Here is a 55,673-nt window from a genome sequence, read left to right on the forward strand (position 1 = left end):
GGTCTCACCGGCCTCTTCGCAGCACAAGGCTGCTCCTACAGGTCCAGCGTTTCCTGTACCTTGCGTCTTCCAATGCTGGCATCAAGCAACCTAACGACGGTGTAGAGCGCTACAGCCTGCATTACCGCATGGCGCTCTAAGCTGCCCCGCACCCTTGTAGGAGCAGCCTTGTGCTGCGAAGAGGCCGGTGATATCAGCCGAGATTCTTTGTGATTTCACTGGTCTCTTCGCAGCACAAGGCTGCTCCTACAAGATCAGGGCCGCAATGGCCACAAGCTGCTCAGGTCCAGCGTCTCCAGCACCAATTCCGGCTCGCGTTGCGGTAACCGCTGCAACAGTTCCTCGGCAGCGCTTTCAGGCGTCCAGGCCTCGGGTATCGCTTGCGCCGTTGTCACGGGTGTTTTCAACGATTGCGGCCCCACTACCGTCAAGCTGATCTGCAGCTTATCCAGTACCTGGCGTTGCTCGCGAAACCACTGGGCAGTGCTGTTGAAGCCGCTGGCAACCTGGGTGGGTGCAAACAGCTGCGAGGCCGAGTAGCGATTGAGGATGGCCATTACCTGAGGTGCATCACCCTTCGTCAGCAGCGGCAAGGCACTGGCCAGGCAATGTTCGCTGGCCACCAGGTTGCCGCTGGCGATGGCCTCGAACAGCTCGTCATCGGGCACGTCGTCGGCCAGGTAATCACTGGTGCCGGCATTGATGATCAGGCAATCCACCGAACCCCAAGTATTCAGCAACAATGTACTGGCTGCATCCGCCTGTTCCAGTACCTGCAACTCCCCCGGCAGCCGCACCAACTGCGGGGCGAAACGTTCGCTCAGCGTATCCAGCGCCTCACATTCCCTGCCACTGGCGGCCACCCGATGCCCTTGCTCGAGTAACCGCTCAACCAATGCCAGCCCTAATCCGTTACTGGCCCCTGTTACCCAGAAACTACGAGCGCTGTTCACGATACTGCCCCCTGATCCTGCCGGCGCGGAAGGCCTTTGAAGGCCTCCAATGCACGCTGGCGACTGCTGCCGAGATCGACTATTGGATTGTGATACGAATTAGTAGCAAAAAGATCCGCGACCTTCACGGGCTGATGAATGGCTTTCTCATCCAAGCCCTGCAATTCCGGTACCCAGTGGCGAATGAATCGCCCTTGCGGGTCGAAGCGCTGAGACTGCGAAACCGGATTGAAGATGCGGAAGTAGGGCACTGCATCGGTCCCGGTGGACGCGCTCCATTGCCAGCCACCGTTGTTGGCCGCCAGGTCACCGTCTATCAGGTGGCGCATGAAATGCCGCTCGCCTTTGCGCCAGTCGATCAGCAGGTTCTTGCTGAGAAACATGGCGACGATCATGCGCAGGCGGTTGTGCATCCACCCGGTGTCCAGCAACTGGCGCATGGCGGCATCGATGATCGGGAAGCCGGTGCGCCCCTGTTCCCAGGCCGCGAGGTCTTCAGGCGCATCGCGCCATGGCAAGGCTTCGGTCTGGGTGCGGAAGGCGCGGTGCCGCGAGACCTGTGGATAACCCGTCAGGATGTGCTTGTAAAACTCTCGCCACAGCAGCTCGTTAATCCAGGTTTGGACGCCTGTGCTGCCGCTGTCGAACTCGCCTCGGTTGCAGGCGAGGGCGCCATGCAGGCATTGCCGGGGCGAGATCACCCCAGCGGCCAGATAAGCCGAGAGCTGGCTGGTGCCCGGCTTGGCGGGGAGGTCGCGCAGGTGATGGTAGTCGTCAATCGCCTCATCAAGAAAGCGCGTCAGGCGGCTCTGCGCCTCGGCTTCCCCTGCTGGCCAGTGGTCGCTCAAGGTGCGCGGCGGTGTGTCGAAACCCTCTATTTGCTCGGGTATGGGGTCGCTGGCGATGTTCAGGGGCGACTGCGGTTTAACCCGAGGGGCTAACGCCGGGAGGCTGCGGTGCAAGTGTTCGAGGCAGTTTTTCTTGAACTGGCTGAAGACCTGGAAGTAGTCACCACTGCGGGTGAGGACCGTGCCTGGGCGGAAGAACAACTGGTCGAGGTAGCTGTGCGCCTGGATCGCTGACTGTTCCAGCAGTGCCCGCGTAGCCTGGTCGCGGCGCTCTTCGTTGATGCCGTACTCGTCGTTCCAGTGCACGCCCTCGACCCGGTGCTGACGGCAGGCGTCCAACACGGCCTGTGGCGCCTGATCCCACGTATCGATGGTGCGGATCAGCAACGGGATGTTGAGGGCCTCCAGCGACTGACGCAGCGTGCGCAGGTTGCGCAGCCAGAAGTCGACTTTGCAGGCAGCGTCGTCATGCGCCTGCCACTGGCCGGGGCTGACCAGCCACAGGGCTAGGGTCGGGCCGCGTTCGCAGGCTGCGCTCAAGGCGGTGTTGTCGTCGATGCGCAGGTCGCTGCGCAGCCAGATCAGTTGCATGGTGCATTAATCTCTACAGGCCGGCGGCCATTGCCTTGAAGCACGCGCAATGCCGACTGCGGGGTATCGAACAGGAAGAGCTCGGGAAGGTCGAGGGCGTTCAAGTGGGTCTCATGCAAGGCGAGCGTGGCGCCGCCCAGCAGTTTTGGCCCAGGTATGCCTTGCAGCAGGCGCTGCAAGGCTTTGCTGTCGATGCGCGGCCCCAGGTGCAGCAGGAGGGCGCGCGGCTGCAGTGCGGCGATCGCCCGTTGCAGCTGCGGGCCGCCAACCGGCTGTTCCAGCACTTCGACAGGGATGCCATTGCTGCTCAGCAGCCAGGCGCATAGCCACAAGGCGGGGTCGACGGCCTGCTCGCTGTCTTCGGCCAGCAGCACCGCTGGGCCTTGTAGCAGTTGGTTGTCGTGGTACACCCGGGCGCCGAGCTTGCTGCGCAGCCAGGTATGGAAAAACACCTGTTCAAGCCGGGCATTGAAATAGTTGCGCCAGCGCAGCTCCAGGCTGTCGAGCAGGGGCAGCAGCAGTTGCTCGCACAGGGTGATGGCGGGGTACAGCGCCATGGCCTGGTTGAGTTGCTGGTCGAGTGCGCGTTGCGAGAGGTTGGCGATGGCCTCGATCAACTGCGCCTGCCGGGCCTGCCAGTCGCTTTGCGGGGCGCTGCTGGTGGGTTTGTCGAGCAGCTCACGCACCTGGCCCACCGACGCGCCGCGCTGCAGCCAGGCCAGGATCGCTTCGACCCGTTCGACCTGCTCGATGGAATACAACCGGTGCCCTTTAGCGGTGCGTTGCGGCTTGAGCAGGCCGTATCGACGTTCCCAGGCACGCAGGGTGACGGGGTTGACGCCGGTGCGGCGGGCGAGCTCGCCGATAGGCAGCAGGCTTTCAGACGGCATTACGAAGCCCCAGGCTCTCGGGGTGTGGTTGCAGGTAGGCTTGCTGCATCAGGTAAGGGTCTGGGTGTTTGCGCAGGTGATGCTTGAGCAGGGTCAGAGGCACGACCAGCGGCACCACGCCTTGTTGGTACTGGCTGATGAGGGTTTGCAATTCGGCTTTGTCCTGTGCGGTCAGGGCATCTTTGAAGTAGCCACTCAGGTGCTGCAGCACGTTGCAGTGCGTGCCACGGCTGGCACAGCGACGCAGCGCTTGCATCAGCTCGCTGAAGTAACGTGGCCCGATCTCCTGTGGGTCGTCATCGCGGCTCATGGTGCCGAGCAGCCGCCCCAGCGTGCGGTAGGCTTGGGGGTTGTTGGCCATCAACAGGTACTTGTAGCGCGCATGAAAGCGCACCAGCGCGCCGCGGCTGAGGCCTTCGGCCAACAGGCGCTGCCAATCGGCGTAGGCGTACACGCGGCTGATGAAGTTTTCGCGCAGCACGGCATCGTGCAGGCGGCCTTCCTCTTCCACCGGCAGGTCCGGGCGCAGGCTGCAGAAAGCGTGGGCATAAACGCCGCGGCCGCCATGGAAGGCGGGGTGGCCGTTGTCCTGGTAGACCTTGACCCGTTCCAGGCCGCAGGAGGGCGATTTCTGCATGAAGATGTAGCCGCAGATATCATCGAGCTCGCCGGCCATCTGCTCGCCATAGGTGCGCAGCGGGCCGGTCAGGTCCATGCCGGGGTTGCGGGTGCCGACCACTTCGGGTTGCTCAGGGTTGCCGACCAGGCGGATAGGATCGCGCGGTACGCCGAGGCCGATAGCCACTTCTGGGCAAACGGGCACCCATTCGAAATGCGCTTCCAGTTGTGTGCGGCACAGGTCGGAGGCCTTGTGCCCGCCGTTGTAGCGCACACTGTGGCCGGTCAGGCAGGCGCTGATCGCGATGCGAGGCTTGCTGTGGGCGGTGGCGGCTTGCATAGCTGTCTCCGGAAAACCTGTACGTGAAATCAAATTTGTACAAGTTTATTCCAGCACAGCTACGGAGTTATGCAAACAAGTTTTTTTGTACAGGTTCAGCGCCCGCTCAGTCGAGGTGTTCCAGCAGCCGTCGGGCCGCTTCCTGGCCGCTCAGCCACGCGCCTTCGACACGCCCGGACAAACACCAGTCGCCACAGGCATACAGGCCTTGATCGGCATCGGCCAAGGCGCCCCACTCGTGGTTGCTGGTGGGGCGTGCATACAACCAGCGGTGGGCGAGGGCGAAGGTGGGGGCCGGTACCACGCAGCCGACCAGTTCGGCGAACTCGCCCCATAACTGCTCGATCACCTCTTCCTTCGACAGGTCGATGTGCTGCCGGCTCCAGTTCGACGTGGCATGCAGCACCCAGGTATCGAGGTGCTCGTCCCGCCCTGGCTTGCTGCGGTTGCGGGCCAGCCAGTCGAGCGGGTTGTCCTGCACGAAGCAGCCTTGCATCGGGGTGTCCAATGGGGTCTGGAAGCCCAGGGCAACCGCCCAGGTGGGCTCCATCTGCACGCCTGCGGCCACCGCAGCGAGTTTGGGGGTCGAGGCCAGCAGCGGCGTGGCCTGTGGCGCCGGCACGGCGATTACCACGCGGCTGAATGGGCCGTGGCTGCAGCCTTCGGTGTCTTGCAGGTGCCAGTACTGTTTGCCGCGGAACACTTCAGCAATGCGGCAGCCAAAGTTGACGGTCACATCCTTGAGCAGGCCACGGGTAATGGCGCTCATGCGGGGCACGCCGACCCAGCGTGTTTGCTCGTCTGGGGAGGGGGTGAGTTCGCCATCGCGGTAGTTGTACAGCTGCGGCTTCCACTGCTCGGCCCAACCGGCGGCTACCCATTGCTGGACCTGTTCGACGAAGCGCCGATCACGGGCAGTGAAGTACTGGGCGCCCAGGTCCAGCGCGCCGGCCTCGCTGCGCTTGCTGGCCATGCGCCCGCCACTGCCGTGGCCTTTGTCGAACAGGTGCACGGATTGCCCGGCCTTTTGCAGCGCCTGGGCGGCGGACAGACCGGCGATACCGGCACCGATGATGGCAATAGGTATTGTCATGATGGCCTCTTCAAACCTTGCTGTGAGCAGACTACGCTGTCAGGCAAACCTGTACAATGCACAACTTTTGTATAAGGTTATTCCGCTTTATAGAGCAGGTTGGCCTATGTTTATCCGAGAGCGTCGGGTCAAAAAAGTGCCTTGATCTTAAAAATAGACCACAGCCGCATTCTGCGAGGACACAGCCATGCATATATTGCTGACAGGCGGCACTGGCTTGATTGGCCAGCACCTGTGCCAGTTCTGGCTCGGCCAGGGCCATCGCCTCACGGTCTGGAGCCGCCGACCGGAGCAGGTGCCCAAACTGTGCGGTAGCGGGGTGCGCGGTATCGCCCAGTTGGACGAACTGCAAGCGGACGATCACCTCGACGCGGTCATCAACCTGGCGGGTGCGCCGATCGCCGACCGGCCTTGGACCGGAGCCCGGCGCAACCTGTTGTGGGCCAGCCGTATCACCCTCACCGAGCAACTGCTGGCGTGGCTGGGTGCGCGTGAGCAGCGCCCTGAGGTGCTGATTTCCGGTTCTGCGGTGGGTTGGTATGGGGACGGCGGTGAGCGTGAACTCACCGAGGCGTCCCAGCCGGTGCGCGAAGATTTTGCCAGCCAGTTGTGTATTGCCTGGGAAGAAACTGCCCAGCGTTCGCAAGCTCAAGGCATCCGCGTGGTGCTGGTACGCACCGGGTTGGTACTGGCCAGCGATGGCGGCTTTTTGTCGCGCCTGCGGTTGCCTTTCAAGCTCGGGCTGGGCGGGCCGTTGGGCGATGGTCGGCAGTGGATGCCGTGGATCCATATAGACGACCAGGTCGCCCTGATTGATTTTCTCTTGCAGCATAAGGACACCAGCGGTCCTTATAATGCCTGCGCCCCAGAGCCTGTGCGCAACCGTGAGTTCGCCAGGCGGCTGGGCCGTGCGATGCACCGGCCGGCGCTGCTGCCTGTGCCTGCGCTTTTGCTGAAGGCCGGGCTCGGCGAGCTGTCGACGCTGTTGCTCGGCGGCCAGCGGGCGCGCCCGGTGCGCTTGCTGGCGGCAGGTTTCACTTTCCGTTTCAACGATCTGCAATCGGCCCTGGACGACTTGTCCAGCCGCCTCTGACATAGGACGCTGCATGACCGATCACGCCCTGCTGCTGGTGAACCTGGGTTCCCCGGCCTCCACTTCGGTGGCTGATGTGCGCCGTTACCTCAACCAGTTCCTGATGGACCCGTACGTGATCGACCTGCCTTGGCCGGTGCGGCGCTTGCTGGTGTCGTTGATTCTGATCAAGCGCCCGGAACAGTCGGCGCACGCCTACGCGTCGATCTGGTGGGACGAAGGCTCGCCACTGGTGGTGCTGACCCGCCGCCTGCAGGCTGCGATGGTCGAGCACTGGCCCCATGGCCCGGTAGAAATTGCCATGCGCTACGGCCAGCCGGCGTTGCCCGAAGTGCTGGAGCGCCTGGCAGCTCAGGGCGTGCGCAAGGTCACCCTGGCACCGCTTTATCCACAGTTCGCCGACAGTACGGTGACCACCGTGGTGGCGTTGGCCAAACAGACGGTCAGCGAGCGCCAGTTGCCGTTGCAGATGCGCGTGCTGCAGCCGTTTTACGACCATCCCGAGTACATCGAGGCGTTGGTGGCCAGCGCCAAGCCTTACCTGCAGCAGGATTACGACCACCTGTTGCTGAGTTTTCATGGGCTGCCGGAGCGGCACCTGAAAAAGCTCGACCCCACCGGTAAGCATGATTTTCAGGCGGCCGATTGCTGCAAGGACGCCAGTGCCGAAATGCGCGCCGTGTGTTATCGCGGGCAGTGTTTGGCCACGGCCAAGGCCTTTGCACAAAAAATGGGCATACCGGATGGCAAGTGGTCGGTGTCGTTCCAGTCACGCTTGGGGCGCGCCAAGTGGATCGAACCCTATACCGAGACGCGGCTGGACGAGTTGGCCAAGGCGGGGGTGAAGAAGCTGCTAGTGATGTGCCCGGCGTTCGTTGCCGATTGCATCGAGACGCTGGAAGAGATCGGCGATCGCGGCAAAGAACAGTTCATCGAGGCAGGGGGCGAGGAATTGCTGCTGGTGCCGTGCCTGAATGATCACCCGGAGTGGGTGAAGGTGCTGGCGGGGATGTGCGAAAAAGCCTGAATGAGTCCGCCCTTGTGGGGGCGGCCTTGTGCTGCAAAGAGGCCGGTGATGACACAGAAGATTGATGTGTTGTCACCGGGCTGTTCGCAGCACTAGGCTGCTTCTACAGAAGAGGCGTTTTGCGGCAGGAGCCCGTGTCACTCAAGGCAGCTGATCATCCAGCTTCTTGTTCTTCCAGCCATCATTGCCCGGCAGGATCAGGTTCAGGGCAATGGCCACCACGGCGCACAGGGCGATGCCCTTCAGGCCCCAATCGTCCGGGCCGTCACCGCTGCCGATCAACACGCCGCCAATACCGAACACCAGGGTCACCGAAACGATCACCAGGTTGCGCGCCTCGGCCAGATCGATCTTGTGGCGGATCATGGTGTTCATGCCCACCGCCGCAATCGAGCCGAACAGCAGGCACAGAATGCCGCCCATGACCGGTACCGGAATGCTCTGCAGCAGCGCGCCGAACTTGCCGATGAAGGCCAGGGTAATAGCAAACACCGCCGCCCAGGTCATGATCTTCGGGTTGTAGTTCTTGGTCAGCATCACCGCGCCGGTCACTTCGGCATAGGTGGTGTTGGGTGGGCCACCGAACAGGCCGGCAGCCGTGGTCGCCAGGCCGTCACCCAGCAGGGTGCGGTGCAAGCCAGGCTTTTTCAGGTAGTCGCGCCCGGTGACGCTGCCCACCGCAATCACCCCACCGATATGCTCGATCGCCGGTGCCAGGGCTACCGGCACGATGAACAGGATGGCCTGCCAGTTGAACGCCGGCGCGGTGAAGTTGGGGATCTCCAACCACGGTGCAGCGGCAATCTTGGCCGTGTCGACCACGCCAAAGGCAAACGCCAGGGCAAAGCCCACCAGCACGCCGGAGATGATCGGCACCAGGCGGAAGATACCCTTGCCGAAGACCGCGACGATCAAGGTAGTCAGCAGTGCCGGCATCGAGATCAGCATGGCGGTCTTGTAAGGCATCAGCGCAGCACCGTCACCGCCCTTGCCCATGGCCATGTTGGCAGCGATGGGCGCCATGGCCAGGCCAATCGAGATGATCACTGGGCCAATCACCACAGGCGGCAGCATGCGGTCGATGAAACCGGTGCCTTTGATTTTTACCATCAGCCCCATGAAGGTGTAGACGAAGCCTGCGGCCATTACGCCGCCCATGGTTTCGGCCAGGCCGAACTGGCCCTTGGCAAGGATGATCGGGGTGATGAAGGCAAAGCTGGATGCCAGGAACACCGGGACCTGACGGCCGGTGACCAGCTGGAACAGCAGCGTGCCGATACCGGCGGTGAACAGCGCGACGTTCGGGTCGAGGCCGGTGATCAGTGGCATCAGCACCAGCGCGCCAAATGCCACAAAGAGCATCTGCGCGCCCGAAACGACCTGGCGCCAAAGCGGGTCGTTGAAGCCGTCCTGCATGGTCAGGCGTCCTTTTGCTTGGTGCCGAAGATCTTGTCGCCGGCATCACCCAGGCCCGGCACGATGTAGCCGTGCTCGTTCAGGCGCTGGTCGATCGAAGCGGTGTAGATCTGTACATCCGGGTGGGCTTTTTCCACCACATTGATGCCTTCGGGTGCGGCGACCAGCACCATGGCACGAATCTCTTTGCAGCCAGCTTTTTTCAGCAGGTCGATGGTGGCGACCATCGAGGCGCCGGTGGCCAGCATCGGGTCGATGATCAGGGCCAGGCGCTGGTTGATGTCCGGCGCGAGCTTTTCCAGGTAGGTGTGAGCTTCGAGGGTTTCTTCGTTGCGCGCGACGCCGACGGCACTGACCTTGGCACCCGGAATCAGGCTGAGCACGCCGTCGAGCATGCCGATGCCGGCGCGCAGGATCGGGACGACGGTAATCTTTTTGCCGGCGATTTTTTCGACCTGCACCTTGCCACACCACCCGTCGATCTCGTAGGTTTCCAGTGGCAGGTCCTGGGTGGCTTCATAGGTCAGAAGCGCGCCGACTTCCTGGGCAAGTTCGCGAAAATTCTTGGTGCTGATGTCGGCACGGCGCATGAGGCCGAGCTTGTGGCGGATCAGCGGATGGCGGATCTCACGAGTGGGCATAGGGGGGGCTCCGAAAGGCGGGCAAAAAAACCGCGCTAGATTAATCTATTCAGCCTGTGCTGTCGTGTAGTCCTTTTGGACGTTAGTCCATAAATGCTTGATCTGTGGCGAGCGGATGCGTACCTTTGCCCGCTTTTCCAAAATACCCCCCCTGGAGAGCGCAATGCCCGCCGATCTCGAGCACATCCGTCAAGTCATGCGCGAAGCAGACTGTCTGTACACCGAAGCCGAAGTCGAAGCGGCCATCGCCAAGGTCGGCGAGCAGATCTGCAAAGACCTGCACGACAAGAACCCGGTGGTCTTCTGCGTGATGAACGGCGGCCTTATCTTCTCGGGCAAGCTGCTGACCCACCTGCAGTTCCCGCTGGAAGCGTCGTACCTGCACGCCACCCGCTACCGCAACCAGACCAGCGGCGGCGAGTTGTTCTGGAAAGCCAAGCCAGAAGTCTCGTTCATCGACCGTGACGTGCTGATCGTCGACGACATCCTCGACGAAGGCCACACCCTCAGCGCCATCATCGAGTTCTGCAAGCACGCCGGTGCGCGCTCGGTGCACACCGCGGTGCTGATCGACAAGGACCACGACCGCAAAGCCAGCCCGGACCTTAAAGCCAACTACGTCGGCCTGCCCTGCGTCGATCGCTACATCTTCGGCTATGGCATGGACTACAAGGGCTACTGGCGTAACGCTAACGGCATCTTCGCCGTCAAGGGGCTGTAACCATGCGCCAGCCCGCGTTCATCGACCAATCGCTGTTCGCCGAGCTGGCGCAGAAGGCTGCCGCCAACCCTCGCGGGCGGCAGCACCATAACTTCCATGAGATGGAAGAGCCTTGCCACCGCATGGCAGTCGGGCTGCAGCCGACGACCTACATCCCACCCCATCGGCACCTGAGCGACGACAAGGCCGAAGCACTGATCGTGCTCAAGGGGCGCCTTGGCCTGCTGATCTTCGATGAGCACGGTGCGGTGACTGAAAAGCGGGTGCTGCAGGCCGGCGGCGACTGCCTGGGTGTAGACCTGGCGCCCGGTACCTACCACGGGTTGGTGGTACTGGAGCCGGACAGCATCCTCTTCGAATGCAAGGCCGGGCCGTACCGGCCAGTGGGCGAGGGCGAGCATGCCCACTGGGCGCCGCGTGAAGGCGAGGCCGGCGTGGCCGAGTACCAGGCCTGGATGCGCGCCCAGTTCGATTGATCGCGGGCTCCCGGTACAGGCTGAACACAGCATGCTAGAGTGCCTGTTCAAGCCAAGGAGCCTCACATGCGTGCGATTCTTCCCCTCCTGCTGGCGGTCAGCCTGCCGATCTGTGCCGCACCGCTGCACAGCCAGTTTCTGCCGCCTGACGACCTGTCCCTGCGCCAGGAAGCGCCGACCGGTCAGCAACTGCTGCAAGTGACCGATTATGCAGTGGTGGTCGGTGCCCAGCGCCAGTCCGACCAGCAACCAATCCCCATCACCGCATCGTTGCAAATGCGCCTAAAGGGCAAGCCGCTGAGCAAGGGCGCCACCATCGCCCAGGTGCTGCTGACCTTCGATGGCGAAGCCGGCAAAAGCTTGAAAAAGCCGGTTTATGACGAGAAAACCCGCACCTTGAGCCTCAACTACCCGGTCAGTGATTACCGCGTGATCATGGACCTGCTGCGCAACGAAACGCTCTACGTGCAGTTTCTGACCTACGGCAACGGGCATATCTGGGCCGACCTGCACACCGGCACCGTACGTACGCGTTGAGGCGCGCGCCCTGCGGGGGGTAAACTGCCGGCCTTCGAAATTCCGTGATGGTCCAGTTGGAGTCGGCAATGCGTAAAGACAAGAAACAGGTAATCGGTGACGAAATCAGCGACGACTACGTCAAGTCGTTCCTTCAGTTCGAGCCAGCCGATGGCGTGACTTCGCCGTCGCTGCACAAGCTGGTCAAGGCTTACCGTGGCCTGCGTGTCGACGACTTCGAGCGTTTCGTCGGCTTCTTCGTCGAAGCGGGCCTGGACCTGGATGGCAAGGACGAGCACGGCAAGACCTTCGTCGAACAGATCGCCGACCAGCGCAATGCTCCTGAGTACATCGAGATCATCGATAAAGCCCGCGGCTGATTGTTAGGCCTGTACTGGCCTCTTCGCGGGCAAGCCCGCTCCCACAGGTATTGCACCGCTCTCAAGATCTGTGAAAAACGTGTGGGCTTGCCCATGAAGAGGCCGGCACAGGCCAAAACGCAGGCACAAAAAAACGCCCCGAGGGGCGTTTTTTCGTTTCAGCCAGCTCAGGCGTAATGCTTGGCCGGGCTGTCTTCCACCAGTTCCAGCGCGGCATCGTTGTCGGCACTGATCTTGTTGTACAGCGCGGCATCGGTTGCCAGGACCTTCTCGCGGGCGGGGAAGATTTCCTTGAGCTTGGCAGCCCAGGCACCTTTGGCCTGCTCGGGGAAGCAACGCTCGATCAGTTCCAGCATGATCGAAACGGTTACCGAAGCGCCCGGCGATGCGCCGAGCAGAGCGGCCAGGCTGCCATCCTGGGCCGAGACCAGCTCGGTACCGAACTGCAGAATGCCGCCCTTTTTCGGGTCTTTCTTGATGATTTGCACACGTTGGCCGGCCACTTCCAGGCGCCAGTCTTCGGCTTTGGCTTGCGGGTAGAAGCGGCGCAGCGATTCCAGGCGCTGTTCCATCGACTGCATCACTTCGCTGACCAGGTACTTGGTCAGGTCCATGTTGTCGCGGGCCACGGCCAGCATCGGGCCGATGTTGCCCATGCGCACCGACAGTGGCAGGTCCATCAGCGAACCATGCTTGAGGAACTTGGTGGTAAAGCCTGCGTACGGGCCGAACAGCAGCGAGGTCTTGCCGTCTACCACGCGGGTGTCCAGGTGCGGCACCGACATCGGTGGCGCGCCGACCGCAGCCTGGCTGTAAACCTTGGCCTGGTGCTGTTTGACGATTTCCGGGTTGTCGCAACGCAGCCATTGGCCGCTGACCGGGAAGCCGCCGAAGCCTTTACTCTCGGGGATGCCCGACAGTTGCAGCAGCGGCAGGGCCGCGCCACCGGCACCGAGGAACACGAAGCGCGCGTCGACTTCACGGCTGCCGCCGCTGTTGACGTCCTTGATGCTCACGGTCCAGCCGCTGCCGTTACGGCGCAGGCCGACGACTTTCTTGCTGTACTTGACCTGCGCGTCGGGCGAGTCGCCCAGCAGCTTGAGCAGTTTGTTGGTCAGTGCGCCGAAGTTGACGTCGGTGCCTTTCGCCACGCGGGTGGCGGCGATGTGCTGGTCGGCCGGGCGGCCGGGCATCATCAACGGCATCCAGTCGCTCATCACGGCCTTGTCTTCGGTGTATTCCATCTCGGAGAAGGCGTGATGCTGCTTGAGCAGTTCAAAGCGCTTCTTGAGGAAGGAAACACCCTTGTCACCTTCGACGTAGCTCAGGTGCGGGACAGGGTTGATGAAGGCACGCGCCGAGCCGAAGTTACCCTTCTTGCTCAGGTAAGCCCAGAACTGGCGCGAGACCTCGAACTGGGTATTGATGTGCACGGCCTTCTTGATGTCGATGCTGCCATCGGCGGCCTGGGGCGTGTAGTTAAGCTCGCACAGGCCAGCGTGGCCGGTACCTGCGTTGTTCCAGGGGTTGGAGCTTTCCGCGGCCCCGGAGTCCATCGCCTCGACGACCTCCAGCTTGAGGGTCGGGTCGAGCTCCTTGAGCAGTACGGCCAGGGTGGCACTCATGATGCCCGCGCCTACCAGTACTACATCAACCGATTCGTTCTGCGCCATTTAACGCGTCTCCACAATCTACAGCTACCTAATTGACAGCATAGGATCCCTGGGTTCGCCAGGATCGCCATGTCCGACTTTTCGCAGTTCTTGCAACTTCCGCGGACACCGCCAATCAGTCTTCGGGTTCGGGTATTGAACCCCGATTGCCACGGGTGCGGCAATTCGACTTATGGTCAAGGTGTCGTGCGTGCGTTATGGAACGGCCTCAGACACTCATCCGGGATGAGCGCAGTTGCCGCCTGTTCAGGGCTGTTCGGGACACATCTGCCGCTTTTGCACATGCCAGACTGTTCATTTGCTCGCCACACTCTCGTGAAGTTGTGAAAAACCGTTTTTTCACGCTCTTTTGGAGACGTGAACCTCAAAAGGGGACTGCGCGATGGCAACCCACAGGTTCATGCAGTGCGAAGGGCCGGAAAAGCAGGCACGACAGCCGATGCAAGACCTGAGTGGAAGGCTCTCTGTGGGCGAAGCGGTGAAGGTGCCGGGGTCAAGCGGCAAATGCGGGGCCCGATCAGGAGACGTCCTTATAATCGGGGGGAGATTATAGCGATGTCGCGGGCAGAAAGGTCGTTATTCGTGGTTTTTATTGCAGCGTTTGTCAGGCCGGCAGGCTGCGCTGATGCCAACGGTTGTTTGCGCGGGCGCAAACCCGGGCGCTGGCGGGCAGTTGGCGGCCCAGCCAGGCGAGTTGCACTTCATTCACCTGGACCCAGCCGCTGGCGCTGGGTGGCTGGCTGCAGTGCTTGAATGCCAGGCATTTGCCCTCGGCGTCGAGGCAGGCATAGGCGAGGTGGCGCGGGCGTTGGAAGAGCAGTGTCCAGAGCGAGGCCATGGCGGTGAGTCCTGTGTGTTAGGGCTGGGCCAAGGATAACGGCGGGGGCATGAAACGATTGTGACAGCGCGGTCTTGGCGATGACTGGCCTGTGCGAGGCTGGGTATACTGTGGGCCTTAGCCGCATTTTCTGGAGAAACGCGCATGTTGCAACGTCTGTTGTTCGGTTTGATCGCGGTGGCCAGCCTCAGCCTGGTCGGATGTGCCCACAGCCCGCAACAACTCAGCCCGCAACCCAAGCTCACCGCCCAGCTCGCACCTGTCGGCCACGGTCAGCCGGTGGTGGTCAAAGTGGTTGATGGCCGGGCTTCGCAGTCCCTGGGCACGCGCGGTGGCATGTACCCCGAGACCAGCACCATCAGTGTCAGTGGCAATGATGTGCTGCCCAAGCTGCAGGCCCAGGCCGAAGCCGCTGTGCGCCTGCTCGGTTTCACCCCGACGGCGAATGCCTACAATGCCCCGCAGTTGACCGTGACCCTGGCCGAGCTTAAGTACCAGTCGCCAAAAGACAACCTGTACGTGACCGAGGCCACCATCGGTGCCACCTTCCGTGCCGACGTGGCCAACGCCAACCGCCGTTACAGCGGCCGTTACGGTGCTTCGCTGGACCAGCGTTTCGGCATGGCGCCGAACCAGGAAACCAACACCAAGCTGGTCAGCGACGTGCTGAGCGACGCCCTGACCCGCCTGTTCAAAGACCCGACCATCGGGCAAGTACTGGGCGAATAAGCGTTCAGCCCCGCTAAAACAAACCCGCTGCCTGGCTGACAGGCAGCGGGTTTGTTTTTTTTGGGGGCTTCAGGCCGCCTGGATATGGAAGTCCAGCAGGCTGAAACCGGTAGCCACATCCACCTCCGGCAAGTCCTGATGCGCGTGCCCACCCAGCGCGCAATAGACCAACCACTGGCGGTCCTGCACATTGATGGCAAAACCGTCGATCAACGCCTGCTGTTCGTCGCTCTGGGCTACGAGATAGAGGCGGTCCTGGTTTTCGGCGTGCAGCATGAACAAGCTCCGGATCGGGAAAAGGCCGACAGCGTGGCCTGTTCTGATGACGAACCTGTGACAGATGAAATTTAGTGACACTTTGTCGCCGAGCCCGAGCGCCCACGCCGGACTTGGGTAGAATGCCGGCCTTTGCCGTCCTTCAAACCGAGGTTGTGTAATGTCGTTGCAAGTGCTCTGGGGGTTTCTCGCCGCCCATCCCACCAAGCTGATCAACCTGCTGGCGTTGCTGATGACGTGCCCCGGCGGGATGCTGCTGCACAGCGCACGGCGGCGCGAGGCTGTCACGCGGGAAAGCCTGGCGGTGGATGAGGGGGTGGTGGATGCGTTTGACCTGAGGGTGCCGCGTTACTTCTATATTCTCGGTTTTTCGTGCCTGGCCATGGCGCTGCTGCTGTCCTGGTTCAGTACCTGGGTGTAAAACCTTGGGGCTGCAAAGCAGCCCCGGGTTGATCAGGCAACTGGCGTTTGCTGCTTGACCTGGTACTGGTTGCGCACCGGCGTTGCGTACTGCAACACCAGGTACGGCCGCTGTTCTTCAGGGCAAGCTTCCAAGCGACGCTGCCATTCTTCCTTGGCACGCGCCAGCTCTTCGCCTGGGAACACCTTCTCGGCGCTCGGCACTTGCAGTGCCTCATCCTTCTCGTCCCACATCGCGTAGGCCAGGTAGTGCACCGGGAACAACCGGTAGCCACCGAGGACCTGCCGGTCGATTTCGGCTGCCAGCTGCTTCGTGTCCTCGAAGTACTCGGTCACCGGCGCGGCAAAGTTGATGTGCACTCGGCCTTTGTAGCCGGTGATGCCCTTGGCGATGCTGTTGTCGTCCTCGCCCGGCGCCTTCTTGTAGGTGCCGGTGGTGGCGCGGATGTACAGCTCGCGGGCCTTGGCCTGGTCGCAGGGGTCGTACTCGTAGCTGATCGAAACCGGCGTCAGGTTCAGGCTCTGGATGACCGCGCCGAACGGCTCGTCCTTGCGGCTCATGTGGAACATCTTGAGGATCGCCGAGTCGGTACGGTCGTCGCCGTCCTTGGCGCGGCCTTCGGCCTGGGCGATCCAGATCGATGCGCCATCGTTGCGGATCGAATGGTTGATGTAGGCCGAGAGCAGTTGGTAAGCCGCCAGCTTCTCGCGACGACCGCTGAGCGAGCGGTGCACAATGAAGCTCTTGTTCAGGCGCATCATGTCGCTGACGAAGGGCTTTTGCAGCAGGTTGTCACCGATGGCGATGCGTGGGGTCGGCAGGCCGGCGTGGTACACGGCGTAGTTGACGAAGGCCGGGTCCATGACGATGTCGCGGTGGTTGGCCAGGAACAAGTACGCGGTGCCGGCCTTGAGTTGCTCGACGCCCGAATAGGTAACGCCGTCGGTGGCGCGCTCGATGGTCTGGTCGACGTAGTATTCGACTTTGTCCTGCAAGGTCGACACGCAGGTGACGCCGGCGAATTCCTTGCGCAGGCGGCGGGCGATCAGTGGCTTGAGCAGCCAGCCGAGTGGGGCGGCAGCACGCGGGAAGCGGAAGTGGGTGAGGATATCGAGGAATGCCGGGTCGCTGAGCAGGCGTGCCAACACGGCAGGGACCTCAGCGTCGTCGTACGGTCGGATGGCATCGAATTCGCCCATCATGCTCTCTTGTTGGAAACGGCTAGGGTAATAGGTAGGGACGGGGTTCGAAAAACGGCTCGAACACGCACAGGCCCTGTAATCAGACCGGCAATTATACGCATAAGTCACCGTGGAGGCCGCGATGCTGGAAACTGACTTCTATGATTGCCCGTATTGTGGCGAACGGGTGGAAACCACTGTCGATATCTCCAGTGGCGACCAGGTCTATACCGAGGATTGCCAGGTCTGTTGCCAGCCAGTGGTGTTCATCCTGCAGGTGCACGGTGACGAATGGATGCTCGAAGTCAGACGCGAGGACGATGCCTGATGCAACGGATCTACGAACCGGAAAGCCTGCTGGAGGCTGAAATGCTGGTGGGCATGCTGGCCAGTGAGGGCATCTCGGTGCACCTGGTCGGCCGCGACCTGGTGGGTGCTGCCGGTGAGCTGCCGATGCAGGGTTTGCTGGGGCTTGCCGTGCCCGACGAGCAGGCCGAGTACGCACGGCAGCTGATCGATGCGTACAATGATGCCCAGCCACTGGTTGGTGACGAACCGGAGAGCTATCCCGGTACCTTGATCTGCTAGGTAAAAGATTCGCCCATGTGTGGACGTTACGCCCTGTTTCGCTGGCCCCAGGCCCTTGCCAGTCTGCCGGGCTTTCCCGTCGGCCAGCCGGCACAATGGAATATCTCGCCCGGTGCGTCGGTGTTGATCCAGCGCCAGGTCGACGGCGAGCATGGCTTGGCCAAGGCACGCTGGGGCCTGACGCCAGCCTGGCTCACTGACCTTTCCCGCACGCCTGCCCATGCCCGAGCAGAAACCCTTGCCGAACAGCCGATGTTCCGCGAAGCGTTTCGCCAGCGCCGCTGCCTGATGCCGGCCAATGGCTTTTATGAATGGCGCGGTACGGTACGCAAACGCCCCTATTGGCTGACCCCGGGGGAGGGGTCGTCACTGTATTTTGCGGCGGTGTGGGAGGCCTATCCGGTGCAGGACCAGGTTTGGCTGAGCTGCGCAGTGGTGACCCAGGCAGCCATGAACCAGCGCCGGCCGTTGATTCTGGACGAGGCGGGGCAGGCGGCCTGGCTGGCCCCTGATACACCGATCACACGCCTGCAGGAACTGCTCGCCAGCCCTCCGGCTACGCTGCGTGAGCGGGCATTGGCAAACTTTGTCAACGACCCGAAACTGGATGCACCGGAGTGCCTGACGCCGGCCTGACGCCGGCCAGAACGCGCGGCCGTGCAGGCGGTAAAATTCTTCCCTGCGGCTATGGCGGGTCCAGGCGACTAAGCCTAGGATACGCCGCATGTAAAAGGGAGTGTTTCCATGCGTAAGTCATTTGTTGTCAGTGTGTTGAGTGCCGGTATCCTGCTGGCAGGCTGCCAGGCGGTGAATACCACCAGCGGCGGAGCCGTCGGTGTCGAGCGCAAGCAGTACATGTTCAGCATGCTCTCGACCGATGAGGTCAACCAGATGTACGCCCAGTCCTACCAGCAGACCCTCGGTGAGGCGTCGAACAAGGGCGTGCTGGACAAGTCCAGTGCCGATGCCAAGCGCGTGCAAGTCATCGCTGACCGGTTGATCGCCCAGGCGCCGAAGTTTCGCCCGGATGCCGCCCAGTGGAACTGGGAAGTCAACGTGATCAAGAGCGACGAGCTCAACGCCAACTGTGGCCCTGGCGGCAAGATCATCGTGTACACCGGCCTGATCGACCAACTCAAGCTGACCGATGCCGAGATTGCTGCGGTGGTCGGTCACGAGATCGCCCACGCCCTGCGTGAGCACAGCCGCGAAGCCATGTCCAAGGCCTATGGCGTGGAAATGGCCCGTCAGGGTGCGGGTGCCATCTTCGGCCTGGGCCAAAGCAGCATGGCCATGGCCGATACCGTAGTGAACTACGCCATGACCTTGCCCAACAGCCGTGCCAATGAGAACGAGGCGGACCTGATCGGCCTGGAGCTGTCGGCACGTGCCGGTTACGACCCGAATGCCGCGATCACCTTGTGGAACAAGATGAGCAAGGCTTCCGAAGGCGCGCCGCCTGAGTTCATGAGCACTCACCCGGCGTCCGAAAGCCGTATTGCCTCGTTGCAGGCAGCGATTCCGAAGGTGATGCCGCTGTATCAGGCTGCCAAGAAGTAATCTGCGTCACCTGTAGGAGCAGCCTTGTGCTGCGAAGAGGCCGGTGACAGCGCCGAAGGTCTACTGTGCTGTCACTGGCCTCATCGCAGCGCAAGGCTGCTCCTACAGGTCAGCCTGCCCAGCGACTATCAGCCCACCCAGCCACTGGCCTTCATCGCCGAATACACCGCCACCACCGCCAGCACGGCGAACGCGGTAGCCGCCAGTCGGCGAATCAGGGTCAACGGCAGTTTGTCTGCCGCAAAGTTACCCGCCAATACCACCGGCACGTTGGCAATCAGCATGCCCAGCGTGGTGCCGATGATGACCATGATCAGGTGCGGGTATTGCGCGGCAAGCATGACTGTCGCCACCTGGGTCTTGTCGCCAATCTCGGCCAGGAAAAACGCAATCAGCGTGGTGAGGAACGGGCCGAAGCGGCGCGCCGGGTTTTCATCGTCATCCATCTTGTCCGGCACCAGTGTCCACAGCGCCGTGGCAGTGAAGCTGGCGGCCAGGATCCAGTGCAGCGCCGAGTCGCTGAAGAACCCGCCGACCCACGCACCCACGGCGCCCGCGGCGGCATGGTTGGCCAGGGTAGCGGCGATGATGCCGGCGATGATCGGCCAAGGCTTGCGGAAGCGAGCGGCGAGAATGAGCGCGAGCAGTTGCGTCTTGTCACCGATTTCGGCGAGGGCAACGATGGCGGTGGGGACCAGCAGGGATTCCAGCATCAGGTTTCCTACGGGGGCGGGTCGACACGGCTATGACACGTACAGCCTTCCCGCCCCGGGTAAGGTGTGCGTGTCATAGGTCTTGTCAAACCGCGGATCCGTCTGTGCGGATCTCTCTATGCAGGCTCTGCATAGTGGGTCGCACGCGCCATGGCCTGTGGGCCAAGTATGTTGACGCGTGCCGGGCGAGCTGGGTGCTCGCGGGAGACTACTCCCCTAGGACGGTGCGGATTCTGCCTAGCCGAAGCGGTTTCGGCAAGCGCTGTTTTTAACCGCGTGTTGCCTGGTAGATCCGGAAACCGTCCGCCTCGGCGCGTACCTGGCAGTTACCCAAGGCCCCTTCGATCAGTGGCTGGTAGCGCAGGAAGCTATTGGCAACAAGGCGCATTTCGCCGCCTTTTCGCAGATGAACGCCAGATTTTTTCAGCAAATTCTCTGAAGCCTGGTAATTGGTGTGCACGCCGGTATGAAACGGCGGATTGCTCAGGATCACGCTCAGGTCGGCAGGGGCCGCGTCGATGCCATCACCGCTGATCACTTCACCTTCCAGGCCGTTGGCGGCCAATGTCAGGCGGCTGGCTGCCACGGCAAACGCGTCCACGTCGAGCAGGGTCAGCCGGCTTTGCGGGTAGCGGCGTTTCACCGTGGCGCCCAGCACCCCGGCACCGCAACCGAAGTCCAGCACATGCCCGCTTGGCAGGCCATCCAGGTGCTTGAGCAGCAGGGCGCTGCCGCGGTCGAGGCGGCCGTGGCTGAACACGCCCGGCAGGCTGACTACCTGCAGTGGGCCATCCTCGAGGTCGAGTTCGAAGCGCTCGGCCAGGCTTTCCAGCGGCGTGGCCGCTGGCGCGTGGTCAACGGTCACCTGCCACAACTGGCAATGCCGGGCGCTGTCGAGCTTGCGCGGTTTGCCAAAGGCCTGCAGTTGCTTCGCCGCGCCTTCGATGCCGCCGCGTTTCTCGCCGACCAGGTACAGCTCGCGCCCGGCCAGGCGCGAGGCCAGGGCGTTGAGCAGGTAGGCGGCCAGCTCGCGGGACTTGGGCAGGAACAGCACAGCGCTGTCGAAGGCCACTGGGGGGGCTTCGACACCGTAATGGCTACGGCCAGCGAAGCGGCCCTCGAGCATGGCCTGGTCACCGGCATGCCAGGTCCAGCCATGGGCCATGGGCAGGTGGCCGAGCAGGTCGTCGGCGGGCGCGCCGGCGAGCAGCAGCGGGCCTTGGAACAGGTCCGCCTGGCGGAGCAACACTTCACTGCGCGGGTCCATGGACGACGCCTCCTGTAAAAAAAGTCGCGCAGTGTAGCAGAGGCTAACGCTGCGCTCAGCTGACCACGCGGCGTGGCTGACCGGCGAAATAGGCCTGGGCATTCTCGCTGAGCTGGCCGACGATGCGCTGGCGCGACTCCACTGCGCCCCAGGCACTGTGCGGGGTGATGATCAGCCGCGGGATATCGCCTGCCAGCAGCGGGTTGCCGTTGACCGGTGGCTCGACGCTCAGCACGTCAGTAGCGGCGCCACCCAGGTGGCCTTGGCGCAGGGCGTCGGCCAAGGCCTGCTCGTCGATCAAGCCACCCCGTGCGGTATTCACCACCAGGGCGCCGGGCTTGAGCAAGGCCAGCTCACGGGCTCCGATCATGTGCCGGGTATGCTCGTTCAGCGGGCAATGCAAGGTCAGTGCGTCCACTTGCGGCAGCAGGTCTTCCAGGGGCATGCGGTCGGCGCGCTCCGGGCGGCCGGGGATCTGCCCGCTCAAGACGCGCATGCCGAAGGCTTCGGCCAGGCGCGCCACTGCGCCGCCCAGTTCGCCATGGCCGAGCAGGCCGAGGGTCTTGCCCTCCAGCTCGACGATGGGGAAGTCCAGCAGGCAGAACTGGCTGGCCTTGGCCCACTGGCCGTCGGCCACTGCCTGGTTGTAGTCGCACAGCCGCGTGGCCAAGGCCAGCAGCAGGGCGAGGGTATGCTGGGCCACCGACGGCGTGCCGTAGCCCTGGCAGTTGCACACGGTGATGCCTTGGGCGCGGGCCGCCGCCAGGTCGACATTGTTGGTGCCGGTGGCGGCCACCAGGATCAGCTTGAGCTGCGGGTTGGCCGCAAGGGTCGCGGCATCCAGCATGACCTTGTTGCTGATTACCGCAACGGCGCCCTGCAGGCGTTCGGCAACCTGCTCCGGACGGGTGGCGGCAAACAGCTCGAATGCGTCGAACTGGCCCCGCAAAGGGGACAGGTCGAGGTCACCCAAGTCCAGTGACTGGTGATCGAGAAACACGGCGCGACGCGGGCTGGGCATGGGGTTCTCCGGTGGCAGGACGGGAAATGGGCCATCAACTTCGGGGCACTGTTCGAAGCGGTTGAGCGCAGTGTCTAGCCCGCGGTTACCGCGCGTCAACGCCTGCCACTCATACCTTGCCGGTCCAAATCATTCCTTCGGCTGATTTGACCGTCACATTCAGCTACTACAGTAGATCCAGACTTGTCCGGCCCGTTTTTCAGAAAAGGGATACCCATGTTGCAGACCCGCATCATCAAACCCGCCGAAGGCGCCTACGCCTACCCCCTGCTGATCAAACGCCTGCTGATGTCCGGCAGCCGCTACGAGAAAACCCGCGAGATCGTCTATCGCGATCAGCTGCGCCTGACTTATCCACAGCTCAACGAGCGTATCGCGCGCCTGGCCAATGTGCTGACTGAGGCCGGGGTCAAGGCCGGTGACACGGTGGCGGTGATGGACTGGGACAGCCATCGCTACCTGGAATGCATGTTCGCCATCCCGATGATCGGCGCGGTGGTGCACACCATCAACGTGCGCCTGTCGCCAGAACAAATCCTCTACACCATGAACCACGCCGAAGACCGCGTGGTGTTGGTCAACAGCGACTTCGTCGGCCTTTACCAAGCGATTGCCGGGCAGTTGACCACCGTCGACAAGACCTTGCTGCTGACCGACGGCCCGGACAAGACCGCCGAGCTGCCCAATCTGGTCGGCGAGTACGAGCAGTTGCTCGCCGCCGCCAGCCCGCGCTATGACTTCCCGGATTTCGACGAAAACTCGGTGGCCACCACCTTCTACACCACCGGCACCACCGGCAACCCCAAAGGGGTGTACTTCACCCATCGCCAGCTGGTGCTGCATACCCTGGCCGAAACGTCGGTCACTGGCAGTATCGACAGTGTGCGCCTGCTTGGCAGCGATGATGTGTACATGCCCATTACCCCGATGTTCCACGTGCATGCCTGGGGCATCCCATACGCCGCCACCATGCTGGGCATGAAGCAGGTGTACCCGGGGCGTTACGAGCCGGACATGCTGGTCAAGCTGTGGCGTGAAGAGCAGGTCACCTTCTCCCATTGCGTGCCGACCATCCTGCAGATGTTGCTCAATTGCCCGACCGCCCAGGGCCAGGACTTCGCAGGCTGGAAGATCATCATTGGCGGCAGCGCGCTCAACCGCTCGCTGTATCAGGCGGCCCTGGCGCGTGGCATCCAGCTGACTGCCGCGTACGGCATGTCCGAGACCTGCCCGCTGATCTCGGCAGCGCACCTGAACGATGAGCTACAGGCGGGCAGCGAGGACGAGCGTGTCACCTACCGGATCAAGGCCGGTGTGCCGGTGCCGTTGGTCGAGGCGGCGATCGTCGACGGCGAGGGCAATTTCCTCCCGGCCGATGGCGAGACCCAGGGCGAACTGGTGCTGCGCGCGCCCTGGCTGACCATGGGTTACTTCAAGGAGGCGCAAAAGAGCGAGGAGCTGTGGCAGGGCGGCTGGCTGCACACCGGTGATGTCGCGACCCTCGACGGCATGGGCTACATCGATATCCGCGATCGCATCAAAGATGTGATCAAGACCGGCGGGGAGTGGATATCCTCGCTCGACCTCGAAGACTTGATCAGCCGTCATTCGGCCGTGCGCGAAGTGGCGGTGGTGGGGATCGCCGACCCGCAGTGGGGCGAGCGGCCGTTTGCCCTGTTGGTGGTACGTGATGGGCAGGCCATCGATGCCAAGTCACTCAAGGACCACCTCAAGCCTTTTGTCGAAGAAGGGCACATCAATAAATGGGCGATTCCAAGCCAGATCGCCGTTGTTACTGAAATTCCCAAGACCAGTGTCGGCAAACTCGACAAGAAACGCATCCGCCAGGACATCGTCCAGTGGCAGGCCAGTAACAGTGCGTTCCTTTCTACCCTGTAAACCCCGTGCGGGTCGTGGGCGACAGAACACGACCCGCAGGCTAGAGAGCTCGGCGCCTTGCCAAACAGGAAAAATGCGCCATGCTTCAGCACGGCCAGCACGTAACCCGAAAAACCTCGTAGCGAGTTGGCGGCACGGAGCGCAAATCACACTTTAGAGGGATCAAGCGCCTGTGCCTTGCTGGCTATAGTCGAGGCCAGGAGATTTTCAGGAATGGGGGAGGGCGACACGCGCAAGCCGTGTTGCCGCAGGTGCAAACCTGCACACCGGTCCCACGGACCGTTTCTGAAAGGACTCACTGCCATAACAAAAAAGTACATGGAGTAGCGTCGATGAAATCTGCAAACCTGTTCTGGCGCCGGGCCAAGTTGCCCTTGGCCGTCAGCCTTGCTTCCACGCTCGCAAGTCCTGCTTTCGCTGTCAGTTTCAACATAGGTGAAATCGAAGGGCAGTTCGACTCGTCGCTCTCCGTTGGCGCCAGCTGGTCGACCGCCAGCCCGAACAAGAACCTGATCGGGGTCAACAATGGCGGCAAGGGGCTGTCGCAGACCTCCGATGACGGCCACCTCAACTTCAAGCGTGGCGAGACCTTCTCCAAGATCTTCAAGGGCATCCACGACCTGGAGCTCAAGTACGGCGACACCGGGGTGTTCGTGCGTGGCAAGTACTGGTATGACTTCGAGCTCAAGGACGAAAGCCGCCAGTTCAAGGACATCAGCGACTCCAACCGCAAGGAAGGCGCCAAGTCGTCCGGCGCCGAACTGCTCGATGCGTTCGTCTACCACAACTATTCGATTGGCGACATGCCAGGCTCGGTGCGCCTTGGCAAGCAGGTTGTCAGTTGGGGTGAGAGTACCTTCATCGGCGGTGGTATCAACTCGATCAACCCGATCGACGTGTCCGCGTTCCGCCGCCCTGGGGCCGAGATCAAGGAAGGCCTGATCCCGGTCAACATGTTCTACATCTCCCAGAGCCTGACCGACAACCTGTCGGCCGAGGCCTTCTACCAGATCGAATGGGACCAGACCGTCGTCGACAACTGCGGCACGTTCTTCTCGCAGCCGGACATCATTGCCGACGGCTGTACCGACAACCTGCGCGTGCTCAACAGCAGCCGCACAGTACCGGGCGCGGCCCAGCAGTTCCTCGCCACCCAGGGCGTTAACATCAACGAGGAAGGCGTGATGGTGCGCCGCGGGGCCGACCGTGATGCGCGTGACAGCGGCCAGTTCGGTGTGGCGCTGCGCTACATGTTCGACCCGCTGGACACCGAGTTCGGTGCCTACTTCATGAACTACCACAGCCGTGCGCCGATCTTCAGCGCCACCGGTGCCCCGCCCTCCGTGTTCGCTGGCCTGAGTGCCCTGCCGGCACAGTTGCGCGCGCTGGCACCGCTGATCGTGGCCGGTAACTCCGAGTACTTCGTCGAGTACCCTGAGGACATCCGCCTGTACGGCCTGAGCTTCTCCACCACGCTGCCTACCGGTACCGCCTGGAGTGGTGAAGTCAGCTACCGCCCCAACGCGCCTGTGCAGCTCAATACCACCGACATCCTGTTCTCCGGTGTACGCCCGATTGGTGGCGCCCTGAGCAACGCTTCGCTGCTCTCCGGTACCCCTGGCCAGGACCTGCACGGCTACCGCCGCAAGGAAATCACCCAGTTCCAGACCACCCTGACGCACTTCTTCGACCAGGTGATGGGCGCCAGCCGCATGACCGTGGTGGGCGAGGTGGGGGTTACCCATGTCGGCGGCCTGGAAAACGCCCACGAAACCCGCTACGGCCGCGACCCGGTATTCGGCCCCGGCCCACTGCCGGCCACAGGTGGCGCGGACACCTGCCAGGCGCTCAACGCCAGCACCATCGCAGGCGCGGGTGCCGGTGCATCGACCACCAACCTGAATCGCAAGTGCGAGAACGACGGCTACACCACCAGCACTTCCTGGGGTTACCGCGGCCGGGTCATCTGGGACTACAACGACGTCTTCGCCGGGGTCAACCTCAAGCCCAGCGTGGCCTGGTCGCATGACGTTTCCGGCTACTCGCCCGGCCCTGGCGCCAACTTCGAAGAAGGCCGCAAGGCCGTCAGCCTGGGCCTGGACGCCGAGTACCAGAACACCTACACGGCGAGCCTGTCGTACACCAACTTCTTCGACGGCAAGTACAGCACCGTGGATGACCGCGACTTCGTCGCCCTCAGCTTCGGCGTGAACTTCTAAGAATACTGATCCAGGACGACACGACATGAACAAGACCAGAAGTCTGCTGCAAGCCGGTGTGCTGGGCCTGTCCCTGCTGGCGACCAGTGTCATGGCAGCAGTGTCTGCCGATGAGGCGGCCAAGCTGGGCAGCACCCTGACCCCGATGGGCGCCGAAAAGGCCGGTAACGCCGATGGCTCGATCAGTGCTTGGCAACCGCTGTCGAAAACAGCGGGCAGCGCCGATGCCAAGGGGTTCCTTTCCGACCCGTATGGCAGCGAAAAGCCGCTGTTCACCATCACCGCGCAGAACGTCGACCAGTACAAGGACAAGCTCTCGCCGGGCCAGGTGGCAATGTTCAAGCGCTACCCGGACACCTTCAAGATCCCGGTGTTCAAGACCCATCGCGGCTCCACGGTACCTGCTGACGTGTTCGCCGCCATCAAGAAAAACGCCACCCAAACCACACTGGTGGAAGGCGGCAACGGCTTGAACAACTTCGATACGGCGGTGCCGTTCCCGATCCCGAAAAGTGGCCTGGAAGTGATCTGGAACCACATCACACGCTACCGAGGGGGCAGTGTCAGCCGCCTTGTTACTCAGGCTACGCCACAGCAGAACGGCTCTTTCAACCCGGTGTATTTCTCCGACCAGTTCGTCTTCCGCGACAAGATGAAGGATTACGACGCAAGCAACCCGGGTAATATCCTGTTCTACTTCAAGCAGGAAGTGACCGCGCCCGCTCGCCTGGCCGGGACCGTGCTGCTGGTGCACGAAACCCTCGACCAGGTGAAGGAGCCGCGCAAGGCGTGGATCTACAACGCCGGCCAGCGTCGTGTACGGCAGGCACCGCAAGTGTCGTACGACGGCCCCGGTACCGCTGCCGACGGCCTGCGTACCTCGGACAACCTGGACATGTTCAACGGTGCGCCAGACCGTTACGACTGGAAGCTGGAAGGCAAGAAGGAACTGTACATCGCCTCCAACGCCTTCAAGCTGGATGACCCCAAGCTGAAGTACACCGACATCATCAAGGCCGGGCACATCAACCAAGACTTGTCGCGCTACGAGCTGCGCCGCGTCTGGCACGTGGTGGCAACCCTCAAGCCGGGCCAGCGGCACATCTACGCCAAGCGTGACTTCTACATCGATGAAGACACCTGGCAGGCCGCAGTGATCGACCAGTACGACGGCCGTGGCCAGCTGTGGCGCGTTTCCGAAGCCCATTCCCAGCCGTACTACAACAAAGAGGTGCCTTGGTACACCCTGGAAACCATCTACGACCTGCAGTCGGGTCGTTATTTGGCGCTGGGCATGAAGAACGAAGAGAAGCGTGCCTACGACTTCGGCTTCAGTGCCAGCAAGGCTGATTTCCAGCCCGCGGCCCTGCGCCAGGCAGGTGTACGTTGAACCGTTAAACGCCAACTCCGTGTGATCCCTAGAGCGCCCCGGCTTGCCGGGGCGTTTCTTTTTTCCGGCTCCGGCGATGGTTTCAAGCCCTGTAGGAGCAGCCTTGTGCTGCGAAGAGGCCGGTGATAACAGCCAATATCACTGTGTTATCACCGGCCTCTTCGCAGCACAAGGCTGCTCCTACAGGTACTGCACTGGCCTTGAAAGCTGCGCAATACCTGTGGGCGCGGGCAATAAATCTGCTGAATACCCAACCAAACCCCCGCTCCAGCCCCAGTCCATCAGGGTTGTTGCTTTTTGTCGTAGTCTTTTACAGCCCTATTGTGCCCATCATCTTCAAATGCGCTGCGTTACCCGCTAGTCTCGCAAACATCCGTACCGCCGTTGTCTTCCCTTCAGAACGAGCCGGCCATGACAGATCTGTCCCGTACGCATGGATTCGCCAGCCAGGCCCTAGGCCTGCTGGACGGGCGTTTCTTCCGGCCGCCGCTGCCGGACGGCCATGTGCCGCGTGCGCGGTTGTGTCAGCGTTTGCACGCCGGCCTCAATGGGCGGTTGCTGCTGGTCAACGCACCGGCGGGCTTTGGCAAAAGCTCGCTGGCCATCGAATTCTGTGAATCCCTGCCGGAGCACTGGCGCAGCCTTTGGCTTGGCCTGAGCCAACGCGATGCCGACCCTGGCCGTTTTCTCGAGCGGCTGCTCGAAGGCCTGCAGCAGTACTGCCCTGCATTGGGTGGCCAAGCCATGGGCCTGCTGAAAATGCGCCAGCGCCACCAGCCCTTCGCGTTCGAGGAGTGGATCGACGGCCTGCTCGATGAACTCGCCCAATACCTGCAAGCCGATACGCCTCTGCTGTTGGTGCTGGACGATTACCATTTGGCCCAAGGGCCCGTACTCGACCGCTGCCTGCAGTTTTTCCTCAATCACTTGCCCAGTGGCCTGGTGCTGTTGATCACCAGCCGCCAGCGCCCGGACTGGCACCTGGCGCGCCTGCGCCTGTCGCGGCAACTGGTCGAACTCAACGAGCAAGAGCTGCGGCTGACACCCGACGAGTCACTCGCGGTAATCGGCCGCCAGCCCACCGGCTTGCGCGGCCAGGCGCTGGATAACCTGATCCAGCGCAGTGACGGCTGGGTGGCCGGGCTGCGCTTCTGGCAGTTGGCCGCCAGCGAGTCCGGTGATGAGCAGGCTTTGCCCCACGCACTGCACGGTGGCGAGGGGTTGATACGCGACTACTTGCTGGAAGAAGTCATCGAGATCCTGCCGGCCGCCGTGCAGGCCTTTCTCTACGACACGGCGTGCCAGGAGCGCTTCTGTGCCCAGCTTTGCGATGCCCTGCGCGACCGCCAGGACAGCGCCGATATCCTGCGCTTCCTGCAGGCCCATCAAGTGTTTCTGGTGCCCCTGGACGAGCACGGCCACTGGTTTCGTTACCATCACCTGTTCTCCGACCTGCTGCGAAGCCGCCAGGCCAGCGAACCGCCAGCGCGCCTGCACCTGCGTGCGTGCCGCTGGTTCGAGGCCCAGGGTTTGCTGGACGAGGCGGTTGAGCAGGCGCTGCGGGCCGGCCACCTCGACGTGGCGGCCGACCTGGTGCAGAGCCTCTCCGAGGAGCAACTGCTGGCCGAGCAGAACGTTGGCATGTTGCTGCGCTGGAAGATGGACCTGCCCGACAGCTTGCTGATCAGCACGCCGCGCCTGATCGTGCTGTACAGCTGGGCGTTGGGGCTGGCGTGCCAGCTGGATGCGGCCGAAGAACTGGCAAGCTACCTCAGCCGTTTTCTGCCTGCGCCCTCGGCGACCGCACAGAAGTCCATGCTGGCCCAGTGGCTGGCCCTGAGTGGGGTGATCGCGCGGGGGCGGGGGGATCGCGCGCGTACCCTGGCCTACTGTGGCGAAGCCTTGCAAAGCTTGCCGTGCAAGCGCTACGGCCAGCGCTTGGTGTGCCTGTCGACACTGTCCAACCTGGCCATCACCGATGCCGACTTCTGGCATGCACGCGGCTGGAACCGCGAAGCCCTGGAGCTGGCCCAGCGCGTCGGCAACCCGCTGTTCGAAGCCCTGGCTCATTACGATCGAGCACGGGTGCTGCATGCCCGGGGTGAAGTGTTGCGGGCGCTGGACGAAGTGCGCCAGGGCCTGCAGCGCCTGCAGGGGCTGTCGGGGCAGCGGTTGTACGCCGTTCGGGCCAGGCTGACGCTCTACGAGGGTTACCTGCTGGTGTCGCGCCTGCAATCAGCCCAAGGCCGTGCGCGCTTGCGTGCGGGGCTTGGCGAAGCGCGTGCTTGCCGGGACATCAGCGTGCTGATCGGCCATTGCGTCATTGCCACGCTCGATGGCCGCGAGGGCCACTTCGCCGAAGCGTTCGCCGAGCTGGCCGAGGCGGAGCGGCTGATGCACATCTGGGATGTTCCACCGATCTACTACTTGGCCATGATTACCCTGGTGAAGTGCGAACTGTGGTTGGCACAAGGGCGCACCGATCTTGCCGAATCCTGGTTGCTGCGGCTGGGGCAGACCTACGGTGGCGAGCAACCGGCAGCAGCGCCGGAGTTCCACCCGCTATTACCCCTGCATATCGAACTGCAGCAGGCATTGCTCGAGCGTATCCAGTTGCGCACCGAGGCGTCGGTTCAGCGCCTGTCAGGGCTGGTCGAACGTGGCGTGGCCAGTGGCGGCATGCTGCTGGCCGTCAGTGCACTGTGCCAGTGGCTCGCCCTGCTGCTCGCTGAAGGCCGAGACGCGCAGGCTGCCGGGCTGCTGCCAAAGGCACTCGAGGCCGCCCAAGGCGGTGTCCTGCAACCGTTCCAACCCTTGCTCGAAAAACACCCGCAGTGGCTGCACGAGCAGCTTGCAGCGCGCTCGGCTTGCCCGGTCCAGGTCGAACTGCTCAAGCGCCTGCCTCCGTTACCTGCCGTCAGCAGTGGCAGTGGCGAGGCATTGAGTGGGCGGGAGCGGGCCGTGCTTGAGCTGATCGCCCAAGGCTGTTCCAACCAGCAGATCAGCGAACGGCTGTTCATCTCGCTGCACACCGTGAAGACCCATGCCAGCCATATCAACAGCAAACTGGGCGTCGAGCGCCGCACTCAGGCGGTGGCCAAAGCGAAGGCGCTGGGCCTGCTGGCCTGACAGTAGCCGCACCAGGGGTTTGCCCGCTAAAGTAATGGCTTGAGGCTATTACTGGGCCGTTGTTTAGCGCGCTGTGTGCTCTATCCTCATCTTTCCCGGCCGGCTGCCGATACAGCATTCGGTGGTATGCATCGCCTTGCGCGATTTTTCAATCATCCCAATACAGGTCGTGTTGATGCTGCAGTACGGGCAAAAGAGCTTTCTGATCGTCGACGACTTTACCGACTTTCGTACGTCGACCCGTTCCATGTTGCGCGAACTGGGTGTGCGCGACGTGGACACGGCCGACAGCGGCGAGCAGGCGCTGCGCATGTGTGCGCAGAAGCGTTATGACTTCATCCTGCAGGATTTCCACCTGGGCGACGGCAAGAAGAACGGCCAGCAGGTGCTTGAGGATCTGATCCTCGACAAGCACATCAGCCATGAATGCGTGTTCATCATGGTGACCGCCGAGAGCAGCCAGGCCATCGTCCTCAGTGCCATCGAGCATGAGCCCGATGCCTACCTGACCAAGCCGTTCAACCGGGTGGGCCTGGCCCAGCGCGTCGAGAAGCTGTTCCAGCGCAAGACCTTGCTCAAGCCGATCCTCCAGGCGCTGGACCGCGGCCGCCCGGCCGAAGTGCTGGCAGCGTGTGCCGAGCTGTGCAAGAAGGACCCGCGTTTCGCCCCCCTGTGCCTGCGCTACCGCGCCGATGCCCTGCGCGGGCTCAATCGCTTCGACGAGCTGGAAAAGTTTCTCAAGGCCATTCTCGCCAGCCGCCCGCAGCCGTGGGTGTATTCGGCGCTGGGCAGCTTGATGCACAAGCGTGGCCAGAATGCCCAGGCCCAGGGTGTGTATGAACAGGCCCTGAAGGCCTTCCCGATCATGCCGGGCCTGTACGACGGCATGGCTGAAGTGCTGGTGGCGCAGGGCGAAACCAAGCGCGCGCAGAACATGCTGGAAGAAGCGGTGCGCCTGTCGCCGCTGTCGGTACGCCGGCAGTCCACGCTGGGCAAGCTGGCGCTGGGCAACGAAGATTTCGAAAGTGCCTCCAAGGCGTTCCGCCATGCCGTGAACCAGGGGCAGAGCTCGCGCTACAAGGATGCCGAGAACAACCTTGGCCTGGTTCAGGCGCTGATGAACAAAAACGCAGGTTTTGGCCTGGACGCCCGTACCCGCGTCGAGATCAACACCGTGCTCAGTGAAGTGGCCAAGGAATACCCTGAAGATCAGGGCCTGCAGGTACGCGCCCGCATGATGAAGGCCGCCAGCCTGCAGCAGGCCGGCGATGCCGAGACGGCCGCCAAGCTCACCGAGCAGGCCATGCAGCGTCTGGACAAGATGGAGCAGTTTTTCTCGGTCGATGCCGCGTTGACGGTGGCGGCTCAGCTGCAGGCGTCAGGGCAGGAAGCGGCCGCGCTCGGCGTGCTCAAAAGCTGCGTTGAAAGTTACGGCGACGACCCCAAAGTGATGCAGAGGGTGGCCAAGCTGACGGATGATCCGGCGGTGCTCAATGCGATCACCGAGGCCGTCACCCTCAACCGCCAGGGAGTGCGTAGTTACCAGGGAGGTCAGCTCGACGAAGCGCTGCAGTTGTTCCGCAAGGCCTTGGCCTTGCAACCCAAGAACATCAGCATCGCCCTCAACACCGCCCAGGCGCTGCTGCGCATCGGGGGGGATGACCCACAGCCTGCGATCATGCAGGAATGCCGCGACGCCTTGACCAGCGTGGCCGGCATCCCTGCCAGCGACAACCGCTATGACCGCTATGGCAAACTGCACATCCGAGTGTTCGGCGCATGAATCAAGACAATCAGGGGCTGGATTTTTCCACGGTGATCGCCTCCACCGTGCACGACCTCAAGAACTCCCTGTCCGCGCTGATCCAGTCCCATGACCAGTGGCTGGCGCGCTTGCCTGAAGAGTTGCGCGGCGGCACCGAGCAAGGGGTGATGGAACATGAGTTCCGGCACCTCAACGGTATGCTGGTGCAACTGCTGGGGCTGTACAAACTGGGCGTGAACCAGCTGCCCGTGTGCCCGGACTACCATGAGCTGGATGACTTTATCGAAGCCCAACTGGCCGCCCATCAAGAAGTGCTCAAGCACAACGACATCCTCGCCACCTGGCGCATCGACACCGACAACCCGCTGGGCTTCTTCGACCGAGAGCTGGTGGCATCGGTGATCGCCAACGTGATCACCAACGCCACCCGGTTTGCCGGGCATGCGTTGTTGATCAGCATCGAGGAAGAGGCGAATCAACTGGTCATCTGCGTCAACGATGACGGCCCGGGTTATCCACAGCGCATGCTCGAGCGCCAGGAAGAGTTCATCCAGGGCATCGATTCACACAGTGGCAGTACGGGCCTGGGCCTGTATTTCGCTGCGCGGATCGCGGCGTTGCATGAGAGCGATGGGGTGAGGGGGCGGATTGAAATTTCCAATGGCGGGTCGCTGGGGGGCGGGTTGTTCAGGTTGTTCTTGCCGTAAAACAGCATGGCAAGTGGGTGCAGGACACAATTCTGAGGCGCCTATGAGAACGAGCGCCGCCCGCGCGGCGCTTCGCAGCACAAGGCTGCTCCTACACTTGTTTCGGGCCAATTATTCCTGAGCCATTGGCGCGTGGCCCCTGACCGCCCACCTCAATATCGTGTCGAATCAACAAAGGCGGTCGCGCGCCAACATTACAGGCCTCACTGGCCCGAAACAGGTGTAGGAGCAGCCTTGTGCTGCGAAGCGCCGCGCGGGCGGCGCTCGATTTCGAAAACATCCAATACCGCCAGTCTTGCACCTGGCAGGCACAGCGCAATATCTTGTAAACCACCAGGAGCCACCTCGACTTGAAGGCGAGTGAGATCCTCAATGTTATTGAGATACACAATGAACCAAGCCCCACCCACCCTCATCCGCGAAACCTTCCCCGTAGGTCCCCTACAGTGCAACTGCACCTTGATCGGCGACCCATTGACCAAAAAGGCCATCGTCGTCGACCCAGGCGGTGACCCGGACAAGATCCTCGCGCGCCTGCAGGCCCATGGCTTGACCCTGGTGAGCATCATCCACACCCACGCGCACTTCGATCACTTCCTCGCCTCGGGCAAGCTCAAGGAGCTGACCGGCGCGACGCTGCACCTGCACAAGGACGACCAGTCGCTGTGGGACAACCTGGAGATGCAATGCCAGATGTTCGGCGTGCCCTACACCCCGGTGCCGCCGCCAGACCGCTGGTTGAGTGATGACGAGGCGCTGGCCTGTGGTTGTGGCGTGGCCTTGCACACCCCAGGGCACACGCCGGGTTCGATGAGTTTCTGGTTTGCCGATGCCAAGCTGCTGATTGCCGGCGACACCCTGTTCCGTCGCGGTATTGGCCGCACCGATTTGTGGGGTGGCGATCAGCGGGCTATCGTTCGTTCGATCAAGGAGCGGCTGTACCGGCTGGATGAAGAGGCCATCGTGGTCACCGGCCACGGGCCAGACACCCGCCTGGGTGACGAGATGCGCGAGAACCCGTTCGTGCGGGCATGAACCTGCATGAAATGGTGTTCATGGAATTTTTTGCCGTCTGGGCAATCCAAGGCTGGCATAGATCCATTCGCGGTCTGCCGCATTTATGAATTTCAGTAGGAGCTTGTCCATGTTCACCATGCGTCGTCTGATTATCGTCGCAACCGCCGCCGCCCTGATGACGGGCTGCGCCAGCCAGAACCCGTACGACAACCAGGGTCAGGCGCAGGGCTCCACGGGGATGAGCAAGACCGCCAAGTACGGCGGCCTGGGCGCGCTGGCCGGTGCCATCGCCGGCGCCGCCATCGACCACAACAACCGCGGTAAAGGCGCACTGATCGGCGCTGCCGCTGTGGGGGCCGCCGCCGCAGGTTACGGCTACTACGCCGACAAGCAGGAAGCCGAACTGCGCGCGCAAATGGCCAATACGGGCGTCGAAGTGCAGCGCCAGGGTGACCAGATCAAGCTGATCATGCCCGGCAACATCACCTTCGCCACCGACTCGGCCAACATCGCGCCTAGCTTCTACTCGCCGCTGAACAACCTGGCCGGCTCGTTCAAGCAGTTCAACCAGAACACCATCGAAGTGGTTGGCTTTACCGACAGCACCGGCAGCCGCCAGCACAACATGGACCTGTCCCAGCGCCGTGCGCAAGCGGTCAGCACCTACCTGACTTCGCAGGGTGTCGATGCTTCGCGTATTTCGGCGCGTGGCATGGGCCCGGACCAGCCGATCGCCAGCAATGCCGATGCTAACGGCCGTGCGCAGAACCGTCGTGTCGAGGTCAACCTGAAGCCGATTCCTGGCCAGCAGTATGACCAGGGCCAAGTTCAGCAGTAAGGCCACAACACAGGGGCCGCTGTGCGGCCCAATCGCCGGCAAGCCGACTCCCACATGACCGTGTGGGCCTCAAGTCCTGTGGGAGCAACTGTCTTGTGGTGCTTGTGCCAGCCTCATCGCTGGCAAGCCAGCTCCCACAGGTGCGGCGCTAGCCTTTGAGGCTACACAGTTCGGGTGGGAGCCGGCTTGCCGGCGATTGGGCTGCACAGCAGCCCTTGGATTCAGCGTACGACGCTGGCCTGGATCGCCGTCAGGGCGATGGTATGCACGATGTCATCCACCTGAGCCCCCCGCGGCAAATCGTTCACCGGCTTACGCAAACCCTGCAGCATTGGCCCCAGGCTGACCCCATCGGCGCTGCGCTGCACCGCTTTGTGCGTGGTGTTGCCGGTATTCAGATCAGGGAACACGAACACCGTGGCACGCCCTGCAACCGGGCTGTTCGGTGCCAGCTCGCGGGCAATGGCCGGGTTGGCCGCCGCGTCATACTGCAAGGGCCCATCGATCAGCAGATCGTGCGCAGCGCCCTGCGCCAAGCGGGTCGCTTCACGCACCTTGTCGACTTCTTCATCGCTCGCCGAATCGCTTGAATAACTGATCATCGCCACCCGCGGCGCGATGCCGAAGGTGTGTGCCGATTCGGCGCTCTGCTGGGCAATTTCTGCCAGTTCAGCGGCACTTGGGTGCGGGTTCATCACGCAGTCGCCGTACACCAGCACCTGCTCGGGGAACAGCATGAAGAATACCGAGGACACCAGGCTGGCACCTGGCGCGGTCTTGATCAGCTGCAGGGCAGGGCGGATGGTGTTGGCGGTGGAGTGCACCAGGCCCGACACCAGGCCGTCGACTTCATCCAGGGCCAACATCATGGTGCCGATCACCACCGGGTCTTCCAGCTGCTGCTCGGCCATGGGGGCGTTGAGGTTCTTGCTCTTGCGCAGGTTGACCATCGGTTCGACATAGCGCCCGCGAATCAACTCAGGGTCGAGTATCTCCAGGTCCGCAGGCAAGGTAATGCCCTGCGCACGGGCGACCGCTTCGACTTCTTCCGGCTTGGCCAGCAGCACGCAACGCGCAATGCCACGGGCCTGGCAGATCGCCGCCGCCTGTACCAGCAGCGGTTCGGCGCCTTCTGGCAGGACGATGCGTTTGTTGGCCTGTTGCGCGCGCTGGATCAGTTGGTAGCGGAACACCGCAGGCGACAGGCGCAACTCGCGTGGTGTGCCGCAGCGCTGGTGCAACCAGGCAGCGTCGAGGTGGCTGGCGACAAAGTCGGTGATGAATTCGGCACGCTCGCGGTCATCCACCGGGATCTCGCGGTTCAGCGAATTGAGCTGGTTGGCCGTGTCGTACGAACCCGTACTTACCGACAGAATCGGCAGGCCGGCCTGCAAGGCGCCGCGGCACAAGCCGAGGATGCGTGCGTCGGGCTTGCTGTCGCTGGTCAGCAGCAGGCCGGCCAGGGGCACGCCATTGATCGCCGCCAGGCTTACGGCAAGGATGATGTCGTCGCGGTCACCCGGGGTCACCACCAAGGTGCCAGGGGTGAGCAGCGGCACGGTGTTGGCCACCGTGCGCGCACAAATGATGATCTTGCTCATGCGCCGCTGCTCGTAATCGCCCGCGTTGAGCACTTGGGCCCCCAGCAGGTCGGCCACGTCGCGGGTGCGTGGGGCATTCAGCTCAGGCTGGTAAGGGATGCAGCCGAGCAGGCGGAAGTCGTTGCCGCGCAGAAGTGGCGAGTGTTCGCGCAGGCGGGTGGCGAAGTCCGCCATGCTTTCGTCGGTGCGCACCTTGTTGAGGATCACCCCGAGCACTTTCGGGTCGCGGGGGCCGCCGAACAGCTGGGCCTGCAGCTCGACGCGGCCGGACAGCTCGCTGAGTACCTCGTTTTCGGGCGCCGAAACCAGTATCACCTCGGCATCCAGGCTCTTGGCCAGGTGCAGGTTGACCCGCGCCGCGTAACTGGCGTGGCGGGTAGGCACCATGCCTTCGACCACGACCACGTCATTGCCGATGCAGGCTTGCTGGTAGAGGCGGATGATTTCCTCCAGCAGCTCGTCCAGCTGGCCATCGCCGAGCATGCGCTCGACGTGGGCCAGGCTCAGCGGCATGGGCGGTTTGATACCGTGGGTGCGTGCGACCAGTTCGGTGGAGCGTTCCGGGCCGGTGTCACCTGGGTGGGGCTGGGCGATCGGCTTGAAAAAGCCGACCTTCAGGCCTGCGCGCTCAAGGGTGCGCACCAGGCCGAGGCTGATCGACGTCAGGCCGACACCAAAGTCGGTCGGCGCTATGAAAAAAGTTTGCATGCGTGCTTCTCGAATTAAAGCGGTGCAAGGAATCAACGGCCAAGGGTAGCGCTATCGGCTGCCTGTGCACACCAGCCACACGCGAAAGCCTCGCCGATGCGCTGTTGGCGCTGCTCGGCATCGAGCACCCAAGGGCGCGCTTGCCAGGGCGGTTGGTGACGAAGGTGCTGGGTGTGGCCGCACGACAACTCGACCACCCAGTGGCCTTCTTCGTCCTGATGGAAGCCAGTGATCCGACTGATGGGCTGTTCCTCGGCCGAGGCGCGTTCGCAATCGGGCGATGGCTTGGTTACACTTGTCCGCTCTACATACTTTTGCAAAAGGTCTTGCCCCATGCTGATCGCCGCCAACAAGGCTGTCTCCATCGACTATACCCTGACCAACGACGCCGGGGAGACCATCGACAGCTCCGCCGGTGGCGCGCCGCTGGTTTACCTGCACGGTGCCGGCAACATCATCCCGGGCCTGGAAAAGGCCCTGGAAGGCAAGCAGGCCGGTGACGAGCTGAACGTTTCCATCGAGCCAGAAGAGGCCTACGGTGAATACCTGGCCGAGCTGGTCAGCACCCTGAACCGCAGCCTGTTCGAAGGCGTCGACGAGCTGGAAGTCGGCATGCAGTTCCACGCGTCGGCGCCGGATGGCCAGATGCAGATCGTCACCATTCGCGACATCGACGGCGACGACGTCACCGTTGACGGCAACCACCCGCTGGCCGGCCAGCGCCTGACCTTCCAGGTCAAGGTTGTCGACGTGCGTGACGCCAGCGAAGAAGAAATCGCGCACCGTCACATCCACGGTGAAGGTGGCCATCACCACTGATTTTCTGCGCTAAGCTCAGAGAGTCGCCAGGCGCTCGGGCAAGCCGATTTGCCTTCCCAACGGGAGGTGGACGGCTTGGACGAGCGCTTTTTTATTGGGCGGATTTCGCCCTGCGGCCATCGGGAACCTGAGAGGGGATTACATCATGAGTGCTTTTCACGACCTGAAATTGGAGGCGCTGAACGGCGGGGAACTGCCCCTCGCACCGTTCAAGGGCCAAGTGGTGCTGGTGGTCAATGTTGCCTCCAAGTGTGGCCTGACGCCGCAATACGCTTCGCTGGAGACGCTGCATCAGCAGTTCAAGGGCAAAGGCTTCAGCGTTCTGGGGCTGCCGTGCAACCAGTTTGCCGGCCAGGAGCCCGGCAGCGAGAAAGAGATCCAGGAGTTCTGCAGCCTCAACTATGGTGTCAGCTTCCCGCTGGGTGCCAAGCTTGAGGTCAACGGGGCGCACCGCCATTCGCTGTATCGCCTGCTGGCGGGGGAAGGTGCTGAGTTCCCAGGCGACATCAGCTGGAACTTCGAAAAGTTTCTGGTGGGCAAGGATGGGCGCGTGCTGGCGCGTTTCTCGCCGCGCACTGCGCCGGATGATCCAGCCGTGGTTCAGGCCATCGAGAAGGCGCTGGGCTGAAGCATGGGCGCGCGCGGCGGCTGAAGGTCAGCCGCGATGCGCTGTCGAACCTGGTTTGATCGCCAGTGCAGCACCTGAAGCTTTTTGCGTGTCGCCTGTGCGTTGTTTGCAAGCACTGCACAGGTAGGTTTCGAACTGCTCGACAATCGCCGGCCAGCCCTGTCGGCTGGCGTGCTGCCGTGCGTTCAGGCGCACCCGGCGCAGGGTTTCTTCCTCTTCCAGTAGCCAGCAAGCGGCATCGATGAAGGCCGCCTGGTCGCCGGGCATCGCCAACGCACCGCTATGGCCATGCCGAATGTGCTGGGCAGCCGCTGCCTCATCATAGGCGACCACCGCCAAGCCTGAGGCCATGCCTTCGAGCACCACGTTGCCAAAGGTTTCGGTCAGGCTCGGGAACAGGAACAGGTCACCGCTGGCATAGTGCTCGGCCAGCACCTCGCCCCGCTGGGCACCACAGAACACGGCATCAGGCACCTGCTGCTGCAAGGTGGCGCGCTGTGGGCCGTCACCGACCACGATCAGGCGCAAGCGCTTGTGTGGATAAGTCTTCTGCAGGGCATCCAGGCACGGTCGCAGTACCCCTAGGTTTTTTTCCGCCGCCAGCCGGCCGACATGCAGCACGGCGATATCGTCCGGCCCGATCCCCCAGCTTTCGCGCAGCGCCTGGCTGCGCCGGGCCGGGTTGAACAGGCAGGCGTCGACGCCGCGGGCCAACAGGTCCAGGCGCTCGAAACCACGACGTTCTAGCTCCAGGCGCTGGCTGACGCTGGGCACCAGGGTGACTGCCGTGCGGCGATGGAACCAGCGTAGGTAATGGGTGAGCAGGCGTGCCAGCAAGCCCAAGCCATACTGGCCGGAATACTGCGGGAAGTTGGTATGGAACCCGCTGACCACCGGTACTCCCAGACGCCGTGCCGCACGCAATGCGCTCAACCCCAAAGGCCCCTCGGTGGCGATGTACAGCACGTCCGGTCGCTGCCTGCGCCAACGGCGCAATAGCCGGTGCATCGACACTTCGCCCCATTGCAGGCCGGGGTAGCCGGGCAAGGCCCAACCGCGGCACAGCATCAGCTGCGGATCGTTGTGCGCAGGCTCCTCGCCGGCTTGGCGGGGGCGGACGATCTCGATGTCATGCCCGCGTTGGCGCAACCCTTCGCTGAGGCGGCCAAGGGTGTTGGCGACACCGTTGATCTCGGGTGGGAAGGTTTCGCTGACGAGGGTGATGCGTAGGGCGGGTGTATTCATGACAAAAAGTTTCCGCTCGCATCATTGCGCTGATGTGACGGCCTTGTGACGTGCAAATGACGCCTGATTGCCGGCTGTTTCAATTGTGTGAATATTTGCGTGGGCGGCGCTCAAGAACCTGGCACTGGCAGCCGATGAAGATGCATTCGATTACGTGCTGCGCTCCAGGAGAGCGGTGATGTTCAACAACAAGCTCAAGCAAGAAATCCAGCAGTTGCGCGAAGACCTGCTGTCGGTCGAACAGGTCAAGTGCAGCCTCGACAGCGAGATGCTGGTGCTCCAACTCGACCCCCAAGGACGGATCGAGATGGTCAACGGCAACTTCGAGAGCGAGATGCTCTACCGTGCCGACCAATTGCTTGGACGCAAACTCGAGGACATTGTCCCGCCCCACGTGAAGTCGCTCGACTTCTACCAACGCATGAAAAGCGCGATCAGCCGGGGCGAGCACCTCAACGGGGCGTTCCGCCTGCTGCGCGGCAATGGCCAGGAAGCCTGGTTGCGCTCGATTCTGCAGCCGGTCAAGAACAGCGAAGGGCGCATCAAGTATTTCACCCTGCACTCGAGCGACCTCACCCGCACCATCGAGACCTCCCGTGAGCACGAAAGCCTGATCAAGGCCCTGATGCGCTCGACCGCAGTCATCGAGTTCGGCCTTGATGGCACCATCCTGACGGCCAACGAACGGTTTCTGACGTCGGTCGGTTATCGCCTTGAACAGATACGCGGCAAGCATCACCGTATTTTCTGCGAACCCGAAGAGGCCAATTCGTCGGGCTATCAGGCGTTCTGGGACAAGCTGCGCCGTGGCGAATACGTGGCCGAACGCTTCAAGCGTATCGATGCCCATGGCCGGGTAATCTGGCTGGAAGCGTCCTACAACCCGATCTTCGACGCCCATGATGTGCTGTACAGAGTGGTCAAGTTCGCCACCGTGATCACCGACCAGGTCAACCAGGAGCAGGCGGTTGCCGAAGCGGCGGACATCGCCTTCAACACCTCGCTGAGCACTGACGCCAGCGCGCGCAAGGCCACCGACGTAGTCACGCAGACGGTAAACGTCATGCGTGGCCTGGAGTCGTCGATGCAAGACGCCGCCGAGGGCATTCAGGCGTTGGACACCCAGTCGCGGGTGATCGGCTCGATCATCAAGACCATCAGTGACATTGCCGGGCAGACCAACTTGCTAGCGCTCAACGCTGCCATCGAGGCGGCCCGGGCGGGCGAGCAGGGGCGTGGTTTTGCCGTGGTCGCCGACGAAGTGCGCCAGCTGGCCTCGCGTACCAGCACGGCCACCGAAGAGATTGCCCGGGTGGTGCAGCAGAACGAGCAATTGGCCCAGGCTGCGGTGGCGATCATCGACACCAGCAAGCGCCAGGCCGAGCAGGGGCTGTCGTTGGCCGATGAAACCGGCAACGTGATCGTCGAAATCCAGGAGGGGGCGAAGCGGGTGGTGGATGTAGTGGGGCAGTTTTCCAGCCGATTAGGTCAGTAACGGTAGGAGCAGCCTTGTGCTGCGAAGAGGCCGGTACTAGCCACAGATAGGTATTGTCAGTACTGGCCTCTTCGCAGCGCAAGGCTGCTCCTACACAGGGCTGCGTTTGGATTTAGTCGCGTTCACGCACCCAGAACAACGTAGCCCCCGCCACTGCGGCCGGCATCATCAGTACGTTCACCACCGGCACCATCAGGGCCAGGTAGGTGATGCCGCCAAAGCCCAGCGACTGCCAGCGCTTCTGGCGCAACCAGGCGAGCATGTCCTGCCAGCTCATCTTGTTGTTGTCCGCCGGGTAGTCGATGTACTGGATAGCCATCATCCACACACCAAAGATCAGCCACAGCGGCGCGGCGACCACGTTGACCACCGGGATCAGCGACAGGATGAACAGGCCGATGGCCCGTGGCAGGAAGTAACCCAGCTTGCGCATCTCGCGGCCAAAGGTGCGCGGCACCATGGCCACCAGCTCGGCCCAGCTGAAGGCAGGGAAGTTGTCTTGGCCGCGCACCACCACTTCGACCTTCTCGGCCAGAAAACCGTTGAACGGCGCCGCGATGACGTTGGCCACCAGGGTAAAGGTGAAGAACACCATCAGCACCACCAAGGCGACGAACAGTGGCCACAGAATGTAGGTGAGGAAGCTCAACCAGCTGGGCAGGGTTGGCATCAGGGCGTCGACCCAGACACTGAACTGATGGCCGGCAAAGTAGATCAGGCCACCAAACAGCAGCAGGTTGACCGCCAGGGGCAACAGCACGAACAACCGCAGGTTCGGGCTCAGCACCAGTTTCAGGCCTTCGCGCAGGTACTGGGGGCCAGAGAGGACAGGGGCTTGCATCGAGACACTCCGAACAGAAGGAAAACGCGCTGACCTTACCGAGTTTGTCGCGCCGACGAAAGGCGGGCGATGTGGGCGAAACCGGCTGTAACAAAAGCGCCAGGGCGTTTTTCGTGAATGAAATTGCTGGATAGACGATGCCTATGAGGTGGATTGTCGAAGGATATTTCCTTAATCTTTGCGACCTCGCTACAGTGCGCTCAACTTTTAGGTTTTGGATCGACGCGTTGTAGCCTTCCCCAAGGTTGCGTGGGTCCTTTTTAAATTCCAGCTGGCAACGCCGGCACACCGATGCTGGCCCCGTGCGGCCGGCTCGACAGGAGTTCGACATGTCTGAAGTACGTCATTCGCGCGTCATCATCCTCGGTTCCGGCCCTGCCGGTTACAGCGCCGCAGTCTATGCCGCCCGTGCCAACCTCAAGCCGCTGCTGATCACTGGCATGCAGGCCGGTGGCCAGCTGACCACCACCACCGAAGTCGACAACTGGCCGGGCGACCCCCATGGCCTGACCGGCCCAGCCCTGATGCAGCGCATGCAAGAGCACGCCGAGCGCTTCGAGACCGAGATCGTCTTCGACCACATCAACGCTGTCGACCTGGCCAACAAGCCGTTCACCCTGCAGGGTGACAGTGGCACCTATACCTGCGACGCACTGATCGTTGCCACCGGCGCCAGCGCTCGTTACCTGGGCCTGCCGTCGGAAGAAACCTTCATGGGCAAGGGCGTTTCGGCCTGCGCTACCTGTGACGGCTTCTTCTACCGCAACAAGCCGGTAGCAGTCGTCGGCGGCGGCAACACTGCCGTTGAAGAGGCCCTGTACCTGGCCAACATCGCCAGCAAAGTGACCCTGGTTCACCGCCGCGAAACCTTCCGCGCCGAGAAGATCCTGGTCGACAAGCTGAACGCCCGTGTGGCCGAAGGCAAGATCGAGCTCAAGCTCAATGCCACCCTGGACGAAGTGCTGGGTGACAACATGGGTGTGACCGGTGCGCGCCTGAAGAACAACGATGGCAGCAGCGATGAAATCAAGGTCGACGGCGTGTTCATCGCCATTGGCCACACCCCGAACACCTCGCTGTTCGAAGGCCAGCTGACCCTCAAGGACGGCTACCTGGTGGTCAACGGCGGCCGCGAAGGCAACGCCACTGCCACCAACGTCGAAGGTGTGTTCGCTGCGGGCGACGTGGCCGACCACGTTTACCGTCAGGCGATTACCTCGGCCGGCGCAGGCTGCATGGCCGCACTGGACGTCGAGCGCTACCTGGACGGCCTGGCCAACGCCGCGTTCTGATCCACGCCCGAAAAAAAACCGGCCATCTGGCCGGTTTTTTTATGCCTGAGATTTGCTGCGCCTGTGCGGGCCTCTTCGCGGGTAAACCCGCTCCCACAGGGGGCGCACATTACTCAAGCCTGCGGTGATCCTGTGGGAGCGGGTTTACCCGCGAAGAGGGCGGAACAAGCACCGCGTCCTCTCAGAGGCTCAAACGCATCGACAGGTCTACGGCCTTCACATCCTTGGTCATCGCACCAATGGAGATGTAGTCGACGCCGGTCTCGGCAATTACCCGCAAGGTGCTCTCGTTAACGCCGCCGCTGGCCTCGAGTTTGGCCTTGCCTGCAGTGATGTGCACCGCTTCGCGCATTTCGTCCAGGGTCAGCTCGTCGAGCATGACGATATCCGCACCCGCATTCAGGGCCTGGCGCAGTTCATCCAGGCTCTCCACCTCGATTTCCACCGGCTTGCCAGGGGCGATGCGGTGCGCTGCCGCCACTGCCTCGGCCACGCCACCGCTGGCGGCGATGTGGTTTTCCTTGATCAGGAAGGCATCGTAAAGGCCGATGCGGTGGTTGTCGCAACCGCCACAGGTGACCGCGTATTTCTGCGCCAGGCGCAGGCCGGGAAGGGTCTTGCGGGTGTCTAGCAGGCGCACTTGGGTACCTGCGACCAAGTCGGCCAGAAAGCGTGCGCGCGTGGCGACGCCCGACAGCATCTGCAGGAAGTTGAGCGCGCTGCGCTCACCGCTGAGCAGCGAGCGTGCCGGGCCTTCCAGGTGGAACAGCGGCTGGTTGGCCAGCGCGCGGTCGCCATCGGCCACTTGCCAGTGCACCGCCACCCGCGGGTCGAGCTGGCGGAACACGGCGTCGACCCAGGCGGTGCCAGCGATCACGCAGTCCTCGCGGGTAATGATGGTCGCCTTGGCCAGGCGTTCGGCCGGGATCAACTGCGCGGTGATATCGCCACTGCCGATGTCCTCCAACAGTGCACGGCGCACGTTGGCTTCGATTTCAGCGGTCAGGTCGGCGAGGCGTAGGTTCGGCATGGTCGGCTCCACAAGCTAGATGCCCGCGATTATAGGGCAGGGGAGCGGTGTGTACAGGGCCATGGCCGGTGACCTTTGGTCGGCCCGTCTGAGCATCGGGCCGAATACAGGGTCATTTCCCAGCAAGCGAAACGGCGCTGGCAGCTGTCCGTTTTTTTGCCGATAATAGTGACCAGTATTTGGCGTCATAGCTTTGACGATTCGTTGCCCGTGGGGCAAGCAAGCCTGCAAGGAGTTAGGGATGCATAAAGAAGGCAAGGTGGTGCCCCTGGCGGCAGCCATCGACCGAGGGGCGCGCACGCCTCTGCCTTGCCTTCCGGTATTGCTCCTGCAAGTGCGCGACAAAGCTGCGCTGCAATTGCGCCAAGGCCTCCAGGCCTTGTTCGACAACACCGACGTCACCCTCTTCGAGATGGCCGACAAGGCCGCTGAGCGCTGCGACCAGAACCTGTATTTCGAAGCGATGCGCGACGTGCGCCTGAAGCGCAAGAGCATCGAGCGCGGTTTTCTCGACACCTTCCATCACACCTTCGCCAGCCTCGGCCGGGCAGACCCTCTGGGCGGCCTGGGTGAAGCGCAGGGTTCAGGCAACAAGGCGCAGCGCGAGCGTGCATCCGCCATCGACGGCATGGTCGCGCGAGTGCTCTCGCGAGACGGCCTTGCCCTGCAGCAACTGGGCTTGCGCTTGCAGGCATTGCTCGATCGCCCAGTGGGGGAGCAGCAAAACCCCGTGGGCCCTGCTGCGCTGTGCGGCTATTTCCTCGAAGCGGGCCGCAACCTGGGGGTCGGGCTGCGGGTCAAGCTGATCCTCTTGAAGCTGTTTGAACGCTACGTGTTGCGTGATGTGGAAGTGCTCTACGCAGAGACTAACCAGCTGCTGGCCGCGGCCGGTGTGCTGCCCGAGCTGCAACCTGCGCCGCGTCGGCGCGCCGAGGATCGGTGCCTGAGCGCCGGGCGCCGGCCGTCCAGCCTGGAAGCGCAAGGGGCGCTGGGCGCGGACAGTGCCGGGCAAGCGTATTTTGCTTCACTGCAAACGCTTCTGGCCCCCGCGCGCGGGCAGATCGCGCCGCGTTTGCAGCGGGTAGCCGCTGCCCAGCCGATCAGCACCGCCGACCTGCTGCGCCTGCTTTCGCACCTGCAGCACTATGTGCCCGCCACGCAGGCGGCGGATGACTTCGCGCTTGGCCAACAGCTGGAACAACTGTTGTTGCGCGTCAGTGTGCGCAGTGGCACGCGTCGGCGCATCGCCACGGCCGATGAAGACATGATCAACCTGATCGGCTTGCTGTTCGATTTCATCCACAACGACGACAACTTGCCCGCCAGCCTACGGGCATTGATCGCGCGTTTGCACATCCCGCTGCTCAAGGTCGCGCTGCTCGACAAGGGGTTGTTCAGCCGCGCCAACCACCCGGCCCGGCGCTTGCTCAACGAGATCGCGGGTGCTGCGATCGGTTGGCAGAGCAGCGCCGAAGGGCTGCGCGACAGTTTGCATGTACGGGTGGAGCGTATCGTTCAGCGTCTGCTCAACGACTTCACCGATGACGCCTGCCTGTTCGCCGAACTGCTCGACGAGTTTCTCGCCTTCAGCCAGGACGAGCGGCGCCGCCACGAATTACTCGAACAGCGTACCCGCGACGCCGAAGAGGGCCGGGCGCGAACCCTGCAGGCCCGCCAGCAGGTGCAGCAAGTGCTCAACCAGCGTCTGCGCGGGCGGGTGCTGCCGCACGTGGTGGTGCAGATGCTGGTGCAGGCCTGGAGCCAGGTGCTGCTGCTGGCGTGGCTCAAGCAGGGCGAAGGGTCCGAGGCATGGCGCAACGGCTTGGCCACCCTGGACACGCTGCTCGCCAGTATCGCCCCGCACCATGACTCGCAGGCCTGTCAGCAACTGCTGCAACAGGTGCCCGGCCTGCTCAAGGCCTTGCGCGAAGGCCTGGCTGGCGTGGCGCTGGACTCCACCGCCATCCGTGATTTCTTCCAGCAGCTTGAGCAATTGCACCTGCGCGCTTGCTCGGCGTCCGAAGGGCACAGGGCCGATGACCCGCCCGTGCTGGACGAGGTGCTGGTGGACGAGGACATCGTGCTAGCGCTTGCCGAAGAGCCCGCCTGCGCCCCCCTGCACCTTGTCGACGGCAATGCCTCGGCATTGCGCCAAGTGCAGCGCCTGCGTATCGGCAGCTGGGTCGAGGTGTTCGATGAAGACGACCCATTGCGCTGCAAGCTGGTGGCGCGCATCGACAGCAACGATCGGCTGGTGTTCGCCAATCGCACGGGCATAAAAGTGCGTGAGTGGAACACCGGCAGCCTCGCCCAGGCGCTGCACCGGGGAGAGGTGCGGGTGCTCGATGACGGCGCGCTGTTCGAGCGGGCGCTGGAGTCGGTGCTCGAAGGGCTGCGGCAACAGCAGGTCCATTGAGTCATCATTACAATGATTCACATGCAAACGGCCGCGGACGCAGGGCATACTGCTGCTCTGTACCCGGCGTTTTTTCAGGATCTGCCCCATGCAATTGGACCGTGCCACCGGCTGGTTCCACGGAATCACCCACTGCCCGTCGCCCAACTTCAACGCGCGCCCCGAGGGCGAGTCGATCTCCCTGCTGGTGATTCACAACATCAGCTTGCCGCCGGCGTGTTTCGGCACCGGCAAGGTTCAGGCATTCTTCCAGAACCGCCTGGACGCCCATGAACATCCCTATTTCCAGAGCATCTGCCACCTGACGGTTTCGGCGCACCTGTTCGTCGAGCGCGATGGCGCCGTCACCCAGTTCGTGTCGTTGCTCGACCGCGCCTGGCATGCCGGTGTCTCGTGCTTCGACGGGCGCGAGGGCTGCAACGACTTCTCCATCGGCATCGAACTCGAAGGCACTGACGACCTGCCATACACCGATGCCCAGTACACCACGCTGGCGCAGCTGACCCGGCAGATCCGCGACGCCTGGCCGGTCATCAGCCTTGAACGCATCCAGGGCCACAGCGACATAGCACCGGTGCGCAAAACCGACCCAGGCCCGGCCTTCGACTGGGGCCGCTATCGCCAAACCGTGAAGGATAACGAGGACAACTCATGAGTTTTCTGGTTTTGCTGCTGGCGCTGTGGGTCGAGAAATTCTCGGCACTGCGCCATCGAATACAGCGCGATGGTTTTTTCCTCGGTGAACTGGTGCGCCTGGAGCGCAGCGGCAAGGTGCAGCCGTGGTGGACGTTGGCCATTCTGGTGCTGGCGCCGGTAGCGGTGCTGGCCTTGCTGCTGCATGTGCTGGAGCCCGTCGCCTATGGCCTGCTGGCATTGCCGGTGCACCTGCTGGTGTTGATCTACAGCCTGGGCCGCGGCGATGCAAAAGCGGCGCTGGGGCCGTTTCGCGATGCCTGGCGGCGGGGTGACGATCAGGCCGCCCTGCACGTGGCCGAGCGCGACCTGGGCCTGGTGGCCGACGAGCCTCACAGCCTGCTGGTGCGGGTGCAGGGTTACCTGCTGTGGCAGGCCTACCAGAGCTTCTTCGCCGTGATCTTCTGGTATTTCGTGCTCGGCCCAGGTGCTGCCTTGGCCTATCGCCTGCTGGCGCTGTGCGGCGAGCACAGCAAGCAGCCCGCGCTCAAGGCGCGTGCCGAGCAACTGCGGCACATCATGGATTGGCTGCCGGTGCGGGTGATGGCCTTGAGCTTCGCGCTGGTCGGCAACTTCGTCGCGGTGACCCGCGTGATGCTGCACGAGCTCCTCAACTGGCACATCAGCGCCGGCCACCTGGTGGCCAGGGTTGGGCGCATTGCCGACGATATCCCCGAGGAAGAAGACAGCCAGCGTGGCCTAAGCCGGCTGGACAGCCTTTGGGAATTGCTGCTGCGCTGCGCGGTGCTGTGGTACGCCGGGTTTGCGTTGTGGACGGTGCTGGTCTGACCTCACCGCCGTAACACGCGCCCTGTAGGAGCAGCCTTGTGCTGCGAAGAGGCCAGTAGCACCACCCCTGAATCTTCGGGATGCAACTGGCCTCTTCGCAGCACAAGGCTGCTTCTACCGGGGCTTAACCATAAGTTACAAACCTCCGATTCGATCTGCGGTATACACGTGGCACTGTGCTACCCCGTAGAACAATAAGAATCCAAGGAGGTGCCCCGTGAAGCGTCTGCTTTATCCGGCCATCGCACTGATGAACCGGCTGAGCTTCGGTCAGAAGTTCAGCCTTGTCAGCGTCCTGTTTTTCCTGCCCATGCTGGTCATCAGCGGCTACCTGGTACGCGATGCGTACCAGCAGTTTCAGGCCACCCGCGCCGAGCTGCAGGGCATTGCCCCCCTGCGCGAAAGCCTGGCCCTGCGCGCAGGCTTCGAAGCCTTGGGCAGCCTCCTGCAGATCAATGCCGTGATCGGCCAGTCGGGCCAGGCCGGTGATGTTGAATCGCGTATTGCTGCGTTGCAGGGCAACGTGCAGGAGCATCTCCAGGCACTGCATAGCGACGACCCGCAGCTGGAAGCCAAGCGCGAGGACTTGGCCGATGCCTTTGCCCGCGCCCGCGAAGAGTCCTCGCTGCAGAACAAAACGGCGTTGTTCGACGCCTTGCTCGCCCAGGCCCAGGTGCTGACCCGCCTGGTGGCCAGCCAATCTGGCCTGAGCCAGGACAGCCAAACCTCGGTGCGGCAACTGAACGACCTGCTTGGTGTGGCGACGGCGCAGGTCACCCAGGCCCTGGCGGACGGGCAGGCGATGGGGGCCATTGCCCTTGGGCGTGGCTTCATGGATTCGTCCGGCAGCGCGCGCTTCGAAGATTTGCTGCAGCGCCTCGAGCGCCTGGCCACCGACTACGCACTGCGTTTGGAGGACGCCCTGGGCAGTGACCCCGCGGCCAAAGCGGCCCTGGCCAGCAGCGCCCAGGCCAGCCAGGCGACGGTCAGGCAGGCCGCCGCGTTATTCGAAGCGCAGGTGGTGGTGGCCGAGACTTTGGACGCGCCCTGGCCTGCGTTCTATCAGCAAACCCATGAGCTGATGGGGCACACCTACCGCCTCAACGAGGCCATTCTCATGCACCTGCAGGGGCAACTGCAGGACCGGCTGGGCGAGCAACAGTGGCGCATGATCGGCCTGGTGGCGGTGCTGGCCGGTGTGTTCGCGCTGATTGTGTACCTGTACAGCGGGTTCTACGTCTCGACCCGGGCGACCCTGCGCCAGCTCGGCAAGGCGATGGGCAAGGTCGCCGACGGCGACATGACGGTCAGCTTCCAGGCCCGCAGCCGCGACGAGTTGGGCGAGCTGGGGCAAGGTTTCAGCAACACCGTGCAGCGTATCCGTGGCCTGATCGACCAGGTTGGCCGCACCGTGGTGGCCGTCGAAGAACAGGCCAGCCAAGTGTTGGCGGTGTCAGTGCGGAGCAACCAGGCGGTCAGTGGCCAGCGTGAGCAAATCGAGCAAGTGGCCACGGCCATGAACCAGATGAGCGCCACTGCCCAGGAGGTCGCACGCAGCGCGGCTTTGGCTGCCGATGGCGCGCAACAGGTCAACCAGGAAAGCGCCAGTGGCCGTGGCCTGGTGCAACGCCAGCAAGGCAGCATCGACCGGCTGGCTGCCGAGATCGACCAGAGCGTGGGGGCCATCAATCAGCTAGCCAGTGACAGCCAGGCCATCGGGCGGGTGCTTGAAGTGATCCGCAGCATTGCCGAGCAGACCAACCTGCTGGCACTCAACGCCGCGATCGAGGCAGCGCGCGCCGGGGAGCAAGGCCGAGGCTTCGCGGTGGTCGCCGATGAAGTGCGCACCTTGGCCAGGCGCACCCAGGACTCGACCGCAGAGATCGCACAGATGATCCAGCGCTTGCAGGAGGGGGTCGCAGCTGCGGTCAGCGCCATGGGCAGCAGCCACCAGATGGCCGCTGGCACCGTCGATGAAACGCGCCAGGTGCAGCAGGCGTTGGGCAATATTTTGGGTGCGGTGGGCAGTATCGTCGAGCAGAACCAGCAGATTGCCGCTGCCGTGGAGCAGCAGACCGCCGTGGCGCATGACATCGACCAGAACATCGTGGCGATCAACAGCGCCGCGCAGGACACCACCCAAGGAGCCTGCCAGACCGAGGAGGCTAGCCGGGCATTGTCTGCTCAGGTGGTGGAGTTGAAACGGTTGATTGGGGCGTTCAGGGTTTAATGAGGCTATCTCTGTAGGAGCAGCCTTGTGCTGCGAAGAGGCCGGTTTGGCTGTAGAGAGGCTGTGGCGGTAATGGCCTCTTCGCAGCGCAAGGCTGCTCCAGCGCTAGCGCCGGGGCTGGCAGCTACCAGCCAAATAACTCACAGGCATTCTTGCTGCTGGCGTCAGCCAACACGTCCACCTCTATGCCGATCACCTCAGCCAGCGCTGCGGCAATCTCCGGCAGGTGTTCCGGGCTATTACGCTGCCCGGGGTACATCACCGGGGCCATGTCTGGCGCGTCGGTCTCCAGCACTACGCTTTCCAGCGGCAGCCGGGCAAGGGTCTTGCGCAAGCGCACTGCCTGCGGCCAGGTAGCCGCCCCGCCAAGCCCCAGGCGGAAACCAAGCTTGATGTACTCGCGCGCCTCTTCATAGCTGCCTGCAAAGGCATGGATGACCCCAGCCCGGGCCGGCTTGTAGCGCTTGAGCGTGGCGATCACCTGGGCATGGCTACGGCGCACATGCAGCAAGGCCGGCAGCTCGAACTCGCAGGCCATCTGCAGTTGTGCTTCGAACAGCGCCTGTTGGCGATCTTTGTCCAATGCTTCCAGGTAGTAGTCCAGCCCGAACTCACCCACGGCGCACAGGCGCGGGTCGCCGCGCAGGCGCTCCAGCCAGTCGCGCAGCTGGGCAAGGTGCTCTGGGCGATGCTGGCCCAGGTAAACCGGATGCAAGCCCAGGGCAGCAGCCACACGCGTGTCGGCGCAGGCCAGGTCCCACACCCGCTGGAAATTCGCCTGATACACCCCCAGCACCACCATGCGTTCCACCCCGCGCGCCGCCGCATTGGCCAGCAGGCGCGAGCGGTCGGCGTCGAAGTCGGGGAAGTCCAGGTGGGTGTGGGTGTCGATCAGGCGCATGTTCAGGCCGCTGGGATACGTTGCTTGAAGGTTCGACCGATGGCGTGCACGCCGGGCTCGTAACGCTCTTCCTCGATGGCTGCCAGGGCCAGCTCTAGCGCAGTGGCAGCGATCAGCCCGTGCTGTTGGGCCATGGCGTTGACCGGAAGCGGCAGGAAGTCGAGCAACTGGTTGTCACCGAAGGTGCCCAACTGCAGCTGGCGCGAGTCGGCGGGGCGCGCCTGCAAGGTGTCGAACACGCCCTGCAGCAGCACGTAGGAGGTGGTTACCAGGGCATCCGGCAGGCCACCCTGTTCGTCGATCAGTTGCTGCATCAGGCGCTGACCGCATTCACGGCTGAACGCCTCCCCCTGATAACGGCGCACCTCACCTGCATAGCCTTGCAGGGCTTCGTCGAAGCCGCCGGCACGGGCCTGGCTGACCGAAAGCTCCGGGCGGGCGCCAATCAGGGCGATGCTGCGCGGGGCTGCGCTGAGCAGGCTGGCGGCCAGCTGACGGCTGGCGTCGCGATCATCGCTGATCACCGAGCAGAAGTGTGCGGGGTCCAGGCGACGGTCGATGGCGATCACCGGCAGGCCCTTGTCTTGCAGCTCACGGTAGCTGTCGTCTTCCACAGGCAAGCAGCTGGCGACGAACAGGGCATCGCAACGACGGGCGCGGAATAGTTGCTGCAGTTGGCGCTCGCTGTCCGGCTGGTCATCGCTGCTGGCAATCAGCAACTGGTAGCCACGGGCGCGGGCGCCTTGCTCGAGCTGCTTGGCGATGCGGGCGTAGCTGGGGTTCTCCAGATCCGGGAGAATGAAGCCCAATGTGCGGGTATGTCGGCTGCGCAGGCCGGCGGCTTGCGGGTTGGGCGTGAAGCCATGGGCCTCGACCACTGCGCGCACGCGCTCGACAGTGCTGCTGCTGATGCGCTGCTGTTCGGCCTTGCCATTGATGACGTAGCTGGCAGTGGTCACGGACACACCGGCCAGACGGGCGATATCGCTGAGTTTCACCGAATTTTCCTTGTTATTACCGGGGCTGGCTGCGAGGCCAGACCGGATAGTTTGACCCGGAGCTGCGCTCGCGCGCAGACGACCATTGTCGCAATTGTCCGACAGGATGGGGCTTTTTCCTCGGGAGATTATCGAGTAACGTGGCCGCCTGGTCAGATTAATCGTTTCAGCTGCCAAATTTTCTGCCTCGGCTGCCATCTGCGCAAGGCTGTTCAACTGGCCATTTTCGACAACAATACCTCAGTACCCCACCTGGGTACTGCAAAAGGAGAAGGGCATGCTCGAGCTCGCCACAGGGCAAATAGCCATGGGCCAGAAGGCCGCGGACAAGGCCGAGGCCTTGCGCCTGCTGGCAGATCAGCTGGTGGCCGACGGCCTGGTCGCCGAGGGCTACCTCGCAGGGCTGCAGGCCCGCGAGGCACAAGGCTCGACCTTCCTCGGGCAGGGCATTGCCATCCCGCATGGCACGCCGCAGACCCGCGACCTGGTCCACACCACCGGTGTGCGCTTGCTGCAGTTCCCCGAAGGCGTGGACTGGGGCGATGGCCAAAGGGTCTACCTGGCGATCGGCATCGCCGCCCGTTCCGATGAGCACCTGCGCCTGCTGCAATTGCTGACCCGTGCCCTGGGCGAGACCGACCTGGCCGAGGCGCTGCGCCGGGCCAGCTCTGCCGAAGCCTTGCTCAAACTGTTGCAAGGCGCGCCACAGGCGTTGGCGTTGGATGCGCAACTGGTTGGCTTGAACCTGCCGGCCGAAGATTTCGACGAGCTGGCCTGGCGTGGTGCGCGCCTGCTGCAGCGCGCCGGTTGCGTCGACAATGGCTTTGCCGCCGTGCTGCAGCAGGCCGAGCCTTTGCCACTGGGCGAGGGCCTGTGGTGGCTGCACAGCGAGCGCCAGGTGCGCCAGCCGGGCCTGGCATTCATCACCCCGCAGCAACCGCTGCGCTATCGCGATCAGCCGCTCAACGGTCTGTTCTGCCTGGCCAGCCTCGGCGCCGCTCATCAGGCTTTGCTCGAGCGCTTGTGCGAAGTGCTGATCGAAGGGCGCGGGCAGATGCTCTACCAGGCTACCAGCAGCCGTGCGGTGCTGCAGGTGCTGGGCGGTGAGGCGCCGGCGGATTGGCCCAGCGCGCGCATCGTGTTGGCCAACCCCCATGGTTTGCATGCCCGCCCGGCCAAGGTGCTGGCGCAACTGGCCAAAGGCTTCGAGGGCGAAATCCGTGTGCGGCTGACCGACAGCGCGCAGCCAGCGGTGTCGGTCAAGAGCCTTAGCAAGCTGCTGAGCCTCGGCGCCCGCCGTGGCCAGGAGCTGGAACTGATTGCCGAACCGGCCATCGCCGCCGATGCCTTGCCAGCGCTGCTGGCGGCCATCGAAGCGGGCTTGGGCGAGGACGTCGAGCCGCTGCCACAAAGCTCCGCACCGCTAGCCAGCCTGCCGCTCGAAGTGCTTCAGGCACCCGCCGCAGGCAGCCGGATCCAGGGTGTAGGCGCGGCGCCTGGGATTGCCAGTGGCCCGGCGCACGTCTGCGTCGAGCGCGACATCGATTACCCCCTGCGCGGCGAATCCCTCGCCCAGGAACGGGCCAAGCTGCGCGAGGCCTTGGCAACGGTGAATAGCGAGCTGCACAACTTGGTGCAGCGCAGCGACAAGGCCATCGGCGAGATCTTCGTCACCCACCAAGAGATGCTCGCCGACCCGGCGTTGGCCGACGATGTCGAGCAGCGCCTGGCCCAGGGCGAAAGCGCCCCGGCGGCGTGGATGGCCGTGATCGAGGCGGCAGCCCGGCAGCAAGAGTCGCTGCATGACGCCTTGCTCGCCGAACGGGCCGCTGACCTGCGCGACATCGGCCGGCGCGTGCTGGCCCAGTTGTGCGGCGTGCAGGCGCAGGTCGAGCCCGAACAGCCCTATGTGCTGGTGATGACCGAGGTCGGCCCTTCCGATGTGGCCAGGCTGGACCCGAGCCGGGTCGCCGGTATTGTCACCGCCCAAGGCGGCGCGACGGCTCACAGCGCCATTGTCGCCCGCGCCCTGGGCATTCCGGCAGTGGTCGGCGCCGGTGCGGCGATTCTGCTGCTCGAGGCCGGCACGCCATTGCTGCTCGATGGGCAACGCGGTGTGGTCAGTGTTGCGCCAGCGGCCGCCGAGCTGCAGCGTGCCCTGGCCGAGCGCGACCAGCGCGAACAGCGCTTGCAGGCAGCCTGGGCCCATCGCCATGAACCGGCAGTCACCCGCGATGGCCATGCGGTCGAGGTTTTCGCCAACATCGGTGAAAGCAGCGGTATCGACAAGGTGGTGGAGCAGGGCGCGGAAGGTGTCGGGCTGCTGCGCACCGAACTGATTTTCATGGCCCACCCCCAGGCACCCGACGTCGCCACCCAAGAGGCCGAGTACCGCCGCGTGCTCGATGGCCTGGGTGGGCGGCCCCTGGTGGTGCGCACCCTGGATGTCGGCGGCGACAAGCCGCTGCCGTACTGGCCGATCGCTGCCGAAGACAACCCCTTCCTCGGCGTGCGCGGCGTGCGTTTGACGTTGCAGCGCCCGCAGGTCATGGAAGACCAGTTGCGCGCCTTGCTGCGCGCCGCTGACCAGCGCCCGCTGCGGATCATGTTCCCGATGGTCGGCCAGGTGCACGAGTGGCGTGAAGCGCGGGCCATGGTCGAGCGCCTGCGTGAGGAAATCCCTGTGGCCGACCTGCAACTGGGGATCATGGTCGAAGTGCCCTCGGCAGCCCTGCTGGCGCCGCAGTTGGCCCGCGAAGTGGACTTCTTCAGCATCGGCACCAACGACCTGACCCAATACACCCTGGCCATCGACCGTGGCCACCCGAGCCTGTCGGCCCAGGCCGACGGCCTGCACCCGGCCGTATTGAGCCTGATCGACATGACCGTGCGCGCTGCCCATGCCGAAGGCAAGTGGGTGGGCGTGTGCGGTGAGCTGGCCGCCGACCCGCAGGCGGTGGCCGTGCTGCTTGGCCTGGATGTTGACGAGTTGAGCGTCGCCGCCCGCAGCATTGCCGAAGTCAAAGCCCTGGTTCGCCAGGCCGATCACCAAACGGCCCGCGCCCTGGCGCGCGAAGCCTTGCAACAAGACAGCGCCGCGGCGGTTCGCGCGCTGGTGGAGCGTTACTGATGGCCAAGATCCTCACCCTTACC

The 55,673-nt window shown here is 63.3% G+C and carries 50 protein-coding genes, 4 pseudogenes and 1 riboswitch (1 of these 55 running past the window's edge); of the genes and pseudogenes, 33 read left to right on the top strand and 21 right to left on the bottom strand.

Annotation, left to right across the window (positions count from 1 at the left end; all coding sequences use genetic code 11):
* Positions 1-68 precede the first annotated feature (68 nt).
* Positions 69-140, top strand: a pseudogene (locus GIB19_RS22755) (acyloxyacyl hydrolase); the annotation flags it as partial.
* 114 nt (positions 141-254) lie between these two features.
* Here the strand turns inward: GIB19_RS22755 and GIB19_RS22760 are convergent.
* From GIB19_RS22760 to GIB19_RS22780, 5 genes are all read right to left on the bottom strand, one after another.
* Positions 255-953: an SDR family NAD(P)-dependent oxidoreductase gene (locus tag GIB19_RS22760; protein WP_172960339.1), complete on the bottom strand. Its 699-nt coding sequence runs from the start codon at positions 951-953 to the stop codon at positions 255-257.
* A complete protein-coding gene (gene phrB / locus GIB19_RS22765) occupies positions 950-2,392 on the bottom strand; it encodes a deoxyribodipyrimidine photo-lyase (protein ID WP_099428314.1) in 1,443 nt (480 codons plus the stop codon). The genes GIB19_RS22760 and phrB overlap by 4 nt, the downstream gene beginning before the upstream one ends.
* The gene (locus GIB19_RS22770; protein ID WP_274888095.1) at positions 2,383-3,282 is read right to left on the bottom strand and encodes a MerR family transcriptional regulator; all 900 of its coding nucleotides are present in this window, start codon (positions 3,280-3,282) and stop codon (positions 2,383-2,385) included. Before GIB19_RS22770 ends, phrB begins: the two co-directional genes overlap by 10 nt.
* Positions 3,272-4,240: a YbgA family protein gene (locus tag GIB19_RS22775; RefSeq protein ID WP_274888096.1), complete on the bottom strand. Its 969-nt coding sequence runs from the start codon at positions 4,238-4,240 to the stop codon at positions 3,272-3,274. The genes GIB19_RS22770 and GIB19_RS22775 overlap by 11 nt, the downstream gene beginning before the upstream one ends.
* Positions 4,241-4,346: 106 nt before the next feature.
* Positions 4,347-5,333: an NAD(P)/FAD-dependent oxidoreductase gene (locus GIB19_RS22780; protein WP_274888098.1), complete on the bottom strand. Its 987-nt coding sequence runs from the start codon at positions 5,331-5,333 to the stop codon at positions 4,347-4,349.
* Positions 5,334-5,520: 187 nt separating this feature from the next.
* Here GIB19_RS22780 and GIB19_RS22785 point away from each other — a divergent pair, with 187 nt between their 5' ends.
* Positions 5,521-6,426: a TIGR01777 family oxidoreductase gene (locus GIB19_RS22785; protein ID WP_027594464.1), complete on the top strand. Its 906-nt coding sequence runs from the start codon at positions 5,521-5,523 to the stop codon at positions 6,424-6,426.
* Positions 6,427-6,439: 13 nt separating this feature from the next.
* Positions 6,440-7,453: a ferrochelatase gene (gene hemH / locus GIB19_RS22790; protein WP_099428319.1), complete on the top strand. Its 1,014-nt coding sequence runs from the start codon at positions 6,440-6,442 to the stop codon at positions 7,451-7,453.
* Positions 7,454-7,594: 141 nt separating this feature from the next.
* On the opposite strand, the gene GIB19_RS22795 is transcribed toward hemH, so the two are convergent.
* A complete protein-coding gene (locus GIB19_RS22795; protein WP_027594462.1) occupies positions 7,595-8,869 on the bottom strand; it encodes a uracil-xanthine permease family protein in 1,275 nt (424 codons plus the stop codon).
* A 2-nt stretch (positions 8,870-8,871) separates the two neighbouring features.
* Entirely contained in the window at positions 8,872-9,510 is a 639-nt protein-coding gene (gene upp, locus GIB19_RS22800; RefSeq protein WP_027594461.1) for a uracil phosphoribosyltransferase, read from the bottom strand.
* 163 nt (positions 9,511-9,673) lie between these two features.
* Between upp and GIB19_RS22805 the strand changes: the two genes are divergently transcribed.
* From GIB19_RS22805 to GIB19_RS22820, 4 genes are all read left to right on the top strand, one after another.
* Complete coding sequence (locus tag GIB19_RS22805; protein WP_027594460.1) at positions 9,674-10,231, top strand: hypoxanthine-guanine phosphoribosyltransferase; 558 nt, start codon at positions 9,674-9,676, stop codon at positions 10,229-10,231.
* Positions 10,232-10,233: 2 nt separating this feature from the next.
* A complete protein-coding gene (locus GIB19_RS22810) occupies positions 10,234-10,707 on the top strand; it encodes a WbuC family cupin fold metalloprotein (RefSeq protein ID WP_099428320.1) in 474 nt (157 codons plus the stop codon).
* Between the two features lie 66 nt (positions 10,708-10,773).
* Positions 10,774-11,244, top strand: coding sequence for a hypothetical protein (locus GIB19_RS22815; RefSeq protein WP_027594458.1), 471 nt, complete (start codon positions 10,774-10,776; stop codon positions 11,242-11,244).
* A gap of 68 nt (positions 11,245-11,312) precedes the next feature.
* Positions 11,313-11,603: a PA4642 family protein gene (locus GIB19_RS22820; RefSeq protein WP_103463250.1), complete on the top strand. Its 291-nt coding sequence runs from the start codon at positions 11,313-11,315 to the stop codon at positions 11,601-11,603.
* Positions 11,604-11,770: 167 nt separating this feature from the next.
* Here GIB19_RS22820 and mqo read toward each other — a convergent pair whose 3' ends face one another.
* Both mqo and GIB19_RS22830 read right to left on the bottom strand, forming a co-directional pair.
* On the bottom strand, positions 11,771-13,276 hold the full coding sequence (gene mqo / locus GIB19_RS22825; RefSeq protein WP_099452910.1) for a malate dehydrogenase (quinone): 1,506 nt from the start codon (positions 13,274-13,276) through the stop codon (positions 11,771-11,773).
* A gap of 604 nt (positions 13,277-13,880) precedes the next feature.
* A complete protein-coding gene (locus tag GIB19_RS22830; RefSeq protein WP_265970033.1) occupies positions 13,881-14,114 on the bottom strand; it encodes a hypothetical protein in 234 nt (77 codons plus the stop codon).
* A 144-nt stretch (positions 14,115-14,258) separates the two neighbouring features.
* Here GIB19_RS22830 and GIB19_RS22835 point away from each other — a divergent pair, with 144 nt between their 5' ends.
* Positions 14,259-14,843 carry a YajG family lipoprotein gene (locus GIB19_RS22835; protein ID WP_085274100.1) on the top strand — a complete coding sequence of 195 codons (585 nt, stop codon included), beginning with the start codon at positions 14,259-14,261 and terminating at the stop codon, positions 14,841-14,843.
* 69 nt (positions 14,844-14,912) lie between these two features.
* Here GIB19_RS22835 and GIB19_RS22840 read toward each other — a convergent pair whose 3' ends face one another.
* Positions 14,913-15,119: a hypothetical protein gene (locus GIB19_RS22840; protein ID WP_027594455.1), complete on the bottom strand. Its 207-nt coding sequence runs from the start codon at positions 15,117-15,119 to the stop codon at positions 14,913-14,915.
* A 160-nt stretch (positions 15,120-15,279) separates the two neighbouring features.
* On the opposite strand from GIB19_RS22840, the gene GIB19_RS22845 reads away from it, so the two are divergent.
* Positions 15,280-15,540, top strand: a complete 261-nt coding sequence (locus tag GIB19_RS22845) for a hypothetical protein (protein ID WP_027594454.1) — start codon at positions 15,280-15,282, stop codon at positions 15,538-15,540.
* A 32-nt stretch (positions 15,541-15,572) separates the two neighbouring features.
* Here the strand turns inward: GIB19_RS22845 and GIB19_RS22850 are convergent, their stop codons facing one another.
* Positions 15,573-16,742, bottom strand: a complete 1,170-nt coding sequence (locus GIB19_RS22850) for a 1-acyl-sn-glycerol-3-phosphate acyltransferase (RefSeq protein ID WP_033694199.1) — start codon at positions 16,740-16,742, stop codon at positions 15,573-15,575.
* Between the two features lie 121 nt (positions 16,743-16,863).
* Here GIB19_RS22850 and GIB19_RS22855 point away from each other — a divergent pair, with 121 nt between their 5' ends.
* From GIB19_RS22855 to GIB19_RS22870, 4 genes are all read left to right on the top strand, one after another.
* On the top strand, positions 16,864-17,049 hold the full coding sequence (locus tag GIB19_RS22855) for a CPXCG motif-containing cysteine-rich protein (protein WP_027594452.1): 186 nt from the start codon (positions 16,864-16,866) through the stop codon (positions 17,047-17,049).
* Positions 17,049-17,309, top strand: a complete 261-nt coding sequence (locus GIB19_RS22860) for a putative signal transducing protein (protein ID WP_027594451.1) — start codon at positions 17,049-17,051, stop codon at positions 17,307-17,309. The genes GIB19_RS22855 and GIB19_RS22860 overlap by 1 nt, the downstream gene beginning before the upstream one ends.
* Before the next feature lie 15 nt (positions 17,310-17,324).
* Entirely contained in the window at positions 17,325-17,945 is a 621-nt protein-coding gene (locus GIB19_RS22865) for an SOS response-associated peptidase (RefSeq protein WP_274888119.1), read from the top strand.
* Between the two features lie 108 nt (positions 17,946-18,053).
* Positions 18,054-18,869, top strand: a complete 816-nt coding sequence (locus GIB19_RS22870) for a M48 family metallopeptidase (RefSeq protein ID WP_027594449.1) — start codon at positions 18,054-18,056, stop codon at positions 18,867-18,869.
* Between the two features lie 128 nt (positions 18,870-18,997).
* On the opposite strand, the gene GIB19_RS22875 is transcribed toward GIB19_RS22870, so the two are convergent.
* The 3 genes from GIB19_RS22875 to GIB19_RS22885 form a co-directional block, all read right to left on the bottom strand.
* The gene (locus GIB19_RS22875) at positions 18,998-19,579 is read right to left on the bottom strand and encodes a TMEM165/GDT1 family protein (RefSeq protein ID WP_264313979.1); all 582 of its coding nucleotides are present in this window, start codon (positions 19,577-19,579) and stop codon (positions 18,998-19,000) included.
* Positions 19,580-19,691: 112 nt separating this feature from the next.
* Positions 19,692-19,811, bottom strand: a riboswitch (yybP-ykoY riboswitch).
* A gap of 39 nt (positions 19,812-19,850) precedes the next feature.
* Positions 19,851-20,849: a class I SAM-dependent methyltransferase gene (locus GIB19_RS22880; RefSeq protein ID WP_186681749.1), complete on the bottom strand. Its 999-nt coding sequence runs from the start codon at positions 20,847-20,849 to the stop codon at positions 19,851-19,853.
* Positions 20,850-20,904: 55 nt separating this feature from the next.
* The gene (locus GIB19_RS22885; RefSeq protein WP_274888121.1) at positions 20,905-21,870 is read right to left on the bottom strand and encodes a 2-hydroxyacid dehydrogenase; all 966 of its coding nucleotides are present in this window, start codon (positions 21,868-21,870) and stop codon (positions 20,905-20,907) included.
* 216 nt (positions 21,871-22,086) lie between these two features.
* Between GIB19_RS22885 and GIB19_RS22890 the strand changes: the two genes are divergently transcribed.
* The 8 genes from GIB19_RS22890 (at position 22,087) to GIB19_RS22925 (ending at position 34,834) form a co-directional block, all read left to right on the top strand.
* The gene (locus GIB19_RS22890) at positions 22,087-23,769 is read left to right on the top strand and encodes a fatty acid--CoA ligase (protein WP_027594445.1); all 1,683 of its coding nucleotides are present in this window, start codon (positions 22,087-22,089) and stop codon (positions 23,767-23,769) included.
* Between the two features lie 332 nt (positions 23,770-24,101).
* Positions 24,102-25,988 carry a DUF1302 domain-containing protein gene (locus tag GIB19_RS22895; RefSeq protein WP_027594444.1) on the top strand — a complete coding sequence of 629 codons (1,887 nt, stop codon included), beginning with the start codon at positions 24,102-24,104 and terminating at the stop codon, positions 25,986-25,988.
* 25 nt (positions 25,989-26,013) lie between these two features.
* The gene (locus GIB19_RS22900) at positions 26,014-27,378 is read left to right on the top strand and encodes a DUF1329 domain-containing protein (protein ID WP_099428326.1); all 1,365 of its coding nucleotides are present in this window, start codon (positions 26,014-26,016) and stop codon (positions 27,376-27,378) included.
* Positions 27,379-27,789: 411 nt separating this feature from the next.
* The gene (locus tag GIB19_RS22905; RefSeq protein ID WP_274888123.1) at positions 27,790-30,507 is read left to right on the top strand and encodes a LuxR C-terminal-related transcriptional regulator; all 2,718 of its coding nucleotides are present in this window, start codon (positions 27,790-27,792) and stop codon (positions 30,505-30,507) included.
* A 175-nt stretch (positions 30,508-30,682) separates the two neighbouring features.
* Positions 30,683-32,290: a tetratricopeptide repeat-containing response regulator gene (locus GIB19_RS22910; protein WP_027594441.1), complete on the top strand. Its 1,608-nt coding sequence runs from the start codon at positions 30,683-30,685 to the stop codon at positions 32,288-32,290.
* Positions 32,287-32,979: a sensor histidine kinase gene (locus GIB19_RS22915; RefSeq protein WP_099428328.1), complete on the top strand. Its 693-nt coding sequence runs from the start codon at positions 32,287-32,289 to the stop codon at positions 32,977-32,979. The genes GIB19_RS22910 and GIB19_RS22915 overlap by 4 nt, the downstream gene beginning before the upstream one ends.
* Before the next feature lie 390 nt (positions 32,980-33,369).
* On the top strand, positions 33,370-34,014 hold the full coding sequence (locus GIB19_RS22920; RefSeq protein WP_085274096.1) for an MBL fold metallo-hydrolase: 645 nt from the start codon (positions 33,370-33,372) through the stop codon (positions 34,012-34,014).
* A 109-nt stretch (positions 34,015-34,123) separates the two neighbouring features.
* Positions 34,124-34,834 carry an OmpA family protein gene (locus tag GIB19_RS22925; protein ID WP_027594438.1) on the top strand — a complete coding sequence of 237 codons (711 nt, stop codon included), beginning with the start codon at positions 34,124-34,126 and terminating at the stop codon, positions 34,832-34,834.
* Between the two features lie 221 nt (positions 34,835-35,055).
* On the opposite strand, the gene pta is transcribed toward GIB19_RS22925, so the two are convergent.
* On the bottom strand, positions 35,056-37,143 hold the full coding sequence (gene pta, locus GIB19_RS22930; protein WP_027594437.1) for a phosphate acetyltransferase: 2,088 nt from the start codon (positions 37,141-37,143) through the stop codon (positions 35,056-35,058).
* A 32-nt stretch (positions 37,144-37,175) separates the two neighbouring features.
* A complete protein-coding gene (locus tag GIB19_RS22935; protein ID WP_027594436.1) occupies positions 37,176-37,478 on the bottom strand; it encodes a DUF3565 domain-containing protein in 303 nt (100 codons plus the stop codon).
* On the opposite strand from GIB19_RS22935, the gene GIB19_RS22940 reads away from it, so the two are divergent.
* Both GIB19_RS22940 and GIB19_RS22945 read left to right on the top strand, forming a co-directional pair.
* Positions 37,477-37,962 (top strand): FKBP-type peptidyl-prolyl cis-trans isomerase, encoded by a 486-nt coding sequence (locus tag GIB19_RS22940; protein ID WP_027594435.1) that lies wholly within the window; start codon positions 37,477-37,479, stop codon positions 37,960-37,962. The two genes, GIB19_RS22935 and GIB19_RS22940, sit on opposite strands and share 2 nt — an antisense overlap.
* A 145-nt stretch (positions 37,963-38,107) precedes the next feature.
* A complete protein-coding gene (locus GIB19_RS22945; protein ID WP_265969980.1) occupies positions 38,108-38,590 on the top strand; it encodes a glutathione peroxidase in 483 nt (160 codons plus the stop codon).
* Between the two features lie 27 nt (positions 38,591-38,617).
* Here GIB19_RS22945 and GIB19_RS22950 read toward each other — a convergent pair whose 3' ends face one another.
* Positions 38,618-39,835, bottom strand: coding sequence for a glycosyltransferase family 4 protein (locus GIB19_RS22950; protein ID WP_274888128.1), 1,218 nt, complete (start codon positions 39,833-39,835; stop codon positions 38,618-38,620).
* 268 nt (positions 39,836-40,103) lie between these two features.
* Between GIB19_RS22950 and GIB19_RS28530 the strand changes: the two are divergent.
* Together GIB19_RS28530 and GIB19_RS28535 are read left to right on the top strand one after the other, a co-directional pair.
* A pseudogene (locus GIB19_RS28530) lies at positions 40,104-40,790 on the top strand (PAS domain-containing protein); the annotation flags it as partial.
* A 114-nt stretch (positions 40,791-40,904) separates the two neighbouring features.
* Positions 40,905-41,330 (top strand): annotated as a pseudogene (locus GIB19_RS28535) (methyl-accepting chemotaxis protein); the annotation flags it as partial.
* Between the two features lie 112 nt (positions 41,331-41,442).
* Here GIB19_RS28535 and cysZ read toward each other — a convergent pair.
* Entirely contained in the window at positions 41,443-42,171 is a 729-nt protein-coding gene (gene cysZ / locus GIB19_RS22960; protein ID WP_027594431.1) for a sulfate transporter CysZ, read from the bottom strand.
* Between the two features lie 329 nt (positions 42,172-42,500).
* Here cysZ and trxB point away from each other — a divergent pair, with 329 nt between their 5' ends.
* Entirely contained in the window at positions 42,501-43,463 is a 963-nt protein-coding gene (gene trxB / locus GIB19_RS22965; RefSeq protein WP_099428332.1) for a thioredoxin-disulfide reductase, read from the top strand.
* Between the two features lie 181 nt (positions 43,464-43,644).
* On the opposite strand, the gene nadC is transcribed toward trxB, so the two are convergent.
* On the bottom strand, positions 43,645-44,493 hold the full coding sequence (nadC, locus tag GIB19_RS22970) for a carboxylating nicotinate-nucleotide diphosphorylase (RefSeq protein WP_027594429.1): 849 nt from the start codon (positions 44,491-44,493) through the stop codon (positions 43,645-43,647).
* A 241-nt stretch (positions 44,494-44,734) separates the two neighbouring features.
* Here nadC and GIB19_RS22975 point away from each other — a divergent pair, with 241 nt between their 5' ends.
* The 5 genes and pseudogenes from GIB19_RS22975 to GIB19_RS28545 all read left to right on the top strand — a co-directional run bounded on the left by GIB19_RS22975 (position 44,735) and on the right by GIB19_RS28545 (position 50,621).
* Positions 44,735-46,909: a DUF1631 domain-containing protein gene (locus GIB19_RS22975; RefSeq protein ID WP_274888132.1), complete on the top strand. Its 2,175-nt coding sequence runs from the start codon at positions 44,735-44,737 to the stop codon at positions 46,907-46,909.
* An 88-nt stretch (positions 46,910-46,997) separates the two neighbouring features.
* Positions 46,998-47,564 (top strand): 1,6-anhydro-N-acetylmuramyl-L-alanine amidase AmpD, encoded by a 567-nt coding sequence (gene ampD / locus GIB19_RS22980; RefSeq protein WP_085274092.1) that lies wholly within the window; start codon positions 46,998-47,000, stop codon positions 47,562-47,564.
* Positions 47,561-48,391, top strand: a complete 831-nt coding sequence (gene ampE / locus GIB19_RS22985; protein ID WP_099428335.1) for a regulatory signaling modulator protein AmpE — start codon at positions 47,561-47,563, stop codon at positions 48,389-48,391. The genes ampD and ampE overlap by 4 nt, the downstream gene beginning before the upstream one ends.
* Positions 48,392-49,559: 1,168 nt before the next feature.
* Positions 49,560-49,763 (top strand): annotated as a pseudogene (locus tag GIB19_RS28540) (HAMP domain-containing protein); the annotation flags it as partial.
* Positions 49,764-49,916: 153 nt separating this feature from the next.
* Positions 49,917-50,621 carry a methyl-accepting chemotaxis protein gene (locus GIB19_RS28545; protein ID WP_446731406.1) on the top strand — a complete coding sequence of 235 codons (705 nt, stop codon included), beginning with the start codon at positions 49,917-49,919 and terminating at the stop codon, positions 50,619-50,621.
* Between the two features lie 124 nt (positions 50,622-50,745).
* Here the strand turns inward: GIB19_RS28545 and GIB19_RS22995 are convergent, their stop codons facing one another.
* On the bottom strand, positions 50,746-51,522 hold the full coding sequence (locus GIB19_RS22995; protein WP_274888134.1) for a TatD family hydrolase: 777 nt from the start codon (positions 51,520-51,522) through the stop codon (positions 50,746-50,748).
* A gap of 2 nt (positions 51,523-51,524) precedes the next feature.
* A complete protein-coding gene (gene cra / locus GIB19_RS23000) occupies positions 51,525-52,520 on the bottom strand; it encodes a catabolite repressor/activator (protein ID WP_027594423.1) in 996 nt (331 codons plus the stop codon).
* A gap of 277 nt (positions 52,521-52,797) precedes the next feature.
* On the opposite strand from cra, the gene ptsP reads away from it, so the two are divergent.
* Positions 52,798-55,650 (top strand): phosphoenolpyruvate--protein phosphotransferase, encoded by a 2,853-nt coding sequence (ptsP, locus tag GIB19_RS23005; protein ID WP_274888135.1) that lies wholly within the window; start codon positions 52,798-52,800, stop codon positions 55,648-55,650.
* Positions 55,650-55,673 carry the beginning of a 1-phosphofructokinase gene (gene pfkB, locus GIB19_RS23010; protein ID WP_099428339.1) on the top strand. 924 nt of this gene lie beyond the right edge of the window, so the window shows 24 of its 948 coding nt (coding positions 1-24); its start codon is at positions 55,650-55,652; its stop codon lies beyond the right edge, outside the window. Before ptsP ends, pfkB begins: the two co-directional genes overlap by 1 nt.

Origin of the sequence: Pseudomonas sp. ITEM 17296 (assembly GCF_028895205.1) — a bacterium.
GTDB lineage: Bacteria > Pseudomonadota > Gammaproteobacteria > Pseudomonadales > Pseudomonadaceae > Aquipseudomonas > Aquipseudomonas kermanshahensis.

Excerpts from the sequence above, each read along its gene's own strand:
- GIB19_RS22995 (WP_274888134.1), bottom strand. The coding sequence starts at position 51,522 with ATGCGCCTGATCGACACCCACACCCACCTGGACTTCCCCGACTTCGAC.
- pta (WP_027594437.1), bottom strand. The coding sequence starts at position 37,143 with ATGCAAACTTTTTTCATAGCGCCGACCGACTTTGGTGTCGGCCTGACG.
- GIB19_RS22840 (WP_027594455.1), bottom strand. The coding sequence starts at position 15,119 with ATGCTGCACGCCGAAAACCAGGACCGCCTCTATCTCGTAGCCCAGAGC.
- GIB19_RS22820 (WP_103463250.1), top strand. The coding sequence starts at position 11,313 with ATGCGTAAAGACAAGAAACAGGTAATCGGTGACGAAATCAGCGACGAC.
- GIB19_RS22770 (WP_274888095.1), bottom strand. The coding sequence starts at position 3,282 with ATGCCGTCTGAAAGCCTGCTGCCTATCGGCGAGCTCGCCCGCCGCACC.
- GIB19_RS22845 (WP_027594454.1), top strand. The coding sequence starts at position 15,280 with ATGTCGTTGCAAGTGCTCTGGGGGTTTCTCGCCGCCCATCCCACCAAG.
- GIB19_RS22910 (WP_027594441.1), top strand. The coding sequence starts at position 30,683 with ATGCTGCAGTACGGGCAAAAGAGCTTTCTGATCGTCGACGACTTTACC.
- GIB19_RS28545 (WP_446731406.1), top strand. The coding sequence starts at position 49,917 with ATGAGCGCCACTGCCCAGGAGGTCGCACGCAGCGCGGCTTTGGCTGCC.
- GIB19_RS22850 (WP_033694199.1), bottom strand. The coding sequence starts at position 16,742 with ATGATGGGCGAATTCGATGCCATCCGACCGTACGACGACGCTGAGGTC.
- GIB19_RS22835 (WP_085274100.1), top strand. The coding sequence starts at position 14,259 with ATGTTGCAACGTCTGTTGTTCGGTTTGATCGCGGTGGCCAGCCTCAGC.
- GIB19_RS22795 (WP_027594462.1), bottom strand. The coding sequence starts at position 8,869 with ATGCAGGACGGCTTCAACGACCCGCTTTGGCGCCAGGTCGTTTCGGGC.
- GIB19_RS22895 (WP_027594444.1), top strand. The coding sequence starts at position 24,102 with ATGAAATCTGCAAACCTGTTCTGGCGCCGGGCCAAGTTGCCCTTGGCC.
- GIB19_RS22865 (WP_274888119.1), top strand. The coding sequence starts at position 17,325 with ATGTGTGGACGTTACGCCCTGTTTCGCTGGCCCCAGGCCCTTGCCAGT.
- GIB19_RS22945 (WP_265969980.1), top strand. The coding sequence starts at position 38,108 with ATGAGTGCTTTTCACGACCTGAAATTGGAGGCGCTGAACGGCGGGGAA.
- GIB19_RS22885 (WP_274888121.1), bottom strand. The coding sequence starts at position 21,870 with ATGCCCAGCCCGCGTCGCGCCGTGTTTCTCGATCACCAGTCACTGGAC.
- ampD (WP_085274092.1), top strand. The coding sequence starts at position 46,998 with ATGCAATTGGACCGTGCCACCGGCTGGTTCCACGGAATCACCCACTGC.
- GIB19_RS22870 (WP_027594449.1), top strand. The coding sequence starts at position 18,054 with ATGCGTAAGTCATTTGTTGTCAGTGTGTTGAGTGCCGGTATCCTGCTG.
- GIB19_RS22915 (WP_099428328.1), top strand. The coding sequence starts at position 32,287 with ATGAATCAAGACAATCAGGGGCTGGATTTTTCCACGGTGATCGCCTCC.
- GIB19_RS22815 (WP_027594458.1), top strand. The coding sequence starts at position 10,774 with ATGCGTGCGATTCTTCCCCTCCTGCTGGCGGTCAGCCTGCCGATCTGT.
- phrB (WP_099428314.1), bottom strand. The coding sequence starts at position 2,392 with ATGCAACTGATCTGGCTGCGCAGCGACCTGCGCATCGACGACAACACC.
- GIB19_RS22805 (WP_027594460.1), top strand. The coding sequence starts at position 9,674 with ATGCCCGCCGATCTCGAGCACATCCGTCAAGTCATGCGCGAAGCAGAC.
- GIB19_RS22785 (WP_027594464.1), top strand. The coding sequence starts at position 5,521 with ATGCATATATTGCTGACAGGCGGCACTGGCTTGATTGGCCAGCACCTG.
- GIB19_RS22775 (WP_274888096.1), bottom strand. The coding sequence starts at position 4,240 with ATGCAAGCCGCCACCGCCCACAGCAAGCCTCGCATCGCGATCAGCGCC.
- GIB19_RS22940 (WP_027594435.1), top strand. The coding sequence starts at position 37,477 with ATGCTGATCGCCGCCAACAAGGCTGTCTCCATCGACTATACCCTGACC.
- cysZ (WP_027594431.1), bottom strand. The coding sequence starts at position 42,171 with ATGCAAGCCCCTGTCCTCTCTGGCCCCCAGTACCTGCGCGAAGGCCTG.
- GIB19_RS22860 (WP_027594451.1), top strand. The coding sequence starts at position 17,049 with ATGCAACGGATCTACGAACCGGAAAGCCTGCTGGAGGCTGAAATGCTG.
- GIB19_RS22900 (WP_099428326.1), top strand. The coding sequence starts at position 26,014 with ATGAACAAGACCAGAAGTCTGCTGCAAGCCGGTGTGCTGGGCCTGTCC.
- trxB (WP_099428332.1), top strand. The coding sequence starts at position 42,501 with ATGTCTGAAGTACGTCATTCGCGCGTCATCATCCTCGGTTCCGGCCCT.
- upp (WP_027594461.1), bottom strand. The coding sequence starts at position 9,510 with ATGCCCACTCGTGAGATCCGCCATCCGCTGATCCGCCACAAGCTCGGC.
- GIB19_RS22935 (WP_027594436.1), bottom strand. The coding sequence starts at position 37,478 with ATGGGGCAAGACCTTTTGCAAAAGTATGTAGAGCGGACAAGTGTAACC.
- GIB19_RS22880 (WP_186681749.1), bottom strand. The coding sequence starts at position 20,849 with ATGGACCCGCGCAGTGAAGTGTTGCTCCGCCAGGCGGACCTGTTCCAA.
- GIB19_RS22830 (WP_265970033.1), bottom strand. The coding sequence starts at position 14,114 with ATGGCCTCGCTCTGGACACTGCTCTTCCAACGCCCGCGCCACCTCGCC.
- GIB19_RS22950 (WP_274888128.1), bottom strand. The coding sequence starts at position 39,835 with ATGAATACACCCGCCCTACGCATCACCCTCGTCAGCGAAACCTTCCCA.
- GIB19_RS22855 (WP_027594452.1), top strand. The coding sequence starts at position 16,864 with ATGCTGGAAACTGACTTCTATGATTGCCCGTATTGTGGCGAACGGGTG.
- mqo (WP_099452910.1), bottom strand. The coding sequence starts at position 13,276 with ATGGCGCAGAACGAATCGGTTGATGTAGTACTGGTAGGCGCGGGCATC.
- GIB19_RS22890 (WP_027594445.1), top strand. The coding sequence starts at position 22,087 with ATGTTGCAGACCCGCATCATCAAACCCGCCGAAGGCGCCTACGCCTAC.
- GIB19_RS22905 (WP_274888123.1), top strand. The coding sequence starts at position 27,790 with ATGACAGATCTGTCCCGTACGCATGGATTCGCCAGCCAGGCCCTAGGC.
- nadC (WP_027594429.1), bottom strand. The coding sequence starts at position 44,493 with ATGCCGAACCTACGCCTCGCCGACCTGACCGCTGAAATCGAAGCCAAC.
- hemH (WP_099428319.1), top strand. The coding sequence starts at position 6,440 with ATGACCGATCACGCCCTGCTGCTGGTGAACCTGGGTTCCCCGGCCTCC.
- GIB19_RS22925 (WP_027594438.1), top strand. The coding sequence starts at position 34,124 with ATGTTCACCATGCGTCGTCTGATTATCGTCGCAACCGCCGCCGCCCTG.
- GIB19_RS22920 (WP_085274096.1), top strand. The coding sequence starts at position 33,370 with ATGAACCAAGCCCCACCCACCCTCATCCGCGAAACCTTCCCCGTAGGT.
- GIB19_RS22975 (WP_274888132.1), top strand. The coding sequence starts at position 44,735 with ATGCATAAAGAAGGCAAGGTGGTGCCCCTGGCGGCAGCCATCGACCGA.
- ptsP (WP_274888135.1), top strand. The coding sequence starts at position 52,798 with ATGCTCGAGCTCGCCACAGGGCAAATAGCCATGGGCCAGAAGGCCGCG.
- GIB19_RS22780 (WP_274888098.1), bottom strand. The coding sequence starts at position 5,333 with ATGACAATACCTATTGCCATCATCGGTGCCGGTATCGCCGGTCTGTCC.
- ampE (WP_099428335.1), top strand. The coding sequence starts at position 47,561 with ATGAGTTTTCTGGTTTTGCTGCTGGCGCTGTGGGTCGAGAAATTCTCG.
- GIB19_RS22810 (WP_099428320.1), top strand. The coding sequence starts at position 10,234 with ATGCGCCAGCCCGCGTTCATCGACCAATCGCTGTTCGCCGAGCTGGCG.